Genomic DNA, 57671 nt, shown 5'->3' with positions numbered 1-57671 from the left:
CTGGCACAAAAGGTGTTTTTTTAGGAAAAAGTGACCCTCTGGCAGATGCGATTTTCCCTGACTTAATCAGTGCTGTCGATTGGATTATAGAGGATGCAACTGCATAACTAGCTCAATTGTAAATGTCTTTTCACAAGTATAAAACACATGAATGAGGTTAATTTATGTAGTGGAGGTGATTATTTTGGCTAAAGAAAAGCGAAAAAAAAGTGAATTAGATCGAGAAGAATATGGCTATGGCTATGATATTAGTGTAGATGATTTAGCAGTAATCGGACAAAATAACCAAGCAAAAAAACAAAATGATAATGAAAATAAAGACAAGCCGCACAATAAAGACAATCCTTCAATTATCAATCAATAATTCAGCGGACGGTAATAATGTCCATCTTTCTGTAAAGGACACTTAGCTGCACATTGATCGGTCAAGTTACGAGCGCTTCGAAGTGACAACATGTTGGTCATGTAGACGTGTACTGCTGTCGCTTCGTTGATGACCCAGCGCGAGGGGACTCAAGCCTTGCTGGGGCTTCTACTTTCACCACAAAATGTTGCGGCAGAATTCGTTAGCATACTAGAAGTATTTCTAGTATGCTATTTTGACTTTTGGATAGTATCCCTTTTTGAGTCAGAGGTGACTGCAATATAAAAACACCCATGCAAGGGTGTTAGTTAAGTAATTCTCGTAAGTATTCACGTAGTTCGATTGTCTCTTCCTCGGAGCGATTGTATACGTGTTCGAGATAGCCGGGCTCTTCCACATCGTCTGGACCAATTATCGCGAAACGGCCAAATTGAATATCCATTACCAGTACTTTGCCAAAGAAACGGCTAGATTGTAAAATTGCTAAGTCGTAACGTAGCTTTTGGCCAGCAAAACTGACAAAGCGTGTTTTTGTATCTTCTACATCATCATATAAGAAAAAACGTTCCATCTTTTAATCTCCTTCCAGTCCTATAGATATGGTACTATAGAAGAGAAATGACTATCAACTTTAAATGATTTGAATGGGGGCTTTCGTTGTGTATTTTGTAGATCGTAATAAAATCACAAAAAATTTACAGTACTTAGATGGACTTTTAGCTATTTTGGAGTCAGAGGATAACTGGCAACAAAATGATATTAAAAAATTAGCAATTGAGCGTATTGGCCACAATGTGATGGAATCAATGATGGATGTTGGCAACTTAATGATTGATGGCTTCATTATGCGTGATCCAGGTAGCTATGAGGATATTATTGATATTTTAATCGATGAAAAAGTTGTAACTGCTGACATGGAAGCATCTTTAAAAGCGGTTGTTGGCTTACGTAAAATGCTTGTTCGCGAATTTATAAATGTAGATATTGCTGAAGTGGTGAATGTGTTAACAAACAATTTACCAACATTGAAGCAGTTCTCACCAGCTGTAAATAGTTACTTAACAAATGAATTAGGCCCTGTTTCAGCATTTTTACCAGAGGATCATCAATGAAAACTTACAAGGCATATTGCTTTGATTTAGACGGCACCGTATATCGTGGAAAGGAAGGCATTCCTTCAGCGATTACTTTTATACATGGATTACAAGAAACAGGAATTGAGCCATATTACGTGACGAATAATTCATCAAAAACGAGAGAACAATTGCAAGATGCTTTACGTGTAATTGGTGTGGATGCACCACTTCAACATATCTATTCAAGTGCTTTAGTAACTGCAAAATATATTTCCTTAAACTTTGCTGGCCAAAAAGTGGCGATGATGGGCTCGGATGGTATTCGCACGGCGCTATTTAATGAAGGAATAGAACTTGTAGACACCGACCCAGATGTCTTTGTAATGGGAATTGACCGGACACTTGATTATATGGCACTCGCTAAGGCCACAATTGCTGTACAAAATGGCGCTACATTTATAGCTACAAATCAAGACATTAAATTTCCAACAGAGTATGGTTTCTTACCTGGGAATGGTGCGTTTGCAAGGTTAGTAGGAGAAGTGGCAGATGTTGAGCCAACTTACATTGGTAAACCATCGCCCGCAATGCTTGAAGTGATAGCCGCCGAGCATGGCTTTACAAAGGATGAAATGGTAATGATTGGCGATAATTATGATACGGATATTATGTGTGGTATAAATTTCGGCTGTGACACCATTCATGTCAACACTGGTGTAACACCTACTAAAATTGTTCAGGATAAAGAACTTCAACCGACTTATTGTATGGAAGCATTAGTATAAATTATAAAAAAGGATGCTTATGTCGAATTTTTCGACATAACATCCTTTTTCTATGTTTAAAAGAATTGATTTTAGTAAATAAAATTACCATAATGGATTTTCTTCGATAAATTGATAAATGGCTTTTGTTAGCTCTTGCGGAGAATCAGCCTCTACTAATTCACCATTAACGATGGCGTAAAAGGATTCTGAGCACTTGGTGCAATAACTAAGACAGCCATATTCCAAAACGTCGATATTTGGGTCGCGTTCGAGTATTTCATAGGTTTCTTGTGAGCCATTTGCTAAATTACTTACACAAAATTCAACCATAGGATTCATACGTGTCACCTCACCATTGTAATGCTACTCGCTTTTGAAACGTTCGTCAACGATTGATTTTGTGAAAACTTTCACAAATTTGCATTCTTATATTGTGAAACATCTCACAATCGGTTATACTCGTTTGTGGATACTTTGTGAACAATTATTATTCGTGATATAAAAGGAGACTATTATGGGGAAATTAGTACTTTTAGGTGGCGGCTATGGCAATATGCGTGTCATGCTTCGTCTATTACCAAATAACTTACCTTTAGACACGGAAATCGTGCTAGTAGACCGAGCACCTTTCCATAGTTTAAAAACAGAATTTTATGCATTGGCAGCAGGGACATCGACAGACAAAGAAATTCGTGTAAGCTTCCCAGAGCATGAACGTTTAACGGCTGTATATGGAGAAGTCGTTGACATCAATCGTGCAGAAAAAGTAGTCCTACTAGAAGATGGGCAACGAATTGAATATGATGATTTAGTCATTGGACTAGGCTGTGAAGATAAATATCATGATGTACCAGGTGCAGAAGAGTACACTTATAGCATTCAAACAATGGCAAAATCACGTGCAACATTCCAAGCGCTTTGTGGTTTACCAGCAGGTTCTACAGTCGGTATTGTCGGTGCTGGTTTAAGTGGTATTGAGCTTGCTAGTGAGCTACGTGAAAGTCGAGCAGATTTAAAAGTGAAACTATTTGACCGCGGTCAACGTATTTTAAAGGACTTCCCAGAGAAGCTAAGTAAGTACGTAAAAGATTGGTTTATCAAGCATAATGTAGATGTAATCGCAAATTCTAATATTACGAAAGTGGAACCAGGTAAAATTTTCAATCATGAAGATGAAATTCCACTTGATGCAGTAGTTTGGACAGCTGGAGTACAGCCTGTGAAAATTGTACGTGATTTAGATGTTGAAAAGGATCGTCAAGGACGTCCAATCGTAACACAATACTTTAATGTGCTTGATGATGAGCATGTATATGTTGTAGGGGATTGTGCCTCTTCAGAGTTTTCTCCAAGTGCACAATTAGCTGAGGAACAAGCGGAACAAATCGTTAAAGTACTGCGTATGCGTTGGAAGGGCGAGCATTTACCAGAGAAAATGCCGGATATTAAATTAAAAGGATTCATGGGCTCTCTAGGTAAAAAACAAGGATTTGCTTATTTAGCAGATACAACTGTTACTGGACGTATCGCGCGATTGATGAAATCGGGATTATTATGGATGTATAAATATCAAAACGATTAATCACACAGTGGAAATACTGCCATTGGAAAAGGGATTGATTCAAAGGTTAACTTTGAACAATCCCTTTCAAATTGGTTAAACAGTTTCGTCTGGCGTGAAGCCTAAATCTTCGAGTGCAGTAAAGACGGGTTTTAATTGCACATAGCCTTCTCCTACGACTTCATTATTAATAAGGACAAGTGGATAGAAAAATTCATCTTCTTGGATACGCGTTGCGTAATCTTGGTCACGTTCATTCTCAATTGGGCCTTCTATATCGACATAGCGAATATCATATGCTTGGTTTGGATATTTACGATCAATCGCAGCTTGTAGCCATTCATATGTATCTTTAGAAGATGGAGCATTGACACAGCTTGCGCAAATGACAGCTGTACCATAAATTTCGATAATCGGTTTTGTGTATTCCATAGTATTTCTACTCCCCCGTGATTCAATATTGGATTTTTTCTGTTGCTAACATTATAATCATTATAAGGAAAGGAGTCGAGACAAATGGCAGAAGCAACAATTAACGACCAAGTTCAAGAAGTATTAGATAAATTACGTCCATTCTTACTACGTGACGGTGGAGACTGTGAATTAGTAGATGTAGAGGATGGCGTTGTAAAATTACGTTTATTAGGAGCCTGCGGTAGTTGCCCAAGTTCTACGATTACACTAAAAGCAGGTATTGAACGTGCATTATTAGAAGAAGTACCAGGTATCATTGAAGTAGAACAAGTATTCTAATGATGATTAAAAAGTTCTAGCCGATAAGGCTAGAACTTTTTAAGTTTATACTTGTCGCGCTTGTTCTTTTTCTTTACGAATAACGGCCCATTGCTCTTTAGCCATATCGATAACCTTTGCTTCGCCACCAGTGCTTTGCTTTTCGATAACTCTTGAAAAGAAGCGTGTCGCATTTTCTAAATCACCAATGCGTCGGGATAATTCTGCAATCATATACATAATACGTACATCGGACATTTGCGTAGAGCTATAATCCTCAGTAGAATAAGATTCCATATAATGGTCTCGGGAAATTTTCATAAAACGTTGCTCTTGCCCTTCATTTTTTAGCGAACGATACAGCCATGCAAGACGCAATGCAAGACCTGCTGTTGCAACGAATCTTTCTTTTTTTATGGTCCCGCAAAGAAAGGCTAGTTTATAAGCTTGAATTGCTTGGAATACGGTGCGTTCCCCTTTAAAATCATGATGTACCCATTTTTCGGTAATTTGACGACGAATATCATCTTGTACGCCAGGTGCGAAATATCTGGTAAAGTCTTCTGTAAACGAGAAGCCACAATGCTCACAGACCAATACATTGTAGTATAGGGCATTGACATTATCTGCATAAATCGGGTGGAAGTCAGTGTCGGTATGATCTACCTTTATGAATTTAGAGCGTACTTTTAATGTTGGAAATTCTTTCTTACAATTAAGACATTGGATTTTTTTTTCGTAATACGGTGAAATCTCCATAATTTATACCTCTTTCATCGACGTTATTATAACTATTATACCAATTCATTTGTTATGTACATGAATAAAAAATACTAATTAAGTGAATAAAAAGGGAATATTGCTAAAAATACACTTGAAGCTGAATGTTTGTCATACAATGGTCAAAATTGATATGATAATGGATAAGAAAGAAGGTGAAGGGATGACAAGTTTAAAGCAAGTAATAGAAGTGACTGAAGCGGCAGTCTTTCATATTAATGAAATGATGGAGCATAATGAAGAGCAAGGTTCTTTTTTACGCGTCGTTGTGAATGGTGGCGGATGTAGTGGCCTATCGTACGGTATGCATTTCGATAAAGAGAAAAAAGATGAGGATTTCGAAGATGTACAGCATGGTTTAACTATTCTTGTTACCCGCGAAGATGCGCCTATTTTAACGGGAACGAAAATTGACTATAAACAATCGCTTATGGGCGGCGGGTTCACCATCGATAATCCAAATGCTATCGCATCGTGTGGCTGTGGCACAAGCTTTAAAGCGGCAAAACGTGAAGGTACGCCTGAGGTTTGTGATTGATTGAATATTTTGGGAATATTGAATTAGGGTCGTAAAACAGTAGAAATTGGTGTGTAAACAATCCTGAAAATGTGTAAACACAACCCTAAAATGATGTATTTAGGATTGTAGTTACTAAGCCTTTTTGATTTGTATGTTGCGAAAACATATCAAATTGAGGAGGCTTTTTTTGTATGGTTTTAAAAAAGAAGAAATGAACAGCTATCGGTAAGATGGCAATGGAGAAAGAATTTTCAAAGATTTTTTCTATATTTTAGAAGAAAACAGTTCTTGAAAGATAAGAATCCCCGGCGAATGTCACGGATTTAGAAGAGGATTTTTTCGAGCGAGTTCGAAAAAATCCAGACACATTCTTTATATGCGCCTCAGCAGCAATTATGCTGAGGCGTAATTGTTACCATTATATGTTTTATTGGTCATTACAAACTTAAAATTTAGTAATAGATATTATGGAAATATATACAGTCAATAGGATAAATGGTAGAATAGTGAAAATATATAAGGGGGTAAATTGATTGAATATACTCAAGAAATGGTTTGTTGCAGTTTTTGTACTCGTGATGTTATTTAGCATACAGCACCAAGTAGCAGATGCGGCTGATTATCGAACAGTGAAGGTTGTAAGTGGCTCAACCTTGCTTGTGAGAGAGTCGCCGAATGATACAGCCAATTCCATTGGTAATCTAGCTAAGGATGAATTTGTAATAGAGTTTTCTTCTTCAAATGGTTGGTCTCACATTCAAGCAGGAGATGTAAAGGGATATGTTACTTCTTCTTTTTTAAGTATTCCACCTTCCACCATTAAAATCGCAAAATCTAAAAGTGGTCTCGTTGTGAAATCTGAGCCATCTCCTTCAGCGCCAACATTAGCTACATTAAAGTATAATATGATTGTTGAAGACTATGGATCAGTAGGGAATGGTTGGTCATTTGTGCAATATGGCAATGTGGTAGGCTATGTTAAATCCGATTTTATAGGGCAGGCTAAAACAACGACAAAGTACGTTAATACTGGTAGTGGGGTTATTGTTCGAAATATTGCTAGTCAATCTGGAGCTTCAGTAGGCTCATTAAGTAATGGTACACAGGTAACTGTACATGCTACATTAGTAGGTTGGTCTTATGTGACCGCTGGCGATATCAAAGGATACGTAGTAGATGCATTTTTATCCACAAAGAAACCTGTTGTGCCTTTCAATAATATTAACTTTAAATTGACTATTCGTGATGTAGAGAAAAATGAAAAATCAAAGTTAATACAAAAACTTCAAGATGGTAGAGAGACTTATTTAATCTATGAAACAACAAAATATGGCTATTCAGCAGAGTTGACATACATTTTTTTAGGTGGGCAATTAGAGTATATTAGCTATGATTTTCTTCCTGAACAAGATAGTTATCACACATGGGATCAAATGTCTACTTTACATGACCGACTACATAGACAAGGGGTTACAGAATTTGGTAATGACTATCAATTTACCTATACAAAATATAGCAGTTTACATTCAAACTGGGAAAAGAATGGCTACACAGCTTTGATTACTGTGAATGATGACAATCTTTATACATCAGCAAGATTAACGTATTATCGTAAATAAAATTTCGCTCTAATTGAACACTTTCTAACAAGTACATAGAGATTTGTGTGTACTGCTTGAATAGTTGGAAGGACTTTATACTTGATGAACTTGATTTGAAGTCGTAGAGAGCAGAGCATTAAACCGTTTCATACTAAAGGGTACAAGTAAGAGAGACAAAGAGTAGCTAATGAGGTCAGCGATACGATAAGCAACAACCTCGCTTCCAATATCTTGTTGATAAGAATTTATTGATGAACCAGATAATCCTATGAGGAGAATAAAGAATCTCAAAGAAGAAGAAAACGGTAGCAGGTACGCCATAGGTCTGGTTATATTGACTATGAAAAGAAGCCACGATGATTTCTTGAGAGAAACAGTCGTGGCTTCTTTATGTACCGTCAATAAATTGTTAATTAAGTTGTGTTAATACATATTCATAAATTTCATCTGATGGTTTATCGAGGGCAATGGAGAATTCGGAAAATATAATTTCTTGTAAAGATTGAAGTAATTTTTCTTCTTGATTTGGGAATTTTTTATCGTTTGCCTCATATTCTAACTTTTTACGAAGCAAAGTGTTTAAGAGGTTTGCTTGTTTTTGTCTATCGCCGGTTTTAATGATTTCTACATGGAATCTCATGCGATGAGTGTTTTGTTCAATCCACTCCACGCCGGGAGACGTAAACGAATGTAAAATTTCAATTGCTTCTTCTTTTTCAATAATATTTCTAAGCTGTTTTTTTGCATTGTTAGTAGGGGTACGAATTGTTAATTTTAAATCGTTGAATGGTTGTAAAACGTAGTAAGTTTTTGTAATGTCGCTAAAGGTTTGTTCACAAATATCTTCAATTGAACAAAGTCCATGTGATGAATAAATGACTACATCGCCAACATTGTACATGTATATTCCCTCCATCAAACATTATTGTCAACTAAGTTGACTAAATTAATTGTAAGCAATTAAATGACTTTTGTCAACTTAGTTGACGAATGTGCTTTTTTTTTGTATAGTGATTACGAAAAATATGGAATGAAGGTGAACTAGTTGAAGGACGAATTGCAAAATCGAGATGTAATTGATTTGTTGAGCGAACGTCACGAAGTACTTCGACGACTTGCTGAAGATAAGTGGAATCATAATCATAATATTTATATCTCTAATTCAGAATGGTGTATTTTGGGGAGGATTTATAAGAATCAACCGACGATTTCGGAAGTAACGAAAGACGTTGATTTTTCTCGACAAGCCACGCATAAATTTATAAAGAGTTTAGAAGCAAAAGGCTTGGTGGAGGTTAGCAATGCCGAGCATAGTAAAAAACACAAAGTGATACGTATGACGGAATTTGGTGAAGTTTGCTATGAGAAAAATGAGCATTATAAATCGGAAATCGAACAGCAACTGGTCGACACAATTGGAGAAGAACAAGTGACAAACTTAAAAAATATACTAAACCTTAATTGGAGTATTGAGCATTTAGAAGCGAAACATCCAATTGCTTAATCTTGCATTGTGTTTTGGTACCGCTCTCGAATGAAGTCTAACTATAAATTAGTGTGGGTAAGAAAAAGGTATACATAATAATGCGCTATTTTTAGTTGGTTGACATCATGCTGCTATAGAAAAATTTAAAAGTCTCTGTCGTTTTTACGGTAGAGGCTTTTTAGTGTGGAAAGGAGTATGAAACATTAAATATCTAATAATTCAAAATTAACGCTTCAAACACTAGAAAATGAAAAGTTATAATAAGGACATAGAGGTGAAGGATATGAAGAAAGATAGAGGAAAAGTTTGGCTAGGGGTAGCGGGGGTCACTGTTAATCAGCTTGGACAATGGCTTGTTGTTAAAAAAGCATATAGTGGTTTACATGGACGTTGGTCATTACCTGCTGGTTTTGTCAATGCAGGTGAAACAATTGATGAAGCAATTGTACGAGAAATAAAAGAAGAGACTGGGATCGACTGTTTAGTATCGGGCTTAATTGGTTTCCGAACAGGAGTCATCCGAAATGACATCAGTGATAATATGGCCATTTTTTATTGTAGGATGAGTGATGAACAACAAGCATTATGTATTCAGGAAAATGAATTGCTAGAAGCGAAATGGCTGTATCCAAAAGAGCTTGCACAGGATGAAATGACTTCTGTGATGCTGAGGGAAATGGTGTCCAATCAATTTGAAAAACATCGACTGGACGCGATAGAGGGTATTAATCCAGGAGATGTATTTGGTTACTCATCCTATAAATTGTTCTTTAAAAAGTAATGCGATAGCGGAGGGGACCTATGATGGAACTTTTTTTGTTTATGTTGGAGCGGGTAGGGCTGATTATCGTCTTTGCCTTTTTAATGTCAAGGTGGCGACTCTTCAGAGATATGCTATTCCAAGAACAAGGATTGAAAGAAAAAATATGGCTTGTCCTTATTTTCAGCGCATTGAGTGTCGTTAGCAGTTATACGGGTATCAAAATCGAAAGTGGTACAATTCATCCACTAAATCAGATGATACATAGTACTATAAATGCGGAAGAAGCCATTGCCAATACCAGACTAATTGGTGTTGCGATTGCTGGAATATTTGGAGGGCCCTTTGTTGGCGTCTGTGTGGGTATTATTGCTGGAGTTCATCGAATTACACTTGGCGGTTTTACTGCGATTGCCTGCGGTGTCTCAACAATATTAGCCGGATTCATCACAGGTGGTTTAAGTCAGCAGTTAAAAATCCGTCAAACTTTCTCCTATAAAAAAGCTGTTATGATAGGGATTTGCGCAGAAACCCTGCAAATGATTGTTATTTTAGCCATCGCAAGGCCATTTGAACAGGCATTACAATTAGTTTCGCTAATTGCGATGCCCATGATTATGATGAATGCTTTTGGAATTTTTATATTTTTTATGATTATTAAAACGTTTATTGACGAGGAAGAGCGTACAAAGGCATTACAAACACATCAAGCCTTTTCGATTGCACAACTTACAATTGAGCATTTTCGCAAAGGTTTAAATGAAGAATCGTGCCAAACGGTTGCAGAAATTATCAAAAGAGAGATAAAGGTCGATGCAGTCGCCATTACGGACACCAATGGAATTTTAGCGCATGTGGGTGTCGGTGAAGACCACCATTTAATACATCGTGAAATCATGACGTCGCTTACGAAGCGGGTTTTAGTAGAGGGGCATATTATTACAGCTACATCTGCAAAAGAAATCCATTGCCCACACCACGACTGTCCGTTAAATGCAGCAATCGTATTACCATTAAAAGTACAGCAACACACGGTAGGCACGTTAAAGCTCTATTTTATGAATGCAACTTCTTTAACAGGAGTTAAGAAGGAGCTAGCAGAAGGACTAAGTCGACTATTCTCATCACAGCTTGAATATGCTGAAATTGAAAGACAGAGGAAATTATTAAAGGATGCTGAAATTAAAGCACTTCAAGCACAAGTACATCCACACTTTTTCTTTAATAGCCTCAACACGATTTCAAGCTTAATTCGTACAGATGCAAATGAAGCGAGAGCATTACTGTTAAAACTTAGCACATTTTTCAGAAGTAATTTACAAGGAGCGCGTCAAATGCTCATCCCGTTAAAAAATGAAATTGACCATATTGAAGCTTATTTGGCGATTGAGCAGACCAGATTTCCTAATCGCTATAATGTGCAATTTCAAGTAGATGCGTCACTTTTCGATGTGCACATTCCCCCATTTACCTTACAGCCACTTGTTGAAAACGCAATTTACCATGCTTTTAAAAATCGCAAGGAAGGCAAAATTTTTGTGCAGGTACAACAAGTCGATAATAAACTCTTACTATTAACTGAGGATAATGGTTGTGGCATGAGAAAAGAGCAGGTTAAACAGCTAGGAAAAAGCATTATGCAATCTGAGCAAGGAACAGGTACTGCCTTGTGGAATATTTATCAGCGTATACATGAAATTTATGGAAAAGAAGCAGATTTTCAAATTTTAAGTACGTTAGACGTGGGGACGAAGATTAAAATTCAACTACCTTTAAAAGCTACAAGATGGGAGCAGACACATGTTAAATGTATTTATTGTAGATGATGAACCTTTAGCAAGAGCTGAATTACGTTATTTACTAGACCAAACCAAGCTAGTGCATATCACAGGAGAAGCCGATAATATAGAAGAATTATTAAAGAATTCTCGGTTTGGACAAATAGACTGTGTATTTTTAGATATTGAGCTAGGTGTTGAAAATGGTCTAGAGTTAGCAAAAAAACTTGAGCAAATCGTACATAAGCCTGAAATTATTTTTGCAACGGCCTATGACGAGTTTGCATTACAGGCATTTGAAGTGAACGCATTCGATTATATATTAAAGCCTTTTGAAGCAGAGCGTGTACAACATGCAATGGAAAGGTTAATGGCAAAAAGAAATGCCACCAAAGCCAAAACAATGGAAGCGTTAAAGTATTTGCAATTGGACAAGCTTGATAAGCTGACAGTGTATGTAAACGATCGAATTTTACTTATTAAAATACAGGAAATTTTGTATTGTACTTCTGAAGATAGTAAGACCATTATTGTCACTGACAACGGCAGTTATTTTGCCTCCGAATCATTAGTGGCGCTTGAGAAAAAGCTTGCTTTAAAAGGTTTTGTACGCGTGCATCGTGCGTTTATCGTCAATTTAGAGCATATTGTGGAGCTAGAGCCTTGGAGTAGTTCTAAATATAATCTGATTTTGCATAATAGGCATTCTATTCCAGTGAGTCGGCTATACATGAAGGATGTACGTAAGATTTTTGATTTAACAAAGTAGTTGCATTTCAACCAAAGAATATATCCTTTCAACTTTAATTTCTGACATTTCAGTGAATTTAACGAATATTTGTTTATTTCATTTGCTATGATGTGAAAAAAGTAAAAGGAGTGATTTGATGAATGCGATTACAATTGTAATTGGCTCCATTTGTGTACTGATGATTAGCTATCGTTTGTATGGCATATTCTTTACTAAGAAAGTATTAAAAATTACAGATGATACACCCACCCCAGCGCACACTATGGAGGATGGTAAAGACTATGTGCCGACGAATAAATGGGTAACATTTGGACATCATTTTGCGGCGATTGCTGCAGCAGGCCCGTTAGTAGGACCGATTTTAGCAGCACAGTTTGGTTATTTGCCAGGACTACTTTGGTTATTGATTGGTGCAGTGATTGGCGGTGCGGTACATGATGCTGTTGTGTTATTTGCCTCTATGCGCCATGGTGGTAAATCATTATCTGAAGTAATGAAAGAGGAGTTAGGTCCTGTCGCAGGTTTTTGTACAGGACTGGCCATGCTATTTATTATTACGATTACAATGGCTGGGCTATCAATGGTTGTCCTTGGGGCGTTAGAACGCAATCCTTGGGGAACTTTTACGGTAGGGATTACGATTCCGATAGCGATGCTAGTCGGTATCGCCTATCGAAAAACCGGAAATCTACTTGTCACGTCAACGGTTGGTTTTATATTGCTCATGATTGGTGTATTTATGGGCCCAATGATTCAAGGGACAGCTTTAGGTGATTTTTTAACATTTGATCGTGATACTTTAGCTATTATTCTACCTATCTATGCATTTTTTGCGGCGGCTTTACCTGTGTGGCTATTATTAGCGCCGCGTGATTATTTAAGTAGCTTTATGAAAATCGGCGTATTTATTGCTTTAATCATTGGTGTTTTCTTCGTAAATCCAATGATTCAATTCCCGCCAATTACAGAGTTTATCCATGGGGGTGGTCCTGTCATTGCAGGTCCAGTGTGGCCATTCGTCTCAATTACTATTGCTTGTGGCGCGATTTCGGGTTTCCATGCCTTCGTTGGTTCAGGGACAACACCCAAAATGATTAATCGTTGGGAAGATATTCGTATCGTTGGTTTTGGTGCGATGTTAGTAGAATCCTTAGTAGGAGTCATGGCATTAATTGCTGCAACAGCTCTTCATCCTGCAGATTATTTTGCTATAAATTCAGCACCAGCTGTCTTTGCAACATTAGGTATGGAAACAGTACATTTACAAACATTAGCGCAGAGCATAGGAATGGATTTAGAGGGGCGAACAGGTGGTGCAGTGACCCTTGCTGTTGGGATGACTGATATTTTTACAGGTATTCCTTGGTTCGCAGAAATGTCCTCTTTTTTCTATCAGTTTGTCATTATGTTTGAAGCGGTCTTTATTTTAACAGCCATTGATGCGGGGACACGTGTAGCACGTTACTTAATTCAAGATTTTGGTGGCAATGTTTATAAGCCGTTAAAACGTACAGATTGGATTCCTGGTACAATTGTCGCGAGTGCATTAGCATGCTTTATGTGGGGGTACTTATTGTATTCTGGGGATATTAGTTCCATTTGGGTTTTATTTGGTGTATCAAATCAGTTAATGGCATCAATTGGTTTAGTATGTGGTGTAACAATAGTATTAAAAGTGGCAGACAAGCGAATATATGCGCTAACATGCTTTATTCCATTAGCTTATTTATATGTCACTGTCAATGTAGCAGGTTATTGGATGATTAAGAACGTTTATTGGAATTCGGCAGCTGCTGGTTACAATGTGCTAAATGGTGTATTGTCAATCATTATGCTGATTCTAGGTTTAATAATTGTTATTACGGCCATCAAAAAGTGGGCAGAACTTTGGAAATCGCCAAGGTTCTTATTAACGCAAACTTCATCCTAATTATAGAATAAGGCGATTGAAAATTAGTTTTGTACTAGTTTTCAGTAGCCTTTTGTTGAGATGCATGGCCATAAGCTTACATTTTGGCGTTATGGATAAGCTTGTTTTATGTGAGCAAAAAACAGTGGAATAAAATTAAACATCTTAATAATGCCCGAAATCTTCTTCCTCATTTTAAATATGACAAACAAGCGAAATCAAGGACTTGTTCATTGAAAGCATTGTTGTTATCAGGTAAACTAATGAGAGGAAAATGGAGGTTATACATAGATGGATGGTCCAGTTTCATTAGTACAGTTAATCATTTCAATTGTGTTATTTTTCGTCATGTTTTTTGGTATCGGATTCTTATTGAATATGTTACTGCGTATGACATGGTTAATGGCGGTTGTGTATCCAATTGTAGTTGTCTTTATTGTAGATGATGTAAGCTTTTTAGATTATATTTTCAAACCAGGTACGGCATTTCCAGCCCTTTTAGATAAATTGCAAGCACTACAAGTTGTAGATATTTCAATTTTAACAGGTGGATTTGCAGGTGCAATTGTCGCAGGGATTGTGATGATTTTTTTACGTAAAAATGGCTATCGCATGTTTTAACGTTATTTTATTGCAAAAACAAGAAAGGAGTTGACTCGAAAATTGAGTTAACTCCTTTTTCTTTATTGAATGAATTGATAGATGATGATGGCAATCAAAATACCAGTTAGTGCCCCGAAAAATACCTCACTACGCTTGTGTCCAAGTAATGTTTTTAACTCTTCCATTTTTTCTTGTCCATCCATTTGTGGCCATTCTTTAATATCTCGTATCAGTGTTTCAAAATCTTTGCGGAGTTGATTAAGGACTACAGCATGTTGACCAGCTTGATAGCGAACACCGCTAGCGTCATACATGACGATAAATGAAAACATGGCGGCAACAGCAAAAACAGGAGAGTTGAGCCCAGCTTCGTAGGCAATAGAGGTTGTTAGCCCTGTGACGGATGCGGAGTGCGAACTAGGCATTCCCCCAGTTGACGTAAAAAGGCCCCATTTAATTTGTTTTGTCATTAAAAAATGAATAGGAATTTTTACAAATTGTGCAAAGAGAACACAAAAGAGGGCGACCAGTAAAGGGGTATTTTGAAGTATACTCACACACATCACAACCTTCGCTTAATAGTACATTTATTATAACATTCATTATTTTCTAAAAGAAGAAATAGCCAAATATTACGCTCTTTTTTGAAAGTTAGGTATAATGGAAATATTGAAATGGAGGAATTGATATGCATATTGTAAAAGAAGCAAAAACATTTGAAACGATTTCTACTGAAGTACTGGTTGTAGGGGTCACAAAACATCGTGAACAAATGCAGGATTGGACAAACTTTTCAACATTTTATGGAGCATCACTAGACACTTGGTTAAGTGCAGGAGACGTATCAACAGAGCTGAAAAAAATTACTAAATTACCATTCGTCAAGGAGCACACAAAGCTTAAACGAATTTTATTTGTTGGGTTAGACGAGCGTAAAAACTTAACAGAAAGCGATTTACGTACTGCATTTGGTTTAGTGGGTAAAGAGCTGCGCGCTTTAAAAGTAAAAGAATATTCTATCTGGCTTGAGTCTTTTACAACAGATACTATTTCTGTAACAGATGTTGCGTTTTTAGCTGGTGAAGGTACAGGACTTGGTTACTATGCAATTCCTCATTATAAAACAACTTCTAATGAAGTAGATCGTCGTATAGATGCAGTTCATCTTGTAACAGCAGCAGAAGATATAGATGTGGTTGTTGCTAGCTATGAAGTAGGTATTATTTATGCAGATGCTGTAAATGAAGCACGTAGTTTAATTAATCTACCGCCTAATTTATTAACAGCAATAGACCTAGCAAATTATGCAGAGTCACTAGCTGCTGAATATGATTTTGAGGTTGAAATTTTAGATAAAGCGCAATTAGAGGAGCTTGGAATGGGTGGTATTTTAAGCGTGAATCAAGGTTCAGTTGAAGAACCTCGTTTAATCACTTTAAAATATAAAGCAACCGATGATTTTGCTAATCCAATAGGTCTTGTTGGTAAAGGTGTTACATATGATACAGGTGGCTATTCTTTAAAACCAAAAGATTCAATGGTCGGGATGAAGGGTGATATGGGAGGTGCAGCTGCAGTCCTTGGTGCTATGAAAATTATTGGCGAATTACGCCCTAATAAAAACGTAGTAGCGGTGATTGGTTCTACTGACAACATGGTGTCAGGTCTTGCCTTTAAACCAGATGACGTCATTACGATGTATAGTGGTAAAACGGTAGAGGTATTAAATACAGATGCAGAGGGACGTTTAGTACTTGCAGATGCTACTACCTATGCCAAACAGCAAGGTGCTACAGCATTGATTGATGTGGCAACATTAACAGGTGGTGTGATTACAGCGCTTGGTATGGATAAAACCGGTGCACTAGCTAATGATGATGAATTTTTTGCTGCTTTCATGGAAGCTGCTCAGGAAACAGATGAATTTGTATGGCGTATGCCGTTAACAGAAAGTGATAAAAAACGTATTCGTAAGTCAGATGTTGCAGATTTAAATAACTCACCAGGCCGTGACGGTCACATGATTTTCGGTGGAGGTTTTGTTGGTGAGTTTGTCGGTGATACACCTTGGATTCATTTAGACATTGCAGGAACATCAGATGCGGTGGCTACACATGATCTAGGACCAAAAGGTGGTACAGGTGTAATGGTACGTACATTGGCTAACTTTGTGCAACGTCTAGGAGAAGAAAAATAAGGTAGGCAATAAACACGTGGGTTATGTTCCCTCTTTACATAAGATAGAGTAAAAAGGGAGGTAGCATATGCGAAATTTCGGAGGATATCCAGGGGGCTTTGGGGGTTTCTTATTGCCGTTTGGTGCGCCATTTTTTGGAGGGTTTTTAGGAAGTTTAATTGGCTCACAATTTAATCAGTATCCTTACTATCCATATTATCCAAACTATCGTCCATTTCCACCACGTCCACCATATTTTCGACCTGGTCCACCATTCCCACGTTATGGAAGGCCATATTAACTCAATATGACAGACGTAATAAGTAATCAACCAGTTATCGATAATGAATCGGTGACTGGTTGTTTTTTATGAAGGACAATTAGCAAGTACTAAATTAACTGTTGACAGAATATACTAAATTATTTATTATTCTTATTATATTACTAAGAATTAAATACGAAGCTGACTAGCAAACTAGAGGCTCCTATTATTCACGGCATTGCTATGCCCATGGATGATATGGGCCTCTTTTCTTTCTCAACGAAGAATGCAGAAAAAGGAGGGGATTAAGTGGTAAAAGTTCATATTGTAGGAGCAGGACCTGGAGATGTTGACCTCATTACAGTAAAAGGACTACGTTGCATTGAAACAGCAGATATCATTTTGTATGACCGACTCATTAATAAGGAGTTGCTAACATATGCCAAAAAGGGTGCCAAACTGATTTTTTGTGGCAAGTTACCTAATCGACATGCCATGATTCAAGAGCAAATCAATCGTGCACTAGTTAACTATGCCCAACAAGGCTTGAATGTAATCAGATTAAAGGGTGGTGACCCATTCGTTTTTGGCAGAGGTGCTGAGGAAGCAGAGGTGCTGGCACAGCATAACATACCGTTTGAAATTGTACCGGGTATCACCTCTGGTATTGCAGCACCAGCTTATGCAGGAATTCCTGTTACACATCGTGACTTAAGTTCAAGTTTTGCGATGGTTACTGGGCATATGCAAGAAGGTAAGGATGATAGCATTCAGTGGGAAAGCTTAGCAAAGGGGATTGATACGATTGCGATTTACATGGGGGTTGGTAATCTACCTTACATTCGTCAGCAATTGCTCAAATACGGCCGAGAAGAAAAAACACCCGTCGCACTTATTCAATGGGGAACATTTGCGCAGCAAAAAACTGTAACAGGTACTTTGGCGAATATTGAAGAGGTAGTCAAAAAGGAAAACATTCAAAATCCTAGCATAATTGTTGTCGGGGAAGTGGTGACACTGCGTGAAAAAATTCAATGGTTGGAAAATGTTAAGCCAGAACCCCTAATAGAAGAAATATCTGTGTAAGGAAGTGTTTTCATGCAGGCAATTTTATATATTGCACATGGTAGTCGGGTTAAGGCTGGTGTGGAGCAAGCCGTTGCATTTCTTCAGCAGGTGCAACAGGAAATTGAACTACCGATTCAAGAAATTTGTTTTTTAGAATTAGCTGAACCAACAATTGCTGAAGGTATAGAGTGCTGTATACGACGTGGAGAAACAGCCATTGCCATCATGCCAATTTTATTATTAGCCGCCCAGCATGCAAAGCACGATATTCCACTAGAAATAGAACAAGCAAAAATACAATATCCTACTGTAAGGTTTACATACGGTAAGCCACTCGGTGTACACGAACTATTGATAGACACGTTACAAGCACGCATTTTAGATACTCTCTATACTACTGATCAAGCAAATGTTTTACTCATAGGACGTGGTAGTAGTGATCCTGCCGTGAAGCTCGATTTAGCAAAAATCGCGACAAGATTGCGTGATAAATATGCATATGTAGCAGTAGATACGTGTTTTTTATATGGAACGGGTCCGACCTTTGAAGAGTGGTTACAGCAAAAGCAAGATAACGACAACCGTGTTTTTATTGTGCCTTATTTATTGTTTACAGGCATCTTACGTCAGAGTATTACAAAGCGTTTGGTGGGTTATGAGGAAAAGAACATTATTTTATGTGAAAGCCTTGGCTATGACGACAATGTAAAGAAAGCTTTAGTGGAACGTATTCATGAATTATTACAACTTTAAAATTTAAGGGAAGGTGTTTCGTAATGGTAGATAAGAGGACGGAAAATATAAATCTAGCATTAGATAATGTCCGACAAATTTTAAATACTGTGAACCACGGATCGATTACATTGATTGTACAAAATTCCTATGTGGTACAAATTGAAAAGAAAGAAAAAATACGTCTTAGATAACTTTTAAAATAATACGCGAGGTGGCAAAGTTTGAAACTGCAAGTAATAAATAGTCCATTTAGTGAGGAGCAGGTAAAGCTATTAAATGAGCTTCTTCCTAAATTAACAGTAGAACAGAAAATCTGGTTAAATGGTTATTTAAGTGCATCACAAGCAGCCGTAAATGCAGTTGTAGAGGAAGCACCACTAACAGTAACACCAACTACTAAAGCAGTAACCGTTTTATATGGTTCACAAACAGGTAATAGTCAGGGTTTAGCTGAGAAATACGCAGCAATATTAAAAGAAAATGATGTGGAAGTAACCATCTCTTCCCTAGCGAGTTTTAAACCAAATAATTTAAAGAAAACAACGAATCTATTACTCGTTGTTAGTACACATGGCGAGGGAGAGCCACCAGATCAAGCGATTCAGTTTTATGATTTTCTGTATAGTAAGCGAGCACCAAAATTACAACATCTTCATTATTCAGTGCTGGCATTAGGGGATAGTTCCTATGAATATTTCTGTAAAACAGGTAAGGATTTTGATGAGCAGTTCGAGAAGTTAGGAGCAACACGTATCGCTCCACGTACAGATTGCGACTTAGATTATGATGAACCGGCTGCTCAATGGTTCACAGCTGTACAAGAGGCCTTACTTCGAAGTACAGCTACAGCAACTATAACTAACAATGGTGAAGTAGATGTAAAGGGAGCTAAATCTTCTTATTCTCGTAAAAATCCTTTTTATGCAGAAGTATTAGAAATTCTAAATCTTAATGGACGTGGTTCGAACAAAGAAACATATCATGTGGAGCTTGCTATTGAAGGAGCTGACTTTCATTTTGAACCTGGAGATAGTATTGGAATTCAGCCGGAGAATGATGAATCCTTAGTAGATGCTTTGTTGACAGCACTGCAATTAGAGGGGCAATCAAAAGTAACTGTATTGGAAGAATCATTAACCTTAAAAGAAGCATTACAGAAAAAGCTAGAAATTACAGTTTTATCGAAACCCTTATTACAAAAAATTGCTGCTTTTACAGTAAGTGAGGATTTTGATGCTTTACTTAAAGATGATACAGCATGGAAGAGCTATGTAAAAGGCCGTGATTTACTAGATATTGCCGAAGATTACGCACCGTTTTCATGGGATGCACAGCAATTTGTTTCGTTGTTACGCAAAATTCCTGCGCGCCTTTATTCAATTGCTAGCAGCCAGAAGGCAAATAGTGATGAGGTACATTTAACGATTGGCAAGGTTAGCTATGAAAACAATGGTCGAACACGACTTGGGGTATGTTCAGGCAGTATTGCTGAGCGAATTCAGGTTGGTGACCCATTGCCAATTTATGTTCATAAAAACCCGAATTTTAGATTGCCAGAGCAAGAGGAAACACCAATTATTATGATTGGTGCAGGCACAGGGATTGCCCCTTACCGTGCATTTTTAGAGGAACGCGAGGAATTAGGCTTAGAGGGTAAATCATGGCTATTCTTTGGCGATCAACATTTTGTAACCGATTTTCTGTACCAAACAGATTGGCAACGCTGGTTGGCTTCAGGGACATTAACAAAAATGAATGTAGCTTTTTCTCGTGATACGGATAAAAAAGTTTATGTTCAGCATAAAATCGAGGAAAATGCAGAGACCTTCTATAAGTGGCTTGAGCAAGGCGCTGTAATCTATGTGTGCGGCGATAAAAAATCAATGGCGTCGGATGTTGATCGGACAATACTTCACATTATTGAACAGCAAGGGCAAAAAACGGCTGAAGAAGCAAAAGCCTTTGTAAAAGAGTTAAAACAACAAAAACGCTATCAACGTGACGTTTATTAATCAAGGAGCGATAAGAATGACGAAAAAAATTGTATTGCCACCGCAACTCGGTACCCCTAGTGATGTTGAACGTATTAAAACGGAAAGTAATTATTTACGTGGTTCGCTTGAACGGACAATGAATGATCCATTAAGTTCGGGAATTCCTGAAGATGATAATCGCCTGATGAAATTCCATGGTAGTTACTTACAAGATGACCGCGATCTGCGAAATGAACGGCAACGTCAAAAACTTGAGCCAGCCTATCAATTCATGGTGCGCGTCCGTACCCCTGGGGGCGCAGCAACACCAGCACAGTGGCTTGTAATGGATGAAATGGCAAGGAAGTATGGTAATGGATCGTTGAAATTAACTACACGACAAGCATTCCAAGTGCACGGTATTTTGAAATGGAATGTCAAAAAATATATGCAGGAAATCAATGATGTACTCCTGGATTCTCTCGCTGCGTGTGGGGATGTCAATCGAAATGTCATGTGTAATGTCAATCCAAATCAATCAGCATTACATGAAGAAATTTACAATTGGTCCGCAAAACTTAGTGAGCATTTACTGCCAAGAACACGTGCGTATCATGAGTTGTGGTTAGATGGTGAAAAGATAATTGATAGCCAGGACGAAGAGGTTGAGCCGATTTATGGAGCACAATACTTACCGCGTAAATTTAAAATCGGTATCGCTATCCCACCGAGTAACGATGTAGATGTTTACTCGCAAGATATTGGTTTAATCGCAATTGTTGAACAAGGCAAACTAGTAGGCTTTAACGTAGCAGTCGGCGGAGGCATGGGGATGACGCATGGGGATCAGGAAACATATCCTCAACTTGCTCGTGTCATAGGATTTATCACGCCTGATAAGCTATTGGAAACAGCAGAGAAAATTATTACGATTCAACGTGATTATGGAAATCGTTCCGTGCGTAAAAACGCGCGCTTTAAATACACAATTGATGCCAGAGGACTTGAGTGGTTTACGACGGAATTACATCGTCGCCTTGGTTGGGAAATGCAACAGGCGCGCTCGTTTACCTTTGAACGTACAGGTGATGAATTCGGCTGGATTAAAGGGGCAGACGGCAACTGGCATTACACATTATTCATACAAAATGGACGCATTAAAGATTTTGAGGATTATCAACTGTTAACAGGCTTACGCGAAATTGCAAAAGTGCATACAGGTGATTTCCGTTTAACGCCTAATCAGAATTTAATGATTGGTAATGTAGCACCACAGAAAAAGAAAAAAATTGCAGCCCTTATTGAGGAGTATCAGCTAACAGATGGCGCATACTACTCAGCGTTACGCCGCAATTCAATTGCCTGTGTTTCTTTACCAACTTGTGGTCTAGCGATGGCTGAGGCAGAACGTTATTTACCTGCACTCATTACGAAGATTGATACTATTATCGATGAAGCTGGTCTACATGACACAGAAATCGTCATACGTATGTCTGGCTGTCCTAATGGCTGCTCGCGTGCAGCAATGGGGGAAATAGGCTTTATCGGTAAAGGACCCGGAAAGTATAATATGTACCTAGGTGCAAGTTTTACTGGTAATCGTTTAAACAAGATTTATCGTGAAAATATCGGAGAAGAAGAAATTTTAGCAGAGCTTCGTCCAATACTTTTACATTATGCGAAAGAGCGTGTGCAAGGCGAGCATTTCGGTGATTTCGTTATTCGACTAGGCTATGTAGAAGCAGTATTTGACGGGCAACAATTCCATAATAGTTAAGGTAAACATTAAAAGACTATGCAAAAAATATTATTTTTTTGCGTAGTCTTTTGTGTTTGCATGAGAATGAAACTAAGTTGAATCCTTTTCGTAGTCTTCTGTATATCGTAAGTTGGAAAAAGGGAAACGTTGGCCACAGAAAAAGTGCGGAAACCCAGCAGATGGGCGGCGAAAATCGTCATGTCTATGAGCGCATTCTAGCTGCACAAATGCGGTGAGCTGGTAAGCAACGTAGCACACACCGATACAGCTTCGTTCATTCCCCGTAATAAATGAAAAGGAACTTTCCCCTATGAAAAATAGTAAATTTGGATTTAGGTAGCCCCTTATTTATTAAATCGAGAAATCCTCTGGGATAAATACTTTTAATTCCTTTGGTTTTACAAATACTTCATCACCAACCTTGAGCTGAAGTGTATGGTATTGTTCTTTTGAAAGTTCCGCCTCTAAATATTCATCCACATCCTTACGCCGTAACTCAATCTGCACGATTGGCCCCAGTAAATGAATATGGCTTACTTTGGCAGGAACAGTCCCCGATACAGCTGTTTTTTCAATTTGAATATTGTGTGGACGGACGTATCCAACTGCATCCTCTTGCGTATGAGCATATGAGTCAGGGACAGCAATAGTAAATTCGCCATGTGTCAAGTGACCGTTATGTAAACGTCCCTTAAAAAGATTGACATTCCCTAAAAAATCATAGACGAATGGACTCTTTGGATGTGTGTATACTTCATCTGGACTACCGATTTGCTCGATTTGGCCATTATTCATCACGACGATGCGATCAGCCACATCAAGCGCTTCTTCTTGGTCATGTGTCACAAAAATACTTGTAATGTGGAACTCATCATGAAGCTTTCGCAACCATCGCCGTAGCTCTTTACGCACCTTGGCATCGAGTGCGCCGAATGGCTCATCTAATAGCAATACCTTGGGCTCGACTGCAAGGGCTCTGGCAAGTGCTACACGCTGACGTTGTCCACCAGACAGCTGTGTTGGATAACGCTCTGCAAAATTTTCAAGCTTTACAAGTTGCAGTAGTTCCATTACTTTATCCTTTATCTTTTCCTTCGAAGGCCTTGTTTTCCGAGGACGTACCTTAAGTCCATAAGCAACATTATTAAACACTGTCATATGGCGAAATAGTGCGTAATGTTGGAACACAAATCCAACATTACGCTCCTTTGGATGGCGATTTGTAATGGTTTGACCGTCAAACAAAATGTCGCCACCATCAGAGGCTTCAAGCCCTGCTATAACTCGCAGTAGCGAAGTTTTACCAGAGCCAGAAGGGCCAAGTAATGCGATTAGCTCTCCCGATTGAATATCGATGGATACATCCTTTAAAGCTTGAAAAGAACCGAATCTTTTAGAAACATTTTGAATTTGAATGCTCATGCAGGTAATTCCCCCATTAAACTGATTTTGATTTCCAAGCGACGATATCCTTGATAATGAGTGTTAAAATTGCAATCACACTCATGAGCGAAGCAACGGCAAAAGCTGCCGAGAATTGATATTCATTGTATAAAATTTCGATATGGAGCGGCATCGTATTCGTCATGCCACGAATATGGCCAGAGACAACGGAAACAGCGCCGAATTCTCCAATGGCACGTGCGTTACATAATATCAGGCCATAAAATAATCCCCATTTAATATTTGGTAGTGTGACATACCAAAATGTTTTAAAGCCATTTGCACCGAGTGAGATAGACGCTTCCTCTTCGGATGTTCCCTGTGCCTGCATGAGTGGAATGAGCTCTCTAGCAACAAAGGGTAAAGTTACAAAAATTGTAGCCAGCACAATACCGGGCAATGCGAAAACAATTTTGATGTCATTAGCAAAAAGCCAATCACCGAACAAACCTTGTGCTCCAAACAATAAAATAAAGACGAGGCCTGCAATAACAGGGGACACTGCGAACGGTAAATCAACAAGTGTCAGCAGAAGATTTTTCCCTTTAAAATTGAATTTTGTCAGTGCCCAAGCAGCCATTACACCAAAAATCGCATTTAAGGGAACCGCTATAGCGACAACGATTAAAGTCAGTTTGATGGCGGATAAAGCATCTGCATGCGTTATGGCCGCGAAATACACGGCCGCTCCTTTTTGAAAGGCAGTAATAAAAATTGACACGAGCGGCAACACGATAAAAAAAGCTAAAAAGGCTAATGCAATAAATGTCAAACTGTAGCGTATAAAACGTGGTTCTTGTAAGGCAGCAGACGTCGAAGCGACCGCATTTTTGGGAGAAGTGGCCTGCTCATTTGAGGTAGATTGTTCCATTGAAAAACCCTCCTAATGTACAAAGCGACGATTTGCCAGCCATTGTATCAGATTAATGGTGAATAATAGGACGAAGGAAGTGACAAGCATCACGACTGCAATAGCAGTAGCACCTGCATAATCATATTGTTCAAGCTTCGTCATAATGATTAATGGTGTAATTTCGGTTTTCATTGGCATATTTCCGGCGATAAACACAACCGATCCATATTCCCCTAAAGCACGTGCAAAGGCTAACGAAAAGCCTGTTAATATTGCAGGTAAAAGTTCTGGGAAAATAATTTTAATAAATGTTTGAAGACGTGTGGCGCCGAGACTTGCAGATGCTTCTTCAATTTCAGCACTAATATTTTGCAAAACTGGTTGCACAGTTCGTACAACGAATGGTAATCCGATAAATGTCAGGGCAATTATAATACCAAGTGGCGTAAAGGCAATTTTAAAATCAAAAATCCGCCCAATCCAACCATTTGGAGCATATAAAGAGGTTAAAGCAATCCCTGCAACTGCGGTAGGTAAGGCGAATGGTAAATCTACTAGTCCGTCAATAATACGTTTGAACGGAAAATGATAGCGCACAAGTACCCAAGCGATAATGGTGCCGAATAGTACATTGAGCAAGCCAGCAGCAAGCGCTGTGCCGAAGCTAAGTTTATAGGAGGCAACGGCACGTGGGTTGCTTACGATACTGGTAAACTCTGACCAACTTAAGGTCATCGTATGAATAAAAATCATTGCTAACGGCAGCAGTACAAGCAAACTAACATACAACATTGTGTAACCCAGCGAAAGATGGAAGCCGGGAATTATACGTGCTGGCTTCTTTTTTAATGTTAGGCTATTCATGAAATGCCTCCTTACTGTGGAACGTAAATTTCATCAAATGTTCCACCGTCTTTAAAATGTGTGGATTGTGCCTTTTCCCAACCACCAAAGTCTTCAATCGAAATGAGTTCAAGAGTAGGGAATTGATCTTGATATTTGGCAAGTATGTCAGCATTACGTGGACGATAGTAATTTTTAGCTGCAATTTCTTGCCCAATATCACTATATAAATGTTTTAAATAAGCCTCGGCCACTTCACGCGTACCTTTTTTATTTACAATTTTATCGACAATCGCAACAGGGGGTTCTGCTAAAATACTTAAAGAGGGTGTAATAATGTCAAATTCATCCTTACCTAATTCATTCAATGATAAATAGGCTTCGTTCTCCCAAGCGATTAAAACATCGCCAATTTCACGTTCAACAAATGTAGTTGTTGAGCCACGTGCGCCGGAATCTAGGACCTCTACATTGCTATACAATGCCGTCATAAATTCTTTTATCTTCGCTTCATCCTTGTTATACAGCTTTGCTGCATATGCCCAAGCAGCTAAGTAATTCCAACGAGCACCACCTGATGTTTTAGGATTGGGTGTTATTACGGAGACATCGTCTTTTGTGAGGTCATTCCAATCTTGTATCGCCTTTGGATTCCCTTTGCGTACTAAAAAGACAATTGTCGAAGTATACGGTGTAGAGTTACTTTCAAATTCTGATTGCCAATCTTTGTTTAACAATTCACGCGTTTGAGCGATTTCATCAATATCATAGGCAAGAGCTAGCGTTACTACATCAGCTTCGAGACCGTCAATGACTGCACGCCCCTGTTTGCCAGAGCCGCCATGCGATTGTTGTATGGTAACATCCTGACCTGTTTCGGTTTTCCATTTAGCGATAAAATCATTGTTAAATTCTTGATAAAGTTCACGAGTTGGATCATAAGAAACATTTAATAGTTCAACAGATTTTTTTGTTTCCCCAGTGCTTGCATCTTCGTTGGAAGAACTCGTGTTGCATCCTGTTAAGGTCAGTGTTAATGCACCTAATAGTGCCAACGATTGAAAAATATGTTTTCTTTTCTTCATAAAAAACCTCTCCCTTTTTGTCAAAAAACGCAAAAGACCATCTATCCAAAGACTTACAGTTGTAAGTCTTTGGATAGATGGCCTTCAGATTCTCTGATCAGCTTTTTATTTATTTGTTTGCAATCATAGTTCTACATTAAACATATATTTCCTATTAGTCAACAAGGAATTGAAATAAAAAAGATAATTTAGAAAAGTGTGCTAATTGCTGGTGTATTGAATAGTGCTCGGCCTATTCATTGTTCAACTGTTGTTTCTTCAATAGTATCAAGACGCATGGCTTTATCTTTCATAATTGTATGATACATTATGAATTTCGGCTTTTTTAGGCATATAGGTTAATAAAGCGTGAAGGTGTATGTAGCAAAAGACAGCTATTATGAATAAAATAGTTCGTAAACATGATTCGTGACATATAATGTATAAGAGAAGAGCGAGAAAGATTAGGATGTAATTGAAAATAAGTTTATTTTTTTCAAAAAACCTAGTTGACTACTAGGTGAAATATAGTTTATATTAAAATATAATAAGTGTGATAGTTGTATGGGGTGTGAATGACCAGTACACAATTACCAATAAGAGCTGGCTAGTCAAACTAGAGGCGTTTTAACGTAGGCATGTAGTATTTTTGTGCCTATTGTTAGAACGCCTTTTTATGTTGATTTAGCGGGGCGTCCAAGCGCTAACTATATTAGCAATTCTTTGGCTCAATAAGTCGTCGTTGTGGAAATGCCGAAATTTTATGCATCGTATAGGCTAATGCGAAATCCGAAAATTGTAAATTTTTTTCGTTGCATGAAGAGGAGTGAAAACAAGGCGACAAGTACGATTACGCAGAGACGTAATTGATTTTTATGAGGGGGATTACATGTTAACGTATGAAACTTGGCAAGAGCCAACAATCGTCTTTGAACAGGATGAGACATATAAGGCTGCGCTTGAGGTTTTACGCTGGAGTTATGGAGAATATGGTGAAGAAATTGTCTATGCCTGTAGTTTTGGAATTGAGGGGATTGTTTTAATTGACCTTATCTCTAAAGTGAAGCCAACCGCAACCATTGTCTTTTTAGACACAGATGTTCATTTCAAGGAAACATATGAAACGATTGATCGGGTAAAGAAAAAATATCCACAGCTTAATATCATTTTAAAAAAATCAGCACTTACACTTGAAGAACAAGCAAACCAATTTGGTCACGAATTATGGAAAATAAATCCAAATAAATGTTGTGAAATTCGCAAAATGTTACCTTTAAATGAGGCGCTATCAGGTGCAAAGGCATGGATATCAGGACTACGTCGTGAGCAATCCCCAACACGAATGAATACAAACTTTATTAATCGCGATGACAAATTTAAGTCCATTAAAATTTGCCCACTTATTCATTGGACCTGGAAGGATGTATGGCGTTACGTTTCCAAACATAATTTGCCGTATAATCCATTGCATGATAAAGGTTATCCAAGCATTGGCTGTGAGCACTGTACACAACCAGCGTTTAATATGGATGATTTGCGTTCAGGCAGGTGGCAAGGATCTGACAAAACTGAGTGTGGGTTACACGAATAAGGGAGTGTTGCCATGCTAGAATACATTGCCATTGCCATTAGTTTATTTTTTGCTATGAATATAGGCGCAAGTGGTGCTGCTGCGTCGATGGGGGTTGCTTACGGAGCAGGTGCGATAACAAAAGCTTGGCAAGCGCTGTTGATTTGTGCAGTAGGTGTTTTTGCTGGTGCAGTGCTTGGCGGTGGTGAAGTTGTCAAGACGATAAGCGCAGGCATTATGCCGCAGGAATATATTACCGTAAAGATTGTCATTATTATTTTAATCTCTGCAACGAGTTCTTTATTCCTTGCCAATCTGTTAGGCATTCCGTTATCAACCAGTGAAGTAACAGTGGGTGCTGTTGTAGGAGTAGGGATTGCCTACAAAGTGCTTTACGTTAAGTCATTACTAATCATCGTGGCCTTTTGGGTGCTTGTGCCTATCATCGCATTTATTGTGGCACTGTTATTTGGAAAATTGCTGTATAAATTAAAAAACAGAGGGTATTTAAAAAACCGACCAATACTAACAGTTTTGTTAGTGTTTGCGGGATTTTTTGAAGCCTTCTCAGCAGGAATGAATAATGTTGCCAATGCAGTTGGCCCACTGGTTGGTGCTGGTATGATGACTGTGACAAATGGAATTTGGCTTGGCGGGGCATTTGTAGCGCTCGGCGCAATGCTTCTTGGCAAGCGGGTACTAGAAACAAACGGAAAAAAAATTGTGCGTTTTGAAAAGGCAGAGGGCATTCTTATTTCAACTACAGGTGCAGTGCTAGTAGGCATAAGCTCTGTATTTGGGCTGCCAGTTCCGTTAACACAAGTTACATCCTCCTCTATTATTGGAATGGGAATGGCTAAAAACGGAAAGCAAATTTTCCATAAGCATATTGTAAAAAAAATTATTCGTATTTGGATTGTGTCACCTATCTTTTCATTGGCAATTTCTTATGGCCTTGTCCAACTTCTTATGGAGAAAGATTTATATGCCATTGTCTTAATGGGAAGTATAATTGTCGGAACGCTTGGTGCGATTAGTTTAGTACGTACAGTGCGTGAAGAGGAACGGGCAATATATGATGCAGGTGAAGGTATTTAATATAAAACAAAGTATTTTAATTAGTCTAGGAGGAAATTCGTATGAGCTTACAACCACATGGCGGTACATTAGTGCAAGCCTATAATCCGCAAAAGACAATTACACATATTAAGAAGGAAATTGAAATCGATGTGATGGCATTGAGTGATTTAGAGCTTATTGCAATTGGTGGTTATAGTCCAATTGATGGTTTTTTAACAAAGGAAGATTATGAATCTGTTGTAGAAAATACTCGCCTAGCTTCTGGTATTGTTTGGAGTATTCCTATTACACTACCTGTTTCGAAAGAAACTTCTGCAAGCCTGCAAGTGGGGGATGAGGTGAAGTTAGTACATGCTGGTGAGGCTTATGGTGTCATTGTTATAGCTGATATTTATGAGCCAGATAAGCACAAAGAGGCGTTACTTGTTTATGGTACAAAGGATTTAGCGCATCCAGGTGTTAAAAAATTGCATGATCGTCCAAATATTTATATTGGTGGTAAAGTCACACTTACAAAGCGACTTGAGAAAAAATTCCCAGCTTATTCATTCGATCCGCTTGAAACACGTCAGCTATTTGCAAAGAAGAACTGGCATACCATTGTCGGCTTTCAAACACGAAATCCTGTCCATCGGGCACATGAGTATATTCAAAAGGCGGCGTTGGAAACAATCGATGGTTTGTTTTTAAATCCATTAGTAGGTGAAACAAAATCAGATGATGTATCTGCAGCCATTCGTATGGAAAGTTATGAGGTTTTACTAAAAAATTATTACCCAGAGCACCGTGTACAACTCGGAGTATTCCCAGCGGCAATGCGCTATGCAGGACCAAAGGAAGCTATTTTTCATGCATTGGTGCGTAAAAACTACGGCTGCACGCATTTTATTGTTGGACGTGACCATGCAGGGGTTGGTGATTACTATGGCACCTATGATGCACAAAAAATCTTTGAACAATTCACAGAATCTGAACTAGGAATTGTCCCATTAAAGTTCGAACACAGTTTTTATTGTAGTAAGTGTGAGGGCATGGCAACAACGAAAACTTGTCCACATGACAGCACCTCACATGTGATTCTATCGGGCACAAAGGTACGTGAAATGTTACGAAATGGCGAGGTACCCCCAAGTACATTTAGTCGAGCAGAGGTTGTTGAGGTGCTGATTAGAGGAATGCGTAAGGAGGTACTCAATTGACTTCAAATATCGTTTGGCATAAGTCTTCAATTTCAAAGCAGGAGCGTCGTCAACAAAACAAACACCAAAGCTTTATTTTATGGTTTACAGGTTTATCTGCTTCAGGAAAATCATCCGTCGCGAATGCTTTTGCACGCACCTTGTTTGAAAGAGGCAATCAAGCTTTCGTATTAGATGGTGATAATGTGCGTCATGGCTTAAATAATGATTTAGGCTTTGGAGAAGCAGATCGCAAAGAAAATATTCGACGTATCGGGGAAGTCTCTAAACTCTTTGTAGAGAGCGGTCAAATTGTGCTCACGGCCTTTATATCACCATACCGAGCAGATCGACAAATTGTTCGTGATTTAATGGGAGAGGGAGAATTTTTAGAGGTCTATGTAAAATGCTCAGTGGAGACATGTGAAAAACGTGATCCGAAAGGTCTTTATAAAAAAGCACGCAATGCGGAAATTCCAAACTTTACAGGTATTAGTGCACCGTATGAAGAACCAAATTATCCAGAAGTGATGTTAGATACCGAGCAACATTCTATCGAGCAATGTGTAGAACAGTTAACTGCCATTTTAACAGACAAAGGCTATATCTAGAAACAAAAAAACGACAATCCGTTGCATTACAACGATTGTCGTTTTTTTGTTGAAATATATAAATGTTACTGGTTTATTTAATTCCTTGCTCCTTTTTCATGTTGTCGATTTCAGAGGCAAGGTCATCACGTACTGTTCCTTTCCAAGGCTTAACACCTGCAATATAGGAGGAACGGGTCATAATATGTCCACCAACTGGACCAGTGATGAATAGGAATAAAATGCCTAATAAAATACGGGGATTAAAGTGATCTTCAATAAGCCAAAAGTGAAAGAAGACGCCAATCAGCACACACATGACACCAAGTGTTGCACTTTTAGAAGCGGCATGGGCGCGTGTGTACAAATCAGGTAGACGAATTAGTCCAATGGCCGTCACAACAATAAATAGTACCCCAACAGAAATGAAAAAGATAACTAAACTATTAGCGAGAATTGTCACGTTTAATGATATCTCCTTTCTCTATAAATTTAGAGAAAGCAACAGTACCGATGAACGATAAAATCGCTAACAATAACACAATCTCCAAGAAGAAGCTTGTTTCAACCAATATGGAAAACAATCCGATTAACGAAATTAGTGAGACACCAAGTGAATCCAGTGCTACAACACGGTCAGATGCAGAGGGTCCCTTCACCATACGATAAATCACTGCAATCATTGATAAGCAAATCACTACAATTGAGGCCATGATAAACGTCATCATGATTTACTCACCTCCAAAATGGCTTTTTCAAATGAATCTCGAATGGAAGCAATGGCATCATCGACATCACTAATATCAATTGCATGGACATACAATGTTTTTGCATCATCCGATACATGTACCACTACCGTCCCAGGCGTTAATGTAATAAGACTTGATAATAGAGTAATTTCCCAGTCCTCGCGTAAAACCGTAGGGTAAGCAAAGAATGCGGGTTGCATATCCAATTTTGGCCTTAAAACAACTTGTAGTACTTGGATATTGGCTAATATTAATTCTTTTAGAAAGAGAATAGTAAGCTTGATGATTGCCCATATTCGGAAAACATATAGTCGCGATGAAAAAAATCTGCGCATGATGACTAGTAGGATAATGCCGAGTATAAAGCCCACAAGAAAACCAGTTGCTGTGTAATTTGAGGATAGGAACATCCAAACGAAGGCAAGAGCAAAATTTAATATGATTTGAAATGCCATAGCTCTAATCCTCCTTCATTACAGCATCTATATATATAGATGGATCATTTAATAATTTTGCAGCATCGTCCATAAATGGTGTCAGCCATTCTGTACCAACACCGTATGCTACTGTAATTAGCACTAATAGCACAGTAGGCACAAATAGTGTAGTATAGACTTTTTTATCAACCGTGCCCTTCGTTTCCTTTTCCTCACCCCAGAAAGCGTATAGGAAAATCCGAATAACTGAAAGCAGGACAAGTAGAGAGGAAGCTAAAATGAAAATACTACTCCACATGCTACTAGCCTCTAAGCCCCCCTGAACGATTAATAACTTCCCGATGAAACCGCTCAGGGGAGGTATCCCTGCTAAACCGAAAGCTGCGATTAAATAGAACCAGCCTAATGCCGGATACTTCTTCATAAGACCACCCATTTTACGTAAGTCGGATGTCCCTGTAATGTAAATCACAATGCCAATTAGCATAAAGAGTGCCGCTTTTATCAGCATGTCATGAATTAAATAAAACATCGCGCCTTTCAGGGCAGTTTCATTCATTTGAGATACACCGAATAAAATAACACCTACGGCAATGACAATGTTGTAAATAATAATGAGCTTAACATCGTAATAAGCAAGTGCACCAATACAGCCTGCAATAATAGTAGCAATTGCTAATGCCATTAGTAAATCATGTGTATACGATAAATCATAGATGAAAAACAACGTATAGGTACGCATAATTGCGTATATTCCAACCTTCGTTAGCAATGCACCAAATAGAGTTAATACAGGAATAGGTGCTGCAGCATAGGATGTTGGGAGCCAGAAGTACAACGGGAAAATCGCCGCTTTAAGGCCAAATACCATTAAAAACAATACTGCAATTACTGTTACAATGCCTGGTTGGTCAATTTCACCGATTTTTACCGCAATGTCCGCCATATTCAACGTACCAACTACGGAATATAGGAAGGCTACGGTAATCACAAATAATGCTGATGAAATAACATTAATTAAAATATACTTGATGGAGCCCATAAGCTGTTGCTTTTCGCCACCCAATACAATCAGTAAGTATGATGACATCAACAGTACTTCAAAGAAGACGAATAAGTTAAAAATATCACCTGTCGTAAAGGCGCCATTTACACCAGTTAAAATAAACATAATACCAGGATAGTAGAAGAAGCGTTCACGTTCTTTTGTGATTGAGCCAAAGCCGTACCATACGACAAAAAGAGTAATTAGAAGCGTCGTTGTGACCAGCAATGCTGATACCATATCTGACACCATAGTAATACCGTAAGGAACAGGCCAATCACCAAATGTGACTTTTTGTATCCCATCATTTTTTACTTTTATCAGAAGTGCAATCGCTGATACGAGAGCTAGTCCAATACCGAGTAATGCAAATGTACGTTGGTATTTTAAATTTTTTTGACCGAACATTAAAATCATGCCGAAGAAGAACGGGATGATGATCGGAAGCAGAAGGAAGTTACTCATCCTCATCACTTCCTCTCATTAAACTAATATCATCCGTTTCGAGCTCCTGATAGGAACGATATGCAAGCACAAGGAAGAATGCCGTTACGCCGAAGCTAATAACGATTGCTGTTAAGATGAGTGCTTGTGGTAACGGATCAGCAAATGTTTTTGCACCTTCTGTTAAAACAGGGGGTGCTTCTCCGCCAAGGCCACCCATTGTTAAAATAAGCAAATGGGCCCCATGACTAAGTAGCCCCGTACCTATAATAATGCGCAATAAACTTTTAGATAAAATTAAATAAACTGCTGCCATGAACAAGAAGCCAATAACAAACGCCATAATTATTTCCATTATTCATCCTCCCCAATCGTTTGAATAATGGTCATCGTAACGCCGACAACAACCAAGTAAACGCCGCCATCAAAGAGCATTGCCGTGTGTAATGACTGTTTGCCAAGAAGCGGTAAATCGAAATAATCAAAGAAGTGAGTGAAAAATGGCTCTCCAAGAAACATTGGAAACGCTGCTGTTGAAAGTGCTAATAATAAGCCAGTTGCCGTTAAGTACGTATAATTAAAAGGTAAAACAGTGCGTACTGTTTTTAAATCAAAGGCAAGTACTAATAATACAATGGCGCTGGATGTTAAAAGTCCACCGACAAAGCCGCCTCCAGGTGTATAATGCCCAGCCATAAAAATATGAATGGAAAAGAAGAAAATAATGAAGAACACAATTTTTGCTGTGAATTGAAGAATCACATCATTTGTTTTCATGTGCTTTCTCCTTTCTATTCATGCGAAGCTTAATCATAGCTAAAATAGCCATACCTGCAATGCTTAATACTGTAATTTCAAACAACGTATCGAAACCACGATAGTCTACTAAAATAACGTTGACGATGTTCCCTCCACCTGCTAAGGAATAGACTGTTTCCTCGTAATATTTTGAAATGGACGGGATTAGCTTTTGCGAGTGAGCTGATAATGCTATCAACGTTACCATTACACCAACTGCGATTGATATGATTGCACGATTTAATTGAAAGCGCATACGCTCTTCACGTTTCCCAAGCTTTGGAAGATGATAAAAAGCTAGTAGGAATAAAGCGACAGAAATCGTTTCAATGACAAGCTGAGTTAACGCTAAATCAGGTGCATTAAAGATCACGAAGAATAACGCTACTGTATAGCCAACTGAACCGAGACCGATTATTGCGGTTAAGCGTGATTTTGCTAATATCGTTGTAGCGGTGCCAATAACTAAGACGATAATTAGAATAATTTGATATGATTGAATTGGTGCAGACCCTTCAAAGGAAATTGAAAAGGCATCTTTCACAAATAAAGTTCCAAGCACAATCGCTACAATACCGCTAAACATATAAAGTAAGTAGTGGCGCATTGAGCCGGTCATATAAAGACGGGAAATACGATATAAACCAACGTCTAATCCTTGCATAATTTTGTCATAGGCATTATTAAATGTGAGTGAACGCGGGAATAAATTGTATAGGCCCTGCCATTTCGGTAAGGCTACAAACAATAAAACGCCTATAATCACAATACCTATTGTCATAAACAATTCTGGTTGTAAGCCATGCCAAGCGGAGACATGGATATCGATAGCACTAGGTGAATCATATAAAAATGGCTGAATAGCTTGAACAGCCGGTTTTATAAAAGTGTCACCAATTAGATTAGGAATGAAGAATATAATGACAACGAATGCTGCTAAAATCATTGGTGAAATCAACATACCAATTGGTGCCTCATGTGGTTTACGCGGGTATTGTTCTGGTTTATATTGTCCAGCGAATGTTCTAAATACAAAGTAGAAACTATAGATAAATGTAAAAATACTTGCAATCCAAGCTACAATCGGGAAGAGAGCTCCCCAAGTATCAAAGCCGAACAATTCAAATTCATTAAGAGCTAGCATCGCTGATAAAAACATTTCTTTACTCAAGAAGCCATTGAATGGTGGCAAGCCTGCCATCGAAAAGCTTCCAATTGCTGCAACTGTAAAACTCAGTGGCATAATGCTCATTAACCCACCGAGCTTCCGTATATCGCGGGTGCCAGTTTCATGATCGATAATACCAGCAATCATGAATAAGCTACCTTTGAATGTTGCGTGGTTAATCAGGTGGAAAATGGCTGCGAAGGCTGCGAATTTAAACACTAAATCAGCTGCACCATTCACATGAAACGCCACTGAGCCTCCGCCCAGTAACGACATAATCAGTCCAAGCTGGCTGACAGTAGAGAACGCAAGTATCCCTTTTAAATCCGTTTGTTTCAAGGCAAAGAAAGAACCCCAGAATAACGTTAATAAACCTACACCTGTTACAAGCCACACCCAAAGTTCTGAAACGGCAAAAATTGGTGTGAAGCGAGCAACTAAGTATATACCGGCTTTTACCATCGTTGCGGAGTGAAGGTATGCACTTACTGGTGTTGGCGCTTCCATTGCATCTGGTAACCAAATGTAGAATGGGAATTGCGCAGATTTCGTAAATGCACCTAATAGCAATAATACTAGCGACCATGTAAACAATGGATGGCCCACTAAATCTGGTGCAATGACAATGAGTTCACGAATTGAATATGTTCCACCCATTAAATAAAGAAGAATAAATCCCCCTAACATCATTAAACCGCCGCCAACTGTAATCATCATGGACTTCAGTGCACCGAAACGAGAAGCATCACGAGTGTACCAGTAGCCTATTAGTAGGAAAGACGATATCGACGTTAATTCCCAGAAGAAGTACAAAGTAATTATATGATCAGATTGCACAACTCCTAGCATGGCAGACATAAATAGTAATAAGTAAACATAAAAATTATGTAGTTTTTCTTTATGTTTATCTAAGTAGAAAATCGAATAAAGCACAACAAGTGAACCAATCCCAGTGATTAGTAGCGAGAACAGCAAACTAAGTCCGTCTAAATAAGAAACGACAGAAATATCAAGCGATGGAATCCAAGGAAGTTCAGCTTGGAATACTTCACCCTTTGCAACTTTTGCAATATAAGAGGCATAAATAATCACGAGAGTAGCAGGTACTGCAAGAACGAACCAGCCTGTATGAATATTTTTTATGCTCTTATATAAGAATGGTACTAATATCGCAGCAAGCATAGGGATGAAAATATAAAGTACTTGTAACAAAAAAATCCTCCTTTATGCAAGTAAGTATAGTAATTATAACGTACTTTCAAAGGTAATGCATATGCACCATTGGGATTTAGCTTGCGAGAACGGAAGAATTTTCGCTATATTATAAATAGGAAGTTATCAACTGAAAAAGAGGAAAAAATTTTTTTATGAGGAATCCTTATATCTATGGTTATTTACCATTAATTACAATTTTATTATTTAGTTTAACATTTGGCATGTATGCAGTTGGGGAATCGCTGCGGATATTTCAGTCCATTGGGGTATATTCTGGCATGCGTGAATTTTTATCAGATTTTGAGCTGCGTATTTTATTACTAATTGTCTTTGCAATGATTTTTTTCATGATGTTTTCTGCATTAAAACTAATCGGAGAGACAATTCATGAGCTCGGCATGTTATTTTTCTCAAAAGATAGTGAAGGCACGACGGTGAGCCAAGCACGAGGAGGTTACGTCATCCTATTTATTGGCGCCATGTGTTCCGCATTTGCTATTCAATCGATTTATGCTTTAGTAGGTATATTTATCCTCACTGTCTTTGTTTATTTTATATACCTAATCTATAAAATGAGTCATTTTATATCAATGGGTGGAACGATGGGCTTACTAGTATTTGAGCTTCTTATGTGGACATTACTAATATCGCTAGTAGTTTATGTGATTTTGAAATTGTATAACGGTATCTTGGCCAGCTTACCGTTTGCTAAGTAAAAAAGTATCCATTAAAAATATATAGTTTTGATAGATGCTTTTTGCTGCTCAGTTTCTATAAGACAAAAAAGTATGCTAGGAGACCTCCTAGCATACTTTTTTCGATTGTATCAACATTTAATCTAGCAGTACATTAAAAAGTTGATGATGAATTTTATAAGCTTCTAGCTTCTCCATGGACTGTGGTTTGTCGTAGCCAAGCCAGACAGCTGCTGTGTATTTACTATTTAAGCCCGCAAGCCAGTAGTCACGATAGTCATTCGTGGTTCCTGTTTTAGCGCCGATATAGTCACTATTGCTATACACCCCTTGCCCTGTGCCATTTGCAACAACATCCGCTAACAATGCACGCATATACTTTACCGTTTTTGGAGACCAAATTTGATCGCGCTCTGTGTTCCAACTATATAGCTCTGTTCCATCATTTGCGGTTACTTTACGTATGCTATGAGCAAGAACATAAGAGCCATCAATAAAGCTCGTATAGGCATCTGCTAGTTCTAAGGCAGTAACACCATAAGTTAGCCCTCCTAGTGAAGCTGCATAGTTATAATCCTCAGCAACGATCGAACGGAAGTGGAAACGATTTAGGTAACTAAACGATTTCTCGACACCTACTGTATTATATAGACGAAGAGCGGAGGTATTGTAGCTGTGCCGGAATGCAGTACGAATTGGAACATCTCCATATAAGTAGCCACCGTAATTTTTTGGACAAAATGAACCAACACAATAACGTCCACCATTGACGATGGAATCGGGTGTGTGGGTTGTTGTTTCAAAAAAAGGCGCGTATACGGCTAATGGCTTAAAGGCAGATCCTGGTTGGCGTACACCTTGATAGGCACGATGATAATCATATTTTTCGTAGTTTTTACCAGCATAAATACTGACGACTTCTCGTGAAGCATTATCAATGACTGTACCAGCTGCCTGCAATTGTCCTGTACCTAAAATTGCTGTCATGCGTTCCTCATCAAGAGCTTGTTTGTGAGGATCCAATGCGGTGTGAATCGTTAAACCACTTTGAAATAATGTCTTGAGACGATTATCTAACTGGACTTGTATTTGTTTCTTTTCTTCTTCATTTTGCGTGTTAGTAAGACGATCAGCATAGCCTTCCTTCTCTGCAACAAGCCAACGTAGTTCCTGTAAGACATATGTGCTATACATTGGATAGTTTTGAATTTTATGTTTAACATTCAAAGTAATTGTTTCCGCTTTATAGGCAGTGGCATCAGATAAGGTAATAGCACCGCTTGCTGCAAGGTTATCTAGAAGTCGTTCCTGTCTCTCTTTTGTATGTTGAAAGTTTTTCAAAGGGTTATAAAGTGATGGATTGTTTGGGATTGCTGAAATAAAAGCAATCTCGGCAACTGATAATTCTTGGAGTGGTTTTTGAAAATAATATGTTGCAGCTGCCCCTATACCATAAACCTGATTACTAAAATAGGATTCATTTAAGTACATCGTTAAAATGGTTTCTTTGTCAAATTCCTTTTCAAGCTCATAGGCATAAAAAAGCTCAGTCAATTTTCGCTCATACGTTTTTTCTTCCGATAAATAGCGCATGCGTACAAGTTGCTGTGTAATTGTACTACCACCCTGAGAAGTTGACTTTGAATTAGAATTGACTACTATGGCTCGTGTGATGGCACTAAGGTCAAAGCCAATATGCTCATAAAAATCTACGTCCTCACTGACGATAAAAATTTCCTGGGCAATTTGTGGAATCTCTTGTATTGTTAGTGGCTGTCGCCATTCGACATATTCTTCACTAAATGTTTGTCCATTCCGGTCAATAAGAATAACAGGAAGTTGTGCTTGTACTGCTGGTAAATGGATAGCATTTTCGATTTGTTCTTCATGTGCTTTAGCAGTACCCAATTCTGTCCGTATATTTGTGCTAATCCACCAAAGGAAGGGTAGACATAAAATAATAATAATAACACCAAAAGCCTTTTTCATGGATGCCTCCCGTCCGAAAATAAGTCCTTCAACAGAATAACATAATTTGGATGGTTTCCAAATACGCGTTCGGACCTATTTCTACGCCAATAAACTATTACAATTCAATGTAGTGAACGCGTCCGCCCATTGTGAATAGAATTAATAACATTTTTCCTAAGTGACGTTAAAAGTGCAAAAATCGTCAATACTTAGGTGAAGAAAACCTTTAGGAAGTATGTTAGACTAATATGAGGTCAGAAATGATTTAATGTATGATCATTTCCGTTGAAACTGAAATTTTACTTTAAAGGAGAGACTCCCATGTTTCCACAATTAACAAAAGAAGTACAACCAGGCGAAGTACTAGTAGAAATGACGACAACTTTAGGTGCCATCAAGATTAAATTATTCCCAAAACAAGCACCTAAAACTGTTGAAAACTTCTTAGGCCATGCAAAATCAGGTTATTATAACGGCATTATTTTCCACCGTGTTATCCAAGACTTCATGATTCAAGGTGGCGACCCAACTGGAACAGGCATGGGCGGTGAATCAATTTGGGGTAACTCTTTCGAAGATGAATTCTCTGATGAATTATTTAACCTACGTGGCGCACTTTCAATGGCGAATGCTGGTCCAAACACAAACGGTTCTCAATTTTTTGTCGTGCAAATGAAGCACCTTCCAAGTGATATGCTACGCCAACTACAAGGCGCTGGCTTCCCTGAAGAGATTATCGAGGCATATGCTCAAAATGGTGGTACACCTTGGTTAGACCATAAACACACTGTGTTCGGTCATGTTGTTGAAGGTATGGACATTATTGATAACATCGCGGAAGTAGAAAAAGACGGTCGTGATAAGCCATTAGAAGATGTGAAAATTGAGTCAATTACAGTTTTTGAATAATAATTGTAAGGACGTGTAGAAAACATGGAACAATTAATGTATCAATTCTTATATTTCCCTGAAGATAAATCAGGTTATATTCCTGCAGCATTTGAATTTATATTGATGCTCATTTTATGTACAGTGGTGTTTATAATTTTCCGTAAAATTTCTAAAAAGCAAGAAATCAAATCAAAAGAAATCGAAGCACGTATTTTAGCTGATAAAAAAGATACTGGCAATCACCAAAATATTTAATAAAAAAAAGCACTCTCAATGTAGAGTGCCTTTTTTAGAATAAATAGGAAAAAACGTTAATTCCCGTTCCAAGCACTTCCTTTTGCAGGTACGGATCCAATTAATTTCTGCGCTGGATCGCCGCGAATTTTTGCACGTACTGTTCCTGATGGCAACTTTCACTTCAATAGCTGTGAAAAGCACAGAGTCTACGAAGCGACAACAGGCCTTCGTGACTAGCACATGTGGCTGGCACTGCGCTTTCGCACAAAACCATTTATTGCTTTGATGTGGCTCATACCTTAGCGAAGCGGAATTTTACTATACAGGATATTGTTTGAGGGACTTTTAAGCAGCCCTTGTTTTACGGCAGATTTCGCTTGTATCGACGAAAATGATTTCTGAAAGTTGTGAAAATCGAATAACAAACGAGTATAAGTGATAAACCTATACCGCTGAGTGCAATGATAAGGGCAAACCACTCAAAAGCCGTATAGCCAAAAATACTTTTCCAATCGACAGTGCTATCCCATTCTTCGATAACTAAGTTCATGCCGTAAATACCAGAAACGACAGTAAACACCGTTAAGATGAACAGTAATCTATTATTGCGATTATCAGAGCGATCCTCCAATGTACGATATAAGCTTTCAAGAGTCGCCTTCGTCTCAATATAATGCTCATTAATACGGAAAAATTTCCGCAGCGCTTGAGAGATTTCTTTTCCCTCTGTACGAACAACAACCTCATCAAAATAATAACGTGCCGAAAACTTAGTTATTAACTCAATGAGCTCATCCACCACAAGCTTGTCCTTACGCCAACTTATTTCACTATACTCAAAAGATACTTTTAGGAGCATCATTTTATAAAAATAATGTATAAACAAATTATAATAATGTGTGCCCATAAATTCCTCAATGCTATGTTTTGATTCCTTAAAGGAAAGGTTAGAAATTGCTATTTGTGCCTGAGCTGAGGTGACAATATAGCTGTTTGGTGCCCAACGCGTATGCGTATGTTCTTTGACATAATCAGCAATGTAATGTGGATTTGTACTAGAAATAAAAGGGTTTCCATCAGGTTTTTTCCCATCAACTTGTCCTAGGCGAAACAAATGCTCATCTAAAATTTTTTCTCCTTCCTTACATAGTAAAAATGCGGAAGAAAACATGCGTTCATCCTCAAAAAATGGTAACCCGTCATATGTATCTGCCTGCTGATACGGTAGATAGGGAAATAAATAGGGAACAAAATGTTTGAATAATAGATCACCAGTTGATGAAAAATGGCCAAAGGGAAAATGATGACTTGCGCCTTTTTCTTCCCAGAGCTTAGCCTCTAACACACGAAAATAATGTATAAAGTTTAATACATCACTAAAGTCATGTGTAGAATCCGTCATCTTTGTCCTCATTGTAATAATGCCATTACCGAATGGGCAAAGTGTAATATCGATGCTAACTATTTCATATGCAAAGGTATCTTCTCGATACAGTAATGAACCTTCTGCATGAAAAGCTTTTGAAAAACGGATAAAATCATGACGGTCTGAGTTATCAGGGAATAGTTTGTCTTCGATAAATGGATAGAAAAATTGAGCTAATTCTTCATGCGAAATCGAGATGGATTCTCCATAGAATGCATCTTCTAATGATTTGTTTTGCAAGGTGAAGAATGAAAAATTTTCTTTTGTTAGCTCATTACAAAGCTTGTCTCTACATTGCATATGGTAAGCAAAGGGGAATAAGAAAGTCATATAAGCACGTTCAATCGTTAATGGAGCTAGCGATGCCATTTAATACACCTCACTTTTGTATAGAAACTCTTACCTTTTTAACTCGTTTCTAAACATAAGAAGGATATCAGTGGTCAAACATGAAATAACATCGGGGATGTCGACAATCTTTTCTCGGCGACCCGCCGCAAAAAGGGAGCGCTTGAAAAGGAATCAATATAAAGTAAAAAGACCGTCGACAAACTCAAAATTTCTTAGAGTTTGTCGACAGTCTTAATGGATATCTCAAGTACTTGAACTATCTTTAAAAGTGTCCTTAGTAATCCTTATGAATAATGCGTACACTTGTGAGATTATAATAATGCGCGTTTAAAGCGGCTTACGCCATCTTTTACAGTTTCAAAAGAACAAGCAACATTCATACGAAGGAAACCACGACCTTCTTCGCCGTACTTTGTACCAGGTTCTAATGCAAGCTGACCAATTTCCAACAAACGTTGCATCATCACTTTCTCATCAATTGCCATGTCGCGGTAATCAATCCATAGTAAATATGTGCCCTGAGGTTTCGCAATACGAATGCCAGGTAATTGTGCTAACTCGGTAATCACATATTCCATATTTTTAGAAATATAAGTAAGTAATTCATCTAACCATGCGGCACCTGCTGAGTATGCAGCTTGCATTGCGATAGGGGCGAAGCTATTTAGTGAGCCGTGACCACTAGCCATGTTGAGTGCTTCTAATTGCGCCCGTTTTTGCTTATCTGTGACAATCATATAAGCAATTTGAATGCCAGCTAGATTAAAAGTTTTTGTTGGTGCCATACATGTTATAATCCGATCGACTTCATCTCCTGCAACCTTTGCAAGAGGTATGTGTACTGACCCATCTAACATTAAATCCGAGTGAATTTCATCAGAAATAATAAGAACATCATATTTTGTACATAGACGAACAATTTCTTTTAATGTAGCTTCATCCCATACATAGCCACCTGGATTATGAGGATTACATAATATGTAGGCTTTCACATCTTGGGCAAGTGCTTGTTCAAAGGCTACAAAATCATAGACAAATGTGCCGTTTTTCACCACTAAAGGGCAAGTAACAACTTCTCGGCCATTACTTTTAGGGATGTTAAAGAATGGCGGATAGACGGGTGTTGAAATAAGCACCTTATCTTCAGGGTGAGTAAGTGCTACTATAACATTTGCCAATGCAGAAACGACACCGTTATTGAATAAAATAGATTGTTTGTCAATGTGCCAACCATGGCGAGTTTCCTGCCAGTCTACTATTGATTGTAGTGCTTGCTCACTGACAAAGCTATAGCCAAAAATAGCGTTACTAGCTTGCTCTTGCAATGCCTGTGACACAGCTACAGGAGGCGCAAAATCCATATCAGCTACCCACATCGGTAATATTTCAGAAGCATCTTTTAACCCATACACTTTTTCCATTGCGTCCCATTTTACAGAGTTGGAATGGCGACGATTAATAGTATTATCAAAAATAGACAAGCAAATCACTCTTTTCTTTTTTATTTCCTATGGTATCATACGAGTATGATAAAAGGATAATAGGTGAGTATTTTGGAAAATATTAAAATGAATCAAGCAGCCGTGCATCTGCTAGAGGAATGGGATCCATTCCACTTAGGTCCAGACCATTATGATACGGAAACAGCTGATGTCGTAGCAGCACTGCAGGGGATTGATGACCCTTCAGTACTAGCAAAGGTTATTCAAGAAACATATGAACACTCGTTTGAACAATGGATTCCATTTGAAGATTGTGTAGCCATTTCGTACAAACTCATTGCCATTAAATTTGAAGCTAAGTGTATTATTTAATATAAAAAGTCACCGCTATTTTAGGCGGAGACAATAATACTAATTTTAGATAATAATCCTCGCGCCTAGAACGGTGCGAGGATTATTTATTTATTAAAATAATGGAAGTATACCTTGAATGAAAATAAGCAATATCGCAATAGGTGATACATAGCGAATCAAAATATACCAAATGTTAAACATTAAACTCGATGAAGCAAGCTCCCGACGAGAAATATCTTTTGTATAGTAGTAGCCTGCAAAGATGGAGATAAGTAGAGCGCCAATTGGCATACCAACACTATTTGTCATAAAGTCAACAAAATCGAAGATAGAACGATCTAAAATTTGCACATCGGATAAGATACCAAATGACAAGGCACTTGGGATTCCGAAGATAAAAATAATGATCCCACCAATCCAAGCAATTTTTTTGCGTTTTTCAGGCTTGTCGCCAATCGCTATTGCAACAACAATTTCAAGCATTGAAATAGAAGAAGTGACTGTGGCAAATAGTAAAAGGATAAAGAAAATAGTTAAAAACAAGCCGCCAAGCGGTAATTGCTGAAAGACAGCTGGCAAGATGATAAATACCAGACCAGGCCCTTGATCGGGTGTATAGCCAAGTGCGAACACTGCAGGGAAAATCACAAGGCCTGCAAGTAGCGAAATGATGATATTCATTGAGGCGACATTTATCGCTGAATTACCAATTTTCTCAGTTTTTGAAAGGTAAGAAGCATAGGTGATCATGACCGCAATACCGACACTTAACGAGAAGAATGCTTGTCCGAGTGCCTTTAAAAATGTTTCGGCATTCAAGTAAGACCAGTCAGGGACGAACATGAATTTAACGCCTTCCATTGCACCGTCAAGTGTTAATGAGCGCACAACTAATACGATGAAGAAGATGAATAATAGTGGCATCATCCACGTACTAGCTTTTTCAATACCGCCTTTAATGCCCCCAGAAACAATCGCTATGGTTAATAGCAAGAATAAGCCTTGCACAAGCACCGCTTCAAAGGGGCTAGAGATAATACTGCCAAACAAATCAGCGTAGTTAGTATCATTGCCACCATTATTTAGTTGAAACGTTATTGAACGTCCTAAATAACTTAAAATCCAACCGCCAACAACGCTATAGAAAGATAAGATTAAACCAGCAATTATCATGCCGCCCCAACCTATCAAATACCATGGTTTTCCTGGCGCTTGCTCTTTGAATGATGTCACGGCATCCTTTTGTCCACGACGTCCAATCATAAATTCAGCAATTAACACCGGTAAACCGATAAAGAACGTACATAGGATGAATAGCAGAATAAACACACTTCCGCCATTTGTCCCCGCCATATAGGGGAATTTCCAGATTGCTCCAAGCCCGATGGCACTGCCAGCCGCTGCTAAGATAAATCCAATTTTAGATGTAAATTGATCTCTCGATGACACGAAAATAAAGCCTCCTTATACTAAAGTTTTATTTTACCGCAAAAATTTCATAACACAAGGCAAATATCAGAAAATTGACTATAAATTGAACTACTTTCTATGCTAAAAGGTTCAAGTAGCACAACAGGCTACACCAAAAAAGCGATACGACAATTCTAACGGGCTACCAGCCCCAGCATTTCTACCAACTTTCCCCTTATGGAAGCCAGATTCATATAAATATGTAACAATTAGGAGAAATACTTCGTTCCATACATACAAAGTAAATAAGGGGGGAGAACAGTGACTGAATTTGAATTAATTGAACAGGCACAGCAAGGCGATAAAGAAGCCTATATCGAACTTATTCGTATCCACCAGCGAACAGTTGAAAAATTTGCCTTTCAATGTGGTGTACATAACTGTGATTTGGCAGATGTTTCACAGGAGGTGTTTGTAAAGTTATATCGCTTTTTGCATCAATTTAAGCACGATCGTTTTACCACATGGCTCTATAAAATTACCCTAAATGCGACACGGGATTATTATCGAAAGGAGCAACGGGAGCAAGCAAAAGAGGAGTTGCTGAGCGCACTGCAACATATTCCTAGTGCTTCAGCGGAAAAGCATGTCCTAAATTTTGAGGAAGACAGACTATTACATAACGCCATTCAAACACTCGATGAAAAATATCGTTATCCGCTTGTATTATTCTACTTTCACGAACTAAAGTACGAGGAAATTGCTGAGGTGCTAGGCATTTCATTGTCAACAGTGAAAGTTCGTATTTTACGGGCAAAGGAAAAACTTAAAGAAGTTTTGTTAGAGGAAGGGAGTGTTGAAAATGGATGAGCAACAATTTGACAAACGTATGGCGCTCTTAAAAAAATCATACGACCGCATAGAACCCCAATTAGATCCAGTAGATGTAGTCGTGCAAATTGAAGCAGAGGAAGTCGCCTCAACTATGGAAATAGTCTCCTTATCACAAAAGCGCCCTAATAAATGGAAAAAGCCAACTGTTTGGGTAGCGAGTATTGCAAGTGTGCTCATAGTTGGAGTATTAGCAACATCATATATAATCGGTCCACCTACCACTGTGCAAACAACAGAAATTGAACAGTCTATAAACTATGATGAATGGCTAGTAGACTTTACAAAAAAGTACGAAGAAAAACGTGAGGAAATGCGGATTGAGCTTGATATGCCTGAGGAAGAGTTTAATAAGTTATCCACTGTGCAAATGGCAAGTAGTAGCTTAAATCATTTGAAGAGTAGAAAAGCAGAATTTTTAGAGAGTCAGATTATAAATGATGACTTCACTCAAAGTATGGAGTGGGGTGTAATGAATTATTTAATGACACCAAGTGAGATTTTTAAAATATGGGAAGATAGTAGTATAAGTAAACATTTACCCTTTAGTGATTCATTTGATTATTTTAAACTTTACGCAAATACAGCAAATGAGATTGCCAGTTATTATACGTCACGATTAACAGACTATAGCAAAATTTTAACGACCGATTCTAATCACTTCCCAAAAGAATTAAAACATTTGATATCAACCGCAAATAAGCAATATATTGAACTGCAAAGTGATGGTCAATTTCGACCGAATCCTTTATTTGGTGAGCATGCTTCTTCCTATAAGGACAATATTCATCCGGATATAGTTGGTTATTTTAAGCATTTAGCAACTGGCTCCTTGCTTGTAGGTGGTGACTTACGATTAACTGCAAGTGAAACAGCAGCTATTTTAGTAATGTACGAGCAAACACTGCTCGCAGATTCATTTACAGATTCTCCAGAGTATATGGTCTTGAAGGGAGAATATGAAAACACATGGCTAGCATTATTGAAAGGTACAGAATCTTTTTCTACGCATACGCTAGATGGTCAAATAACTGAAGAGTATAAAGCGTTTATCATGCGCGTTGCCGAGGGGGAATTTGGTATGGTGATGCAAGAAACAGCACAAACAATAGTGAATGAGCTGAAAATAGGGAAGTCATTAACGCTCTTTCAGCTTACGGCATACGATGTGTGGATGGGCGTACTAAAAAAACGTTATAATCCTGAAACCAATACACAATATGGCGCAACCGAAGTAGCATTAGATGAGTACTCGATACAGTTAGCACAGCAGATTTATAACACATATAAGCAAACAGGGGATATGACGGTGTTAAACTCATTGCAACCATTAAATGTAGTGAGCTTATATATTTATGCGTTATCACAACAGGATTATAAAGTAGCACAGCAACTGGTAATGGATGAAGTTGTGGGAACAGAAATACCGAAATTTAGTGACATGCTTATTTTTAGCGATCTGAGTGAGACAAAAGGAGCAACAATTACAATTAAAGCTACCGTGAAAGAGGAGGAACAGACGATATTTGGACAAAGTATCCTTTTTAGAATTGATACAATGACAAATGATTTAGGGGAATCTCAATTCCGAATTGCAGCAATTAATTGATAAGACGAATTTTTGCTCCACTTATTTACCTATGTTATAATTTAACGTGATATATACGTAGCAAACATATAGAAAGTGGGCAAAGGTTATGGTAAAAAAATATGAATTAGGAGACGTGTTAACCGGAAAAGTTACAGGCATTCAACCGTACGGTGCATTTGTAGCGCTTGATGAAGAAACACAAGGGCTTGTGCATATTTCCGAAATTACGTACGGCTTTGTCAAAGACGTGAGTGAATTTTTATCGGTTGGGCAAGAAGTTGAAGTAAAGGTGCTTGAAATCGATGAAGCGGCCGAAAAAATTAGTTTATCGATCCGAGCTTTACAAGAACGCCCAGCAACGTTACGAAAAAAAGATGCACCACCACGTAAATCATTACAGGACCGCGTAGATGAGTCTGATGCTAATGGTTTTAACTCCCTAAAAGACAAGTTACAGGACTGGATCGAACAGTCAGGACATTAAAGAAATGAGGATGCTTCTATGTGAAGACATCCTCATTTTTTTTTTTTTTGAACATATCCAATTATGATTTAACAATGGGCAATAATAGTTAAACGAAGCTATTGTTTCTTGATTTTTCGTAAACGATATTGTAGGTTTTGTCGACTCATACCAAGCGCACCTGCTGCTTTTGTAATATTGCCCTCATATAAATTCAATACATTTTGCACATAATAGGATTCGGCTTCCCGTAAATAGGCATCAAGCGGCATGACATCATTTTGTTGCTGAAACATAAAATACTCTGGCTCTCGATCAGATGCGTCTTGTTGCTGTACTTTAAAACGGAAATGAAGCGGCAATAAATCATGGGTAACTGTTGTCTCAGTTGTCATAAACGACACAATTTCATCCAGTAATAATTCAAGTTCCTTCAAGTTCCCAGGCCAATCATATTGTAAGAACAATGTTTGCACATCAGGTGCAAGTTCAAGCACGTTCGATGCGAAACGTTCGCGGTGTCTGCTAATATAATCATCAACAAACGGCAGAATATCTTCTTTTCGGTCTGTTAAATTGGGGATTGTAATAGCCATGGTCGCGAAAAAATAGTACAGCGATTTTGAAAGTTTCTTCTCTGCAATTAATGTAATCGGGTCACTGCCAACGCTACCAATCAACATGTATTTTGACTGAGGAAGGGACTGTAGTACCTCTAATAATTGTTCTTGTAAGTCGAGGCTTAAAAAATCAATGCGCTCAAAGAAAAATGTATATGCCTTGTCATGTTGTAAAAGCTCTTTCACTTTATCAAGAACTGACTGCGCAGAACGGCGACTAAATAGGGTTATAAATGCTTCAGGATCAGGCGACGCAGCATGGTGAATACCTTCTGCTACTAAATCCTTTCCAGTACCAGACTCCCCTATTAGTAATACGGGTAATTTAACGGCCGCTGCTTTTTTGGCATTTGCGATAACCTGCTTCATTGTGTCAGAAACAGCAGTAATCATATCAAATGTTAAAGGTTCATCGTAGCGACGCAGTGGCTGATATACTAATTTTTCGAGTGATGTAATATCACGTGCAAATTCGATGGCGCCAATGAGTTTGTTCTTCTGAAAAAGTGGAAAAGTATCATTAATCGTTGTGATTTCATGTCCATTTTTATTCCAGTAAGTTTGCTTTACGTTTATTTCTTTCATACCCGTTTGTAAAACACGCATTAAAGTACTTTCATGTTGACGAAAAGAAAACAGTTCAATAATTGAGCGATCTGCTAATTCATCAAAATGAAATCCCTCAATTTCTTTCATTTTTGTATTATAGATAATTGTTTTTCCAGTCACATCAATCGCATGAATACCAACGGATACATTAGTTGCAATAAAATCATAAAAAGGGAGTAAAGGTTCTGAATTTTTCATAAAATTTGCACCTCAAAAATTTTTTACTTGAAATATGCAACGAAATTTTGCATTATAATAAGTGTAAGAATATTCTATACGCAAAGAAAATTTGCGTCAATGTTTTTTGCACACTAAACTTTAACATCTCACAAAGGGAGGATTTTAGTATGATTCCATACAAACATGAACCATTTACAGATTTTTCTCAAGAGGCAAACTACAATGCTTATCTAGAAGCATTAAATAAAGTAGAAGGTTATTTAGGGCAAGACTATCCACTAATTATTGGTGGAGAACGTATTACAACTGAAGATAAAATTGTTTCTTATAACCCTGCAAAGAAAACAGAAGTGATTGGTCGCGTATCTAAGGCCAACCAAGAATTAGCTGAAAAAGCAATGCAAGTAGCAGATGAAACATTTAAAACATGGAAAAAGGTAGATCCAGCAGTTCGTGCGGATGTTTTATTCAAAGCGGCAGCAATTATTCGTCGACGTAAACATGAATTCTCAGCACTATTAACAAAAGAAGCAGGTAAACCATGGAATGAAGCAGATGCTGATACAGCAGAAGCAATCGATTTCTTAGAATACTATGGTCGCCAAATGTTACGTATTAAAGATGGCCAACATGTTGAAAGCCGTCCAGGCGAATACAATCGCTATGACTATATTCCTTTAGGTATTGGTATTGTGATCTCACCTTGGAACTTCCCATTTGCAATTATGGCAGGTACAACAGTAGCGGCTCTAGTTACAGGGAATACAGTATTATTAAAACCAGCTTCAACAACTCCTGTTGTGGCATATAAATTTATCGAAGTATTAGAGCAAGCTGGTCTTCCAGCAGGTGCAGTAAACTATGTACCAGGTTCTGGTGCAGAAGTGGGTGATTACTTAGTAGATCATCCGAAAACACGCTTTATCAGTTTCACAGGATCTCGTGATGTAGGTTTACGCATTAACAAACGTGCTGCGACACATAACGATGGACAAATTTGGATTAAACGTGTAATCGCTGAAATGGGCGGTAAAGACACAATCGTAGTAGATAAAGAAGCAGATTTAGAACTTGCTGCTCAATCAATTGTAAAATCAGCATTCGGCTTCTCTGGTCAAAAATGTTCAGCATGTTCTCGTGCAGTAATCGTAGAAGATGTTTACGACACTGTAGTTGATCGTGTTCAAGAGCTAACTAATGCATTAACAGTTGGTGATCCAACAGACTTCAGCAACTTTATGGCAACAGTTATTGACCAAGCAGCTTTCAATAAAATTACAGAGTATATCGAAATCGGTAAAAATGAAGGTCGCCTTGTTTCAGGTGGTACAGCAGATGATTCGGTTGGATACTTCGTTCAACCAACAGTGTTTGCAGACGTAGATCCTTCAGCACGCATCATGCGAGAAGAGATTTTTGGACCAGTCGTAGCCATTGCTAAAGCAAAAGATTTTGACGAAGCAATTGCAATTGCAAACGACACTGAATACGGTTTAACTGGTGCGGTTATTACAACTAACCGTATGAACTTAGAAAAAGCTCGTGAAGATTTCCATGTAGGTAACTTATACTTCAACCGTGGTTGTACAGGTGCTATCGTTGGCTACCAACCATTTGGTGGCTTCAACATGTCAGGTACTGACTCTAAAGCTGGTGGCCCTGACTACTTACAACTGCATATGCAAGCTAAAACAACTTCAGAAATGCTTTAATTTTTAACGCTATAAAAGAAAGTTTTCTAAAGGACTTCTATTGATGAGAAAGGCGGGCTTGTTAAAAGTCTTAGCCTGTCTCTCTTTTATAGAACTATTATCGTGAAGTATAAGGAGAGAATACTATATGACAAAATCGCAACTAGTTATTGAACAAACACAAAATTATGGTGCTGCAAACTATCATCCACTGCCAATCGTTATTGCAGAGGCTGAAGGTGCATGGGTAACAGATCCAGAAGGCAACAAATATTTAGATATGCTATCAGCTTACTCAGCTGTAAATCAGGGTCACAGACATCCGAAAATTATTGCTGCGTTAAAAGAACAGGCTGATAAAGTAACATTAACTTCTCGTGCTTTCTATAGTGAAAACCTAGGTGAGTGGTATGAGCTTGTTGGTAAATTAACAAATAAACAAATGGTATTACCGATGAATACGGGTGCAGAAGCAGTTGAAACTGCGTTTAAAGCGGCTCGTCGTTGGGCATACGATGTAAAAGGTGTAGAAGATGGCAAAGCAGAAATCATTGCATGTAACGGAAACTTCCATGGTCGTACAATGCTTGCAGTATCATTATCATCTGATGAAGAATATCGTCGTGGTTTCGGACCAATGCTACCGAATGTGAAACTAGTAGATTATGGTAATTTAGAAGCGCTTAAAGCAGCGATTACACCAAATACAGCAGCATTCTTAATTGAACCAATTCAAGGAGAAGCTGGTATTGTCATTCCTTCAGAAGGTTTCTTAAAAGCTGCACGTGAGCTATGCCTTGAAAACAATGTGTTATTTATCGCTGATGAAATTCAAGCTGGTTTAGCACGTACAGGTAAAATGTTTGCTTGTGATTGGGAAGACGTTGAACCGGATATGTACATTTTAGGGAAAGCTTTAGGTGGCGGTGTATTCCCAATTTCTTGTGTGGCGGCAAACCGTGATATTTTAGGCGTATTCAACCCAGGTTCACATGGCTCTACTTTCGGTGGGAATCCTTTAGCGTGTGCAGTGTCAATTGCATCAATTAAAGTATTACTAGACGAAAAACTAGCAGAGCGTTCACACAACCTTGGCGAATATTTCAAAGGTAAGCTTCAAAATATTAATAACCCTGTTATTAAGGAAGTTCGTGGTCGTGGATTATTTATCGGAATGGAATTAACAGAAGCAGCTCGTCCATACTGTGAAAAGCTAAAAGAATTAGGTCTATTATGTAAAGAAACACATGATACAGTTATTCGTTTTGCGCCACCACTTGTTATTTCACAAGAAGATTTAGATTGGTCAATTGCTCAAATTGAAAAAGTATTTAAAGTTTAACAAAATGTTCACATTTTATTTCGGAAGTGTGTTACAATGATGCCGATATACTATCATTAATAAAAACAAAGAGGCGATTTAATATGTCTGAAAACTTAAATCTGTTCACATCAACTCAAGACGTCATTCAAGATGCTCTAAATAAACTTGGCTATGACGAAGCTATGTATGAATTATTAAAGGAACCACTTCGCATGCTTCAAGTACGTATTCCAGTGAAAATGGATGATGGTACAACAAAAGTATTTACTGGTTACCGTGCACAGCACAATGATGCTGTAGGCCCAACTAAAGGTGGCGTACGCTTCCACCCAGCAGTATCAGAGGAAGAAGTTAAAGCGCTTTCAATGTGGATGACATTGAAATGTGGGATTGTTGATTTACCGTATGGCGGTGGTAAAGGCGGTGTCATTTGTGACCCACGTCAAATGTCTATGGGTGAAATCGAACGCCTGAGCCGTGGTTATGTACGTGCTGTAAGTCAAATCGTAGGCCCAACTAAAGATATTCCGGCTCCAGATGTATTTACAAATGCACAAATTATGGCTTGGATGATGGATGAATACAGCCGTATGGACGAATTCAACTCACCAGGTTTCATCACAGGTAAACCACTTGTTCTTGGTGGTTCTCAAGGTCGTGACCGTGCAACTGCACAAGGTGTAACAATTGTTATTGAAGAAGCAGCGAAAAAACGTGATATTAACATTAAAGGTGCACGTGTTGTTATTCAGGGCTTCGGTAATGCAGGTAGTTTCCTTGCAAAATTCATGCATGATTTAGGTGCAAAAGTAATTGGTATTTCTGATGCTTATGGTGCTCTTCATGATCCTGAAGGTTTAGATATCGATTACCTATTAGATCGTCGTGATAGTTTCGGTACAGTAACAACTTTATTTGAGAACACAATTTCGAACAAAGAATTATTAGAGCTTGATTGTGATATTTTAGTGCCAGCTGCAATTGAAAACCAAATTACTGCTGACAATGCACATAACATTAAAGCAAACATCGTAGTAGAGGCAGCAAATGGTCCAACAACAGCTGAGGCAACGAGAATACTAACTGAACGTGGTATTTTACTTGTTCCAGACGTATTAGCATCTGCTGGTGGTGTGACCGTTTCTTACTTCGAATGGGTTCAAAATAACCAAGGTTATTACTGGACTGAAGAAGAAGTAGAAGAACGCCTTTACAAAAAAATGGTTGAAGCCTTCGATAATGTTTATACAACAGCGACAACGCGAAACATTAACATGCGCTTAGCTGCTTATATGGTAGGTGTTCGCCGTACTGCAGAAGCATCACGCTTCCGTGGATGGGTATAATTAATAGATAATTACAAAACGAGTCATTCCTAATTAAAGGGATGACTCGTTTTTTTATTGTTATTTACTGAAAGCACGTTCAAACGCGTGGATAGAACCTCGGAAGTGATTGTGTAACGTACTATAAGCGTATACAGGAAAAATTAGCTGAAATCGGTGTAACTGTGGCGACATTTATAACGATTAATGTCCAGCGTATAGTTGGTTTTAAATCTTTGCTTTCCTTCTTATATATATGAGAAAATCCAACTAGAAAGGGGCGATTTCCATGAATTCATTTACATTCTGTAATCCAGTTAGATTACACTTTGGTGAAGAGGCGTTAGAAAAATTACCAAAAGAGTTAGCACAGTATGGTAGTAAGGTATTGGTAGTATATGGTGGAGGCAGCATAAAGAAAAATGGCGTATATGATACTGTGATTGAAAAATTACAAGAAGCGGGTAAAACAATTTTTGAATTGAGCGGTGTTGAGCCGAACCCTCGAGTTGAGACAGCACGTCTCGGTATTGAGATATGCAAAAAAGAACATATCGATCTTGTGCTTGCTGTTGGTGGAGGTTCCGTTATTGATTGTTCAAAATTAATAGTGGCTGGTGCAAAATATGATGGTGATGCGTGGGATATTGTAAAGAGAAAGGTAATGGTAAAAGAGGCTTTACCATTAGGAACAGTATTAACGCTAGCTGCAACAGGTTCAGAAATGAATTCAGGCTCTGTTATTACGAACGCTGCTACCGAAGAAAAGTTAAGTTGGGGTAGTCCAGCAGCATTCCCGAATTTTTCAATTTTAAATCCAGCCTACACTGTATCAGTACCGAAAAATCATACAGTTTACGGAATGGTTGATATGATGTCACATGTATTCGAACAATATTTCCATAATGCTACGAATACGCCAATCACAGATGAAATGTGTGAGGGTGTTTTACGTACAGTAATTGCTACAGCTCCAAAACTACTGGAGGATTTAGAAAATGTTGCATTACGAGAGACAATTCTATTAGCTGGAACAGTTGGTTTAAACGGCTTTTTATCGATGGGTTCTCGTGGCGATTGGGCATCGCATGATATTGAGCATGCTGTATCAGCGATTTATGATATTCCACATGCGGGCGGTTTAGCAATTTTACAGCCACACTGGATGCGTTTAAGTGTGCCTATAAATCCTGAGCGCTTTGCTGGTATTGCAATACGTGTCTTTGGTGTTGATAAGACAGGTAAAACAACTGAAGAAGTTGCTTATGAAGGTATTGATCGTCTATCAGCATTTTGGACATCGTTAGGTGCACCTAGTCGCTTAGCAGATTATGATATTGATGATTCGAAATTTAATCAAATCGTTGAACATGCTATGCATAATGGACCTTTTGGTAACTTTAAAAAGTTACAGGAAGATGATGTACGTACAATTCTACAAAACTCCCTTTAATATTCAAACTGTGAGGCTGTGCAACTAGTCTCACAGTTTTTTTGTGGCAAAGGTTAAGAAAAGAAAACAGGTGCTTTAAAACATTATTTGGTCGCCCTTCAAATGATGAATGAAGAAGATTCAATTGCTGAAGTACATGACCAATCAGAAGGATTCCTATGCTGGTAATTTTATTCTTGGGTGTCATCCAGATGGCAGAGAGATTACCAACATTGAAGACTATGCCTTCGCAAATCGTGTGGCAACATAAAAATTCTCTAAAATAGTGATTCAACAACAATGCGTGAAAAAAATAAATCGCATTAAAATGTTATTAACTTTTGTGGTTACAAATCATGTTTTTGTAAATAGTGAGGAAGTTTCTGATTGCTTAAGTGCAATAAAAATTAAACGTGAACGGAGTCATTTAATACCCGTATAAAAATAGCCAAGTGCCTGAAATAAGGCAATTGACTATCGTTTTAATGTTTAGTAGTCGTGCTTGTTGGTTTATCTCCGACGTGTACCCAATTGATTAGACCATCATCTTCATCAAATAAAATGGCTACTTTTGATACGCCTTTTTGACTTAAAATAACTGCTGTTAAATGGTCGCGTACATCATCTAGGTAGGCAAGTGATAATTTAGCATCGGCTTCTGCAACTAGCTCGACATGCAAAAACTCACCTTCTTTAACAACCTCTAGACGTACAATGTCTTTAATATTTGGATCCTCCATCACGAGATGAGCGATATGATTAAGCATTTCCTCATCGGTTTCACCGATAACGCCACGAGCATTATCAAGAAATATCTTGCCCACTACATAGAACATCATACAGCCGATAATCATTGATACGAGGCCTTCAATTCTTGCCCACCCTGTAAAATGTGCAATTAAAATAGCCGCAAAAGCTAATACATTACCTGCTGTAGCTACTAAATCTTCCATAAACACTAATTTTGTTGCTGGTTTAGCACGATTCAAATAGGCGAATGCTTTCACAATAGAAGCCATACCAGCTTTTTCTTGTCCAGCCTCATGCAGTACTTCGACACCTGCTTTAGCAAGTACTGTGGCCTCCAACACAATCCCGATAAATAAAACTCCAAGTGCAATGAGCATTCCCTTTGACTCATCAGAAGGATGCATAAAATGGTGCCAGCCTTCTTTTACAGTTTCATAAGAAAGAATTGCTACAATAATAACGGCGAATAGACAAACCAGATTAACAATTCGACCAAATCCTCCTGGGAATTGCTTTGTTGGTGCTTTTTTCGAAAGAGCTGAACCGATATAAACGAATAATTGATTTGCTGCATCGCCAAGTGAGTGCATCATTTCTGCAAACATGGCAACATTCCCGGTGAGGGAAAAAGCAATACCTTTAATGATTCCTAAAAAGGCATTGACACATGCAGCCATGAGTGAAGGTTTATTACCTTCCTTTAATAGTTTCAATAAATCTGCCATAGAAGTTTCCTCCAACTAGTTTAAAATTTCCATTTCGATTTTTTCTACATAAGATAGCGCTCGCAATGAACGGTAAAACGACAGTAAGTTATCTGAGATAATTAATGACAATCGTAAATCTAATTCGTGTAAAACCGTCTCATTTCTTAGGGGAA

General features: G+C 38.2%; 61 protein-coding genes (2 of these 61 only partly in view). 37 read left to right on the top strand and 24 right to left on the bottom strand.

The window, feature by feature from the left end; all coding sequences use genetic code 11:
• Together C9J31_RS18665 and C9J31_RS18660 are read left to right on the top strand one after the other, a co-directional pair.
• A protein-coding gene (locus C9J31_RS18665) for a D-glycero-alpha-D-manno-heptose-1,7-bisphosphate 7-phosphatase (RefSeq protein WP_107924149.1) crosses the window boundary here: on the top strand, nt 1–107 show its final stretch. 421 nt of this gene lie to the left of the window's left edge; 107 of the gene's 528 nt are visible here — the last part of the coding sequence; its start codon lies beyond the left edge, outside the window; it ends in the stop codon at nt 105–107.
• A gap of 44 nt (nt 108–151) precedes the next feature.
• Nucleotides 152–364 carry a hypothetical protein gene (locus tag C9J31_RS18660; protein ID WP_193767163.1) on the top strand — a complete coding sequence of 71 codons (213 nt, stop codon included), beginning with the start codon at nt 152–154 and terminating at the stop codon, nt 362–364.
• A gap of 304 nt (nt 365–668) precedes the next feature.
• On the opposite strand, the gene C9J31_RS18655 is transcribed toward C9J31_RS18660, so the two are convergent.
• Entirely contained in the window at nt 669–935 is a 267-nt protein-coding gene (locus C9J31_RS18655) for a DUF3055 domain-containing protein (protein WP_107924147.1), read from the bottom strand.
• A gap of 88 nt (nt 936–1023) precedes the next feature.
• On the opposite strand from C9J31_RS18655, the gene C9J31_RS18650 reads away from it, so the two are divergent.
• Nucleotides 1024–1476: a DUF86 domain-containing protein gene (locus tag C9J31_RS18650; protein ID WP_107924146.1), complete on the top strand. Its 453-nt coding sequence runs from the start codon at nt 1024–1026 to the stop codon at nt 1474–1476.
• A complete protein-coding gene (locus C9J31_RS18645) occupies nt 1473–2225 on the top strand; it encodes a TIGR01457 family HAD-type hydrolase (RefSeq protein ID WP_107951245.1) in 753 nt (250 codons plus the stop codon). Before C9J31_RS18650 ends, C9J31_RS18645 begins: the two co-directional genes overlap by 4 nt.
• Before the next feature lie 84 nt (nt 2226–2309).
• Here C9J31_RS18645 and C9J31_RS18640 read toward each other — a convergent pair whose 3' ends face one another.
• Nucleotides 2310–2546: a YuzB family protein gene (locus tag C9J31_RS18640; RefSeq protein WP_054767608.1), complete on the bottom strand. Its 237-nt coding sequence runs from the start codon at nt 2544–2546 to the stop codon at nt 2310–2312.
• Nucleotides 2547–2721: 175 nt separating this feature from the next.
• Here C9J31_RS18640 and C9J31_RS18635 point away from each other — a divergent pair, with 175 nt between their 5' ends.
• Nucleotides 2722–3789 carry an NAD(P)/FAD-dependent oxidoreductase gene (locus C9J31_RS18635; protein WP_054767609.1) on the top strand — a complete coding sequence of 356 codons (1068 nt, stop codon included), beginning with the start codon at nt 2722–2724 and terminating at the stop codon, nt 3787–3789.
• 75 nt (nt 3790–3864) lie between these two features.
• On the opposite strand, the gene C9J31_RS18630 is transcribed toward C9J31_RS18635, so the two are convergent.
• The gene (locus tag C9J31_RS18630; RefSeq protein ID WP_054767610.1) at nt 3865–4200 is read right to left on the bottom strand and encodes a YuzD family protein; all 336 of its coding nucleotides are present in this window, start codon (nt 4198–4200) and stop codon (nt 3865–3867) included.
• A gap of 84 nt (nt 4201–4284) precedes the next feature.
• Here C9J31_RS18630 and C9J31_RS18625 point away from each other — a divergent pair, with 84 nt between their 5' ends.
• Nucleotides 4285–4521 carry a NifU family protein gene (locus tag C9J31_RS18625; protein ID WP_024364841.1) on the top strand — a complete coding sequence of 79 codons (237 nt, stop codon included), beginning with the start codon at nt 4285–4287 and terminating at the stop codon, nt 4519–4521.
• A 45-nt stretch (nt 4522–4566) separates the two neighbouring features.
• On the opposite strand, the gene C9J31_RS18620 is transcribed toward C9J31_RS18625, so the two are convergent.
• The gene (locus tag C9J31_RS18620) at nt 4567–5259 is read right to left on the bottom strand and encodes a DUF2225 domain-containing protein (protein ID WP_107924145.1); all 693 of its coding nucleotides are present in this window, start codon (nt 5257–5259) and stop codon (nt 4567–4569) included.
• Between the two features lie 184 nt (nt 5260–5443).
• Between C9J31_RS18620 and C9J31_RS18615 the strand changes: the two genes are divergently transcribed.
• Both C9J31_RS18615 and C9J31_RS18610 read left to right on the top strand, forming a co-directional pair.
• Nucleotides 5444–5818: a HesB/IscA family protein gene (locus C9J31_RS18615; protein ID WP_107924144.1), complete on the top strand. Its 375-nt coding sequence runs from the start codon at nt 5444–5446 to the stop codon at nt 5816–5818.
• 515 nt (nt 5819–6333) lie between these two features.
• Nucleotides 6334–7419, top strand: a complete 1086-nt coding sequence (locus tag C9J31_RS18610) for an SH3 domain-containing protein (RefSeq protein ID WP_107951244.1) — start codon at nt 6334–6336, stop codon at nt 7417–7419.
• Nucleotides 7420–7810: 391 nt separating this feature from the next.
• Here the strand turns inward: C9J31_RS18610 and C9J31_RS18605 are convergent, their stop codons facing one another.
• Nucleotides 7811–8302, bottom strand: coding sequence for a CarD family transcriptional regulator (locus C9J31_RS18605; RefSeq protein ID WP_167395936.1), 492 nt, complete (start codon nt 8300–8302; stop codon nt 7811–7813).
• A gap of 144 nt (nt 8303–8446) precedes the next feature.
• Here C9J31_RS18605 and C9J31_RS18600 point away from each other — a divergent pair, with 144 nt between their 5' ends.
• The 6 genes from C9J31_RS18600 (at nt 8447) to C9J31_RS18575 (ending at nt 14706) form a co-directional block, all read left to right on the top strand.
• Nucleotides 8447–8905 carry a MarR family winged helix-turn-helix transcriptional regulator gene (locus C9J31_RS18600; protein WP_107924141.1) on the top strand — a complete coding sequence of 153 codons (459 nt, stop codon included), beginning with the start codon at nt 8447–8449 and terminating at the stop codon, nt 8903–8905.
• Nucleotides 8906–9170: 265 nt separating this feature from the next.
• Nucleotides 9171–9668, top strand: a complete 498-nt coding sequence (locus C9J31_RS18595) for an NUDIX hydrolase (protein ID WP_107951243.1) — start codon at nt 9171–9173, stop codon at nt 9666–9668.
• A gap of 23 nt (nt 9669–9691) precedes the next feature.
• Nucleotides 9692–11473, top strand: coding sequence for a sensor histidine kinase (locus C9J31_RS18590; RefSeq protein WP_107951242.1), 1782 nt, complete (start codon nt 9692–9694; stop codon nt 11471–11473).
• A complete protein-coding gene (locus C9J31_RS18585) occupies nt 11448–12194 on the top strand; it encodes a LytR/AlgR family response regulator transcription factor (RefSeq protein WP_107951241.1) in 747 nt (248 codons plus the stop codon). Before C9J31_RS18590 ends, C9J31_RS18585 begins: the two co-directional genes overlap by 26 nt.
• Nucleotides 12195–12312: 118 nt before the next feature.
• Nucleotides 12313–14106, top strand: a complete 1794-nt coding sequence (gene cstA / locus C9J31_RS18580; protein ID WP_107951240.1) for a carbon starvation protein CstA — start codon at nt 12313–12315, stop codon at nt 14104–14106.
• A gap of 270 nt (nt 14107–14376) precedes the next feature.
• Nucleotides 14377–14706 (top strand): YuiB family protein, encoded by a 330-nt coding sequence (locus tag C9J31_RS18575; RefSeq protein ID WP_010857490.1) that lies wholly within the window; start codon nt 14377–14379, stop codon nt 14704–14706.
• Between the two features lie 62 nt (nt 14707–14768).
• Here C9J31_RS18575 and C9J31_RS18570 read toward each other — a convergent pair whose 3' ends face one another.
• The gene (locus tag C9J31_RS18570) at nt 14769–15251 is read right to left on the bottom strand and encodes a divergent PAP2 family protein (RefSeq protein ID WP_107924136.1); all 483 of its coding nucleotides are present in this window, start codon (nt 15249–15251) and stop codon (nt 14769–14771) included.
• Nucleotides 15252–15376: 125 nt separating this feature from the next.
• Between C9J31_RS18570 and C9J31_RS18565 the strand changes: the two genes are divergently transcribed.
• The 7 genes from C9J31_RS18565 to cysI all read left to right on the top strand — a co-directional run bounded on the left by C9J31_RS18565 (nt 15377) and on the right by cysI (nt 22679).
• Nucleotides 15377–16885: a leucyl aminopeptidase gene (locus C9J31_RS18565; protein WP_107951239.1), complete on the top strand. Its 1509-nt coding sequence runs from the start codon at nt 15377–15379 to the stop codon at nt 16883–16885.
• Between the two features lie 67 nt (nt 16886–16952).
• Complete coding sequence (locus tag C9J31_RS18560; RefSeq protein WP_107951238.1) at nt 16953–17165, top strand: uroporphyrin-III methyltransferase; 213 nt, start codon at nt 16953–16955, stop codon at nt 17163–17165.
• A gap of 270 nt (nt 17166–17435) precedes the next feature.
• Nucleotides 17436–18212 carry a uroporphyrinogen-III C-methyltransferase gene (gene cobA, locus C9J31_RS18555; RefSeq protein WP_107951237.1) on the top strand — a complete coding sequence of 259 codons (777 nt, stop codon included), beginning with the start codon at nt 17436–17438 and terminating at the stop codon, nt 18210–18212.
• Between the two features lie 12 nt (nt 18213–18224).
• A complete protein-coding gene (locus C9J31_RS18550) occupies nt 18225–18947 on the top strand; it encodes a sirohydrochlorin chelatase (protein ID WP_107951236.1) in 723 nt (240 codons plus the stop codon).
• A gap of 23 nt (nt 18948–18970) precedes the next feature.
• The gene (locus C9J31_RS18545) at nt 18971–19120 is read left to right on the top strand and encodes a YezD family protein (protein ID WP_107924131.1); all 150 of its coding nucleotides are present in this window, start codon (nt 18971–18973) and stop codon (nt 19118–19120) included.
• Nucleotides 19121–19150: 30 nt separating this feature from the next.
• The gene (locus C9J31_RS18540; protein ID WP_107924130.1) at nt 19151–20941 is read left to right on the top strand and encodes an assimilatory sulfite reductase (NADPH) flavoprotein subunit; all 1791 of its coding nucleotides are present in this window, start codon (nt 19151–19153) and stop codon (nt 20939–20941) included.
• Between the two features lie 16 nt (nt 20942–20957).
• Nucleotides 20958–22679, top strand: coding sequence for an assimilatory sulfite reductase (NADPH) hemoprotein subunit (cysI, locus tag C9J31_RS18535; RefSeq protein WP_107951235.1), 1722 nt, complete (start codon nt 20958–20960; stop codon nt 22677–22679).
• A 333-nt stretch (nt 22680–23012) separates the two neighbouring features.
• On the opposite strand, the gene C9J31_RS18530 is transcribed toward cysI, so the two are convergent.
• Genes C9J31_RS18530 through C9J31_RS18515 form a run of 4 tightly spaced genes read right to left on the bottom strand, consistent with a single transcriptional unit; the run spans nt 23013 to nt 26885 of the window.
• Nucleotides 23013–24083 (bottom strand): sulfate/molybdate ABC transporter ATP-binding protein, encoded by a 1071-nt coding sequence (locus tag C9J31_RS18530; RefSeq protein WP_107924128.1) that lies wholly within the window; start codon nt 24081–24083, stop codon nt 23013–23015.
• A gap of 16 nt (nt 24084–24099) precedes the next feature.
• Nucleotides 24100–24975: a sulfate ABC transporter permease subunit CysW gene (gene cysW, locus C9J31_RS18525; protein WP_107951234.1), complete on the bottom strand. Its 876-nt coding sequence runs from the start codon at nt 24973–24975 to the stop codon at nt 24100–24102.
• A gap of 12 nt (nt 24976–24987) precedes the next feature.
• Nucleotides 24988–25821 (bottom strand): sulfate ABC transporter permease subunit CysT, encoded by an 834-nt coding sequence (cysT, locus tag C9J31_RS18520; protein ID WP_107951233.1) that lies wholly within the window; start codon nt 25819–25821, stop codon nt 24988–24990.
• A gap of 11 nt (nt 25822–25832) precedes the next feature.
• Nucleotides 25833–26885 carry a sulfate ABC transporter substrate-binding protein gene (locus tag C9J31_RS18515; RefSeq protein WP_107951232.1) on the bottom strand — a complete coding sequence of 351 codons (1053 nt, stop codon included), beginning with the start codon at nt 26883–26885 and terminating at the stop codon, nt 25833–25835.
• A gap of 868 nt (nt 26886–27753) precedes the next feature.
• Here C9J31_RS18515 and C9J31_RS18510 point away from each other — a divergent pair.
• The 4 genes from C9J31_RS18510 to cysC are packed head-to-tail and all read left to right on the top strand — an operon-like array spanning nt 27754 to nt 31303.
• Nucleotides 27754–28455, top strand: coding sequence for a phosphoadenylyl-sulfate reductase (locus C9J31_RS18510; protein ID WP_107951231.1), 702 nt, complete (start codon nt 27754–27756; stop codon nt 28453–28455).
• Between the two features lie 12 nt (nt 28456–28467).
• Complete coding sequence (locus C9J31_RS18505; protein WP_107951230.1) at nt 28468–29532, top strand: sulfate permease; 1065 nt, start codon at nt 28468–28470, stop codon at nt 29530–29532.
• A gap of 41 nt (nt 29533–29573) precedes the next feature.
• A complete protein-coding gene (gene sat, locus C9J31_RS18500; protein ID WP_107951229.1) occupies nt 29574–30713 on the top strand; it encodes a sulfate adenylyltransferase in 1140 nt (379 codons plus the stop codon).
• The gene (gene cysC, locus C9J31_RS18495; protein ID WP_107951228.1) at nt 30710–31303 is read left to right on the top strand and encodes an adenylyl-sulfate kinase; all 594 of its coding nucleotides are present in this window, start codon (nt 30710–30712) and stop codon (nt 31301–31303) included. Before sat ends, cysC begins: the two co-directional genes overlap by 4 nt.
• Before the next feature lie 73 nt (nt 31304–31376).
• On the opposite strand, the gene mnhG is transcribed toward cysC, so the two are convergent.
• The 7 genes from mnhG to C9J31_RS18460 are packed head-to-tail and all read right to left on the bottom strand — an operon-like array spanning nt 31377 to nt 37135.
• Nucleotides 31377–31745, bottom strand: a complete 369-nt coding sequence (gene mnhG / locus C9J31_RS18490; RefSeq protein ID WP_054767615.1) for a monovalent cation/H(+) antiporter subunit G — start codon at nt 31743–31745, stop codon at nt 31377–31379.
• Entirely contained in the window at nt 31729–32010 is a 282-nt protein-coding gene (locus C9J31_RS18485) for a Na(+)/H(+) antiporter subunit F1 (RefSeq protein WP_054767616.1), read from the bottom strand. Before C9J31_RS18485 ends, mnhG begins: the two co-directional genes overlap by 17 nt.
• Nucleotides 32007–32486: a Na+/H+ antiporter subunit E gene (locus C9J31_RS18480; RefSeq protein WP_107924120.1), complete on the bottom strand. Its 480-nt coding sequence runs from the start codon at nt 32484–32486 to the stop codon at nt 32007–32009. Before C9J31_RS18480 ends, C9J31_RS18485 begins: the two co-directional genes overlap by 4 nt.
• A gap of 4 nt (nt 32487–32490) precedes the next feature.
• Nucleotides 32491–33978 (bottom strand): Na+/H+ antiporter subunit D, encoded by a 1488-nt coding sequence (locus C9J31_RS18475; protein WP_107951227.1) that lies wholly within the window; start codon nt 33976–33978, stop codon nt 32491–32493.
• Nucleotides 33971–34312 carry a Na(+)/H(+) antiporter subunit C gene (locus C9J31_RS18470; RefSeq protein ID WP_010857512.1) on the bottom strand — a complete coding sequence of 114 codons (342 nt, stop codon included), beginning with the start codon at nt 34310–34312 and terminating at the stop codon, nt 33971–33973. Before C9J31_RS18470 ends, C9J31_RS18475 begins: the two co-directional genes overlap by 8 nt.
• A complete protein-coding gene (locus tag C9J31_RS18465; RefSeq protein WP_054767617.1) occupies nt 34312–34734 on the bottom strand; it encodes a Na(+)/H(+) antiporter subunit B in 423 nt (140 codons plus the stop codon). Before C9J31_RS18465 ends, C9J31_RS18470 begins: the two co-directional genes overlap by 1 nt.
• On the bottom strand, nt 34721–37135 hold the full coding sequence (locus C9J31_RS18460; RefSeq protein WP_107951226.1) for a Na+/H+ antiporter subunit A: 2415 nt from the start codon (nt 37133–37135) through the stop codon (nt 34721–34723). The genes C9J31_RS18465 and C9J31_RS18460 overlap by 14 nt, the downstream gene beginning before the upstream one ends.
• Before the next feature lie 155 nt (nt 37136–37290).
• Between C9J31_RS18460 and C9J31_RS18455 the strand changes: the two genes are divergently transcribed.
• Nucleotides 37291–37854, top strand: coding sequence for a DUF5366 family protein (locus C9J31_RS18455; protein WP_107951225.1), 564 nt, complete (start codon nt 37291–37293; stop codon nt 37852–37854).
• Nucleotides 37855–37971: 117 nt separating this feature from the next.
• Here the strand turns inward: C9J31_RS18455 and C9J31_RS18450 are convergent, their stop codons facing one another.
• Complete coding sequence (locus C9J31_RS18450) at nt 37972–39822, bottom strand: transglycosylase domain-containing protein (protein WP_107951224.1); 1851 nt, start codon at nt 39820–39822, stop codon at nt 37972–37974.
• Nucleotides 39823–40125: 303 nt separating this feature from the next.
• Here C9J31_RS18450 and C9J31_RS18445 point away from each other — a divergent pair, with 303 nt between their 5' ends.
• Nucleotides 40126–40713, top strand: a complete 588-nt coding sequence (locus tag C9J31_RS18445) for a peptidylprolyl isomerase (protein ID WP_107951223.1) — start codon at nt 40126–40128, stop codon at nt 40711–40713.
• Nucleotides 40714–40737: 24 nt separating this feature from the next.
• Entirely contained in the window at nt 40738–40950 is a 213-nt protein-coding gene (locus C9J31_RS18440) for a hypothetical protein (protein ID WP_107951222.1), read from the top strand.
• A gap of 343 nt (nt 40951–41293) precedes the next feature.
• On the opposite strand, the gene C9J31_RS18435 is transcribed toward C9J31_RS18440, so the two are convergent.
• Both C9J31_RS18435 and C9J31_RS18430 read right to left on the bottom strand, forming a co-directional pair.
• The gene (locus C9J31_RS18435; protein ID WP_107951221.1) at nt 41294–42727 is read right to left on the bottom strand and encodes a magnesium transporter CorA family protein; all 1434 of its coding nucleotides are present in this window, start codon (nt 42725–42727) and stop codon (nt 41294–41296) included.
• A 293-nt stretch (nt 42728–43020) separates the two neighbouring features.
• Nucleotides 43021–44190 carry a MalY/PatB family protein gene (locus tag C9J31_RS18430; RefSeq protein ID WP_107951220.1) on the bottom strand — a complete coding sequence of 390 codons (1170 nt, stop codon included), beginning with the start codon at nt 44188–44190 and terminating at the stop codon, nt 43021–43023.
• Between the two features lie 72 nt (nt 44191–44262).
• Here C9J31_RS18430 and C9J31_RS18425 point away from each other — a divergent pair, with 72 nt between their 5' ends.
• Nucleotides 44263–44523, top strand: a complete 261-nt coding sequence (locus tag C9J31_RS18425; protein ID WP_010857522.1) for a DUF1871 family protein — start codon at nt 44263–44265, stop codon at nt 44521–44523.
• Between the two features lie 93 nt (nt 44524–44616).
• On the opposite strand, the gene C9J31_RS18420 is transcribed toward C9J31_RS18425, so the two are convergent.
• Nucleotides 44617–45954 (bottom strand): sodium-dependent transporter, encoded by a 1338-nt coding sequence (locus C9J31_RS18420; RefSeq protein ID WP_107924112.1) that lies wholly within the window; start codon nt 45952–45954, stop codon nt 44617–44619.
• Between the two features lie 282 nt (nt 45955–46236).
• Between C9J31_RS18420 and C9J31_RS18415 the strand changes: the two genes are divergently transcribed.
• The 3 genes from C9J31_RS18415 (at nt 46237) to yugI (ending at nt 48881) form a co-directional block, all read left to right on the top strand.
• Nucleotides 46237–46785 (top strand): RNA polymerase sigma factor, encoded by a 549-nt coding sequence (locus tag C9J31_RS18415; RefSeq protein WP_054767623.1) that lies wholly within the window; start codon nt 46237–46239, stop codon nt 46783–46785.
• Nucleotides 46778–48415, top strand: a complete 1638-nt coding sequence (locus C9J31_RS18410; RefSeq protein WP_107951219.1) for a hypothetical protein — start codon at nt 46778–46780, stop codon at nt 48413–48415. The genes C9J31_RS18415 and C9J31_RS18410 overlap by 8 nt, the downstream gene beginning before the upstream one ends.
• 88 nt (nt 48416–48503) lie before the next feature.
• The gene (gene yugI, locus C9J31_RS18405) at nt 48504–48881 is read left to right on the top strand and encodes a S1 domain-containing post-transcriptional regulator GSP13 (RefSeq protein ID WP_107924110.1); all 378 of its coding nucleotides are present in this window, start codon (nt 48504–48506) and stop codon (nt 48879–48881) included.
• Between the two features lie 98 nt (nt 48882–48979).
• Here yugI and C9J31_RS18400 read toward each other — a convergent pair whose 3' ends face one another.
• Entirely contained in the window at nt 48980–50287 is a 1308-nt protein-coding gene (locus C9J31_RS18400; protein ID WP_107924109.1) for an AAA-type ATPase lid domain-containing protein, read from the bottom strand.
• A gap of 149 nt (nt 50288–50436) precedes the next feature.
• On the opposite strand from C9J31_RS18400, the gene pruA reads away from it, so the two are divergent.
• The 5 genes from pruA to C9J31_RS18375 all read left to right on the top strand — a co-directional run bounded on the left by pruA (nt 50437) and on the right by C9J31_RS18375 (nt 56312).
• Entirely contained in the window at nt 50437–51981 is a 1545-nt protein-coding gene (gene pruA / locus C9J31_RS18395; protein ID WP_054767627.1) for an L-glutamate gamma-semialdehyde dehydrogenase, read from the top strand.
• A gap of 127 nt (nt 51982–52108) precedes the next feature.
• Entirely contained in the window at nt 52109–53302 is a 1194-nt protein-coding gene (locus C9J31_RS18390) for an ornithine--oxo-acid transaminase (protein ID WP_107951218.1), read from the top strand.
• Between the two features lie 83 nt (nt 53303–53385).
• Nucleotides 53386–54630, top strand: a complete 1245-nt coding sequence (locus C9J31_RS18385) for a Glu/Leu/Phe/Val family dehydrogenase (RefSeq protein WP_107924107.1) — start codon at nt 53386–53388, stop codon at nt 54628–54630.
• A 268-nt stretch (nt 54631–54898) separates the two neighbouring features.
• Entirely contained in the window at nt 54899–56062 is a 1164-nt protein-coding gene (locus C9J31_RS18380) for an iron-containing alcohol dehydrogenase (protein ID WP_107951217.1), read from the top strand.
• A gap of 109 nt (nt 56063–56171) precedes the next feature.
• The gene (locus C9J31_RS18375; RefSeq protein ID WP_193767165.1) at nt 56172–56312 is read left to right on the top strand and encodes a hypothetical protein; all 141 of its coding nucleotides are present in this window, start codon (nt 56172–56174) and stop codon (nt 56310–56312) included.
• 211 nt (nt 56313–56523) lie between these two features.
• On the opposite strand, the gene C9J31_RS18370 is transcribed toward C9J31_RS18375, so the two are convergent.
• Nucleotides 56524–57516 (bottom strand): cation diffusion facilitator family transporter, encoded by a 993-nt coding sequence (locus tag C9J31_RS18370; protein WP_107951216.1) that lies wholly within the window; start codon nt 57514–57516, stop codon nt 56524–56526.
• 15 nt (nt 57517–57531) lie between these two features.
• On the bottom strand, nt 57532–57671 hold the 3' end of the coding sequence (locus tag C9J31_RS18365) for an MgtC/SapB family protein (RefSeq protein ID WP_107924104.1). 583 nt of this gene lie beyond the right edge of the window; the window shows 140 of its 723 coding nt (coding positions 584–723); its start codon lies beyond the right edge, outside the window — the gene reads right to left on this strand; the stop codon is at nt 57532–57534.

It is taken from the genome of Lysinibacillus parviboronicapiens, from assembly GCF_003049605.2.
Classification (GTDB): domain Bacteria; phylum Bacillota; class Bacilli; order Bacillales_A; family Planococcaceae; genus Lysinibacillus; species Lysinibacillus parviboronicapiens.
The sequence above is the reverse complement of the archived record's forward strand: the minus strand, read 5'-3'. Positions and strand labels throughout refer to the sequence as shown.

Bases quoted from the DNA above. Each gene is read 5' to 3' on its own strand.
- C9J31_RS18660 (WP_193767163.1), top strand. From the start codon at position 152: ATGAGGTTAATTTATGTAGTGGAGGTGATTATTTTGGCTAAAGAAAAG.
- C9J31_RS18655 (WP_107924147.1), bottom strand. From the start codon at position 935: ATGGAACGTTTTTTCTTATATGATGATGTAGAAGATACAAAAACACGC.
- C9J31_RS18645 (WP_107951245.1), top strand. From the start codon at position 1,473: ATGAAAACTTACAAGGCATATTGCTTTGATTTAGACGGCACCGTATAT.
- C9J31_RS18640 (WP_054767608.1), bottom strand. From the start codon at position 2,546: ATGAATCCTATGGTTGAATTTTGTGTAAGTAATTTAGCAAATGGCTCA.
- C9J31_RS18635 (WP_054767609.1), top strand. From the start codon at position 2,722: ATGGGGAAATTAGTACTTTTAGGTGGCGGCTATGGCAATATGCGTGTC.
- C9J31_RS18630 (WP_054767610.1), bottom strand. From the start codon at position 4,200: ATGGAATACACAAAACCGATTATCGAAATTTATGGTACAGCTGTCATT.
- C9J31_RS18625 (WP_024364841.1), top strand. From the start codon at position 4,285: ATGGCAGAAGCAACAATTAACGACCAAGTTCAAGAAGTATTAGATAAA.
- C9J31_RS18620 (WP_107924145.1), bottom strand. From the start codon at position 5,259: ATGGAGATTTCACCGTATTACGAAAAAAAAATCCAATGTCTTAATTGT.
- C9J31_RS18615 (WP_107924144.1), top strand. From the start codon at position 5,444: ATGACAAGTTTAAAGCAAGTAATAGAAGTGACTGAAGCGGCAGTCTTT.
- C9J31_RS18605 (WP_167395936.1), bottom strand. From the start codon at position 8,302: ATGTACAATGTTGGCGATGTAGTCATTTATTCATCACATGGACTTTGT.
- C9J31_RS18595 (WP_107951243.1), top strand. From the start codon at position 9,171: ATGAAGAAAGATAGAGGAAAAGTTTGGCTAGGGGTAGCGGGGGTCACT.
- C9J31_RS18590 (WP_107951242.1), top strand. From the start codon at position 9,692: ATGGAACTTTTTTTGTTTATGTTGGAGCGGGTAGGGCTGATTATCGTC.
- C9J31_RS18585 (WP_107951241.1), top strand. From the start codon at position 11,448: ATGTTAAATGTATTTATTGTAGATGATGAACCTTTAGCAAGAGCTGAA.
- cstA (WP_107951240.1), top strand. From the start codon at position 12,313: ATGAATGCGATTACAATTGTAATTGGCTCCATTTGTGTACTGATGATT.
- C9J31_RS18575 (WP_010857490.1), top strand. From the start codon at position 14,377: ATGGATGGTCCAGTTTCATTAGTACAGTTAATCATTTCAATTGTGTTA.
- C9J31_RS18570 (WP_107924136.1), bottom strand. From the start codon at position 15,251: ATGTGTGTGAGTATACTTCAAAATACCCCTTTACTGGTCGCCCTCTTT.
- C9J31_RS18565 (WP_107951239.1), top strand. From the start codon at position 15,377: ATGCATATTGTAAAAGAAGCAAAAACATTTGAAACGATTTCTACTGAA.
- C9J31_RS18560 (WP_107951238.1), top strand. From the start codon at position 16,953: ATGCGAAATTTCGGAGGATATCCAGGGGGCTTTGGGGGTTTCTTATTG.
- C9J31_RS18550 (WP_107951236.1), top strand. From the start codon at position 18,225: ATGCAGGCAATTTTATATATTGCACATGGTAGTCGGGTTAAGGCTGGT.
- C9J31_RS18545 (WP_107924131.1), top strand. From the start codon at position 18,971: ATGGTAGATAAGAGGACGGAAAATATAAATCTAGCATTAGATAATGTC.
- cysI (WP_107951235.1), top strand. From the start codon at position 20,958: ATGACGAAAAAAATTGTATTGCCACCGCAACTCGGTACCCCTAGTGAT.
- C9J31_RS18530 (WP_107924128.1), bottom strand. From the start codon at position 24,083: ATGAGCATTCAAATTCAAAATGTTTCTAAAAGATTCGGTTCTTTTCAA.
- cysW (WP_107951234.1), bottom strand. From the start codon at position 24,975: ATGGAACAATCTACCTCAAATGAGCAGGCCACTTCTCCCAAAAATGCG.
- cysT (WP_107951233.1), bottom strand. From the start codon at position 25,821: ATGAATAGCCTAACATTAAAAAAGAAGCCAGCACGTATAATTCCCGGC.
- C9J31_RS18515 (WP_107951232.1), bottom strand. From the start codon at position 26,885: ATGAAGAAAAGAAAACATATTTTTCAATCGTTGGCACTATTAGGTGCA.
- C9J31_RS18510 (WP_107951231.1), top strand. From the start codon at position 27,754: ATGTTAACGTATGAAACTTGGCAAGAGCCAACAATCGTCTTTGAACAG.
- C9J31_RS18505 (WP_107951230.1), top strand. From the start codon at position 28,468: ATGCTAGAATACATTGCCATTGCCATTAGTTTATTTTTTGCTATGAAT.
- sat (WP_107951229.1), top strand. From the start codon at position 29,574: ATGAGCTTACAACCACATGGCGGTACATTAGTGCAAGCCTATAATCCG.
- C9J31_RS18485 (WP_054767616.1), bottom strand. From the start codon at position 32,010: ATGATGACGTTTATCATGGCCTCAATTGTAGTGATTTGCTTATCAATG.
- C9J31_RS18480 (WP_107924120.1), bottom strand. From the start codon at position 32,486: ATGGCATTTCAAATCATATTAAATTTTGCTCTTGCCTTCGTTTGGATG.
- C9J31_RS18475 (WP_107951227.1), bottom strand. From the start codon at position 33,978: ATGAGTAACTTCCTTCTGCTTCCGATCATCATCCCGTTCTTCTTCGGC.
- C9J31_RS18470 (WP_010857512.1), bottom strand. From the start codon at position 34,312: ATGGAAATAATTATGGCGTTTGTTATTGGCTTCTTGTTCATGGCAGCA.
- C9J31_RS18465 (WP_054767617.1), bottom strand. From the start codon at position 34,734: ATGAAAACAAATGATGTGATTCTTCAATTCACAGCAAAAATTGTGTTC.
- C9J31_RS18455 (WP_107951225.1), top strand. From the start codon at position 37,291: ATGAGGAATCCTTATATCTATGGTTATTTACCATTAATTACAATTTTA.
- C9J31_RS18450 (WP_107951224.1), bottom strand. From the start codon at position 39,822: ATGAAAAAGGCTTTTGGTGTTATTATTATTATTTTATGTCTACCCTTC.
- C9J31_RS18445 (WP_107951223.1), top strand. From the start codon at position 40,126: ATGTTTCCACAATTAACAAAAGAAGTACAACCAGGCGAAGTACTAGTA.
- C9J31_RS18440 (WP_107951222.1), top strand. From the start codon at position 40,738: ATGGAACAATTAATGTATCAATTCTTATATTTCCCTGAAGATAAATCA.
- C9J31_RS18435 (WP_107951221.1), bottom strand. From the start codon at position 42,727: ATGGCATCGCTAGCTCCATTAACGATTGAACGTGCTTATATGACTTTC.
- C9J31_RS18410 (WP_107951219.1), top strand. From the start codon at position 46,778: ATGGATGAGCAACAATTTGACAAACGTATGGCGCTCTTAAAAAAATCA.
- yugI (WP_107924110.1), top strand. From the start codon at position 48,504: ATGGTAAAAAAATATGAATTAGGAGACGTGTTAACCGGAAAAGTTACA.
- C9J31_RS18400 (WP_107924109.1), bottom strand. From the start codon at position 50,287: ATGAAAAATTCAGAACCTTTACTCCCTTTTTATGATTTTATTGCAACT.
- pruA (WP_054767627.1), top strand. From the start codon at position 50,437: ATGATTCCATACAAACATGAACCATTTACAGATTTTTCTCAAGAGGCA.
- C9J31_RS18390 (WP_107951218.1), top strand. From the start codon at position 52,109: ATGACAAAATCGCAACTAGTTATTGAACAAACACAAAATTATGGTGCT.
- C9J31_RS18385 (WP_107924107.1), top strand. From the start codon at position 53,386: ATGTCTGAAAACTTAAATCTGTTCACATCAACTCAAGACGTCATTCAA.
- C9J31_RS18380 (WP_107951217.1), top strand. From the start codon at position 54,899: ATGAATTCATTTACATTCTGTAATCCAGTTAGATTACACTTTGGTGAA.
- C9J31_RS18375 (WP_193767165.1), top strand. From the start codon at position 56,172: ATGAAGAAGATTCAATTGCTGAAGTACATGACCAATCAGAAGGATTCC.
- C9J31_RS18370 (WP_107951216.1), bottom strand. From the start codon at position 57,516: ATGGCAGATTTATTGAAACTATTAAAGGAAGGTAATAAACCTTCACTC.